A 57671-nucleotide genomic window follows, 5' to 3' on the forward strand; every position below is an offset into this window, starting at 1 on the left:
CGTTCGTGGCGACACCTTGTCGTCGCTGTCCAAGGCTGTGGTCTGCGTGAACCCCTGACAGCACACTCGTGATAAATCCATTTCGGCGCATTTGAACCGTTCCAAACGCTCAACTGACCAAAAAAGACCTGCAATATAGGAGCAGTTCCATGGGCATTCCCAAAGATGGGACGGTTTCGGTCCGCATCACATGCGTTGGTCACGCCAGCCGACGCTGGAGAGGTGCCCGCACGAAGGCGGCGGCGTCCGCACTGAATCAGCGCCTGTCGGAATTCAGGGCGAAAACGATCTTCGACCAGGTTGATCCCATCGTCAAAATGCAGCTGCCGGGATTGCCCGTCGCGCTTGGCCAAAAGGCAGTCGGGAGCACGGAACCGTTTCCGACGGCCGGCGAAGATAACGCCGCCATCGATCGCAGTGTCGTCCTCATGGTCGACCTAGTTTGGACAGGTACGGGCGGTTACAAGAGGGTGCACCGTCCGCCTCGGCTTGTTTATGCGCCGAGCACCTTCTGGGAGATGAAAATCGCAGCGCTCTTTGGCGCCTCGGGTATCGGCGTAAAATCGAGCTTGCTCCGCGTGAAGATCAAGAACTTGAGTACAGGGCGCGAACTGTCGCTTTTTGGGCCGATTATCGGCGGTGATCTGACCATCGGACCCGGCATGTTCAAGAAGGTGCCCAAGGTGTCGCCCGTCAGCTTCGACAAGTTCGATCCCAAACAATTGCGGGATGCGCAAGTGGGCAAGCCCGTCGTGTTCACGACACCGCTCATGGACTTCGAAGACTGGATCAACGGATCGGAAGGCCAGCTCGTGCGGGTCGTTCACGGTCATCTTAAAACCGGCGTGACCAAGTCGCAGACCAGCTTTCTCCAGTTCGTCAGCGTCGATACTCATCCCGGCTCATTGGTCTTCGATCTGAAGGCGCTCGGTTTCTCGTTGGGTATTCCCGAGGTATCCAATCAGGTGCAATCCGGAACACTCAAAGCCGAAAATCATCCGTCAGACCAGTATCTCGTCGACACACCTGATGACGTTATTCCTGTCCAAGTCGCACAGCACCGCAGCGAAGGCCTTCTGATCAGCTTCCCAACTGAAAAACATAAATGGACGGATTTGAGTTCGAGCGAGCAAGAGGAAGTGAAGCGATTTGTGTTGAACAGAACGGCAGCCATTCGCGCTTTGTCTGACTTCAAGGATGTGGTCGCCCCGACGCCGTGATGGGGCGGGTAGCTGGCAGACTGATTTCCCGACGGAGCTGTGGCTTCGTGCTTCGAGGGCCGTCCAGTCATGGCCGTTGCGCGTGAACAGCCGGACACGGTTGCCGTCACGCTGGACGATCAGGCGATAGCCGTCGTGCTTGATCTCGTGGATCCAGTCGGGACGGTCGGGGACTTTGGTGCTACGAGTCGGCAGACAAGGCTTAAAGGAGGATTTCAGCATTCCGGGAAAGATAGGCACTCTCGAACGCGAATCCAGCGGCTCTCGCGCGCTTGAAACGATCGTACCAGTCCGCCATTCCATCTGACGAAAAACGTTCATTCGACGTGGGAAGCGCCCATCTCGGCAAATGCACGGATTCGAACTGCTCCCACACATACATGCCGTTCAATGGATAGCGCCTCTCGGAGGACCAGCCAGCTGCGGCTTCCTCGGCCGTGAAAATTCCGTCCCTTTGCGCTTCCAGAACCTGACCAGTGAGCGCTTGTGCCCACTGATGACGGCAGCCTGGTGAGCACTCGCGATGGCCGCGCGGATGCTGTAGTCGCGATCACTGACCCAGATTTCCAGAAACGGTTGCCGAGCTTCGTTGGCGCGGCCGTAGGAGTGATAGAACCAAAGCCCGAAGTCGCCGTCGCTCTCATCGACCTTCAGCTTGGCCTGCCATTGTGGGTAGACCAGCAAGCCGGAGATCTCGTATCCACGGGTACCAGCGATGTTGTGAGTGGTGCTTTTGCCGAAGCCGGTCACCTTCGTTACGCTGGTGATGTAAACGTCGAAACAGTCCCGCTCTGCAAAGGAAGCTTGCGTCTTTTCATCCCAACAAGGCCGTTGTTCTTTGACCATTTTGCCGGATCGGTGCTGTTGACCCAAAGGTGCTATTCAACGTCTAGCGTGATGTCCGGCTTCTGTCCGTTCTTCGGATGCTAACCGGGGAACTCGCGGAACTCCTTGACGAGATTAAACGGAATTTTCCACCCGGCGCCTCCGTCGCGCATCAGCATCTTGATGTCCTCCGTCCTGTTTTCTTTTCCGGTTTTTGGATCGGTCTCCAGTGTGTGGCCGTTGCTGTCCCAAGGTTTGGTCGCGCTCTTCGAGTAGTAGCCGAGAAAATGCCCGGCTTCATGGGCAGACGTGTTAGGCCCGCGTTGCGAGCTGATAAAGGCAAGGTCCAACGATCGAACAAACGAGCCATTGGGGAAGGAGCCATTGGACAGAAGCTTGTCGACACAGAAAATGGTTAAGTGGGCGCCCCGGACTTTGTGTTTGGCGAAGAAGCCCTTCAGTTTTTCGACATCGATCATATCGGGAAAGGTCGCCAGGCTCGCATCCTTCATGCCAGTCGCGGTGGCGAGCTCCTGTTTGATGGCAGCCTGCGCGTCGTCGATGAAGAGCCAGTCGCTTGGCACTCGCTCGAAGCGGATGTTGGCCTGCGGCTTCCATATATTGTTCATCGTCAGCAATTCATCTTGCTCGCTGCAAGGCTTCTTGGCGTGAAACATCGGAGCGCCGCCACTGCCCGGAACCATGACATTGCGGAACGCCACCTTGATCTTGATTTCCGGCAGCACGACGACATGGAGCTTGGCTTCGATCTTCCGGTCGGCCGACCGGGCCACCACCTCCAGACCGGGAAAGCCAATCGGCTTAATTCGGCCATTGATTTCGAAAAACCGTGCATCGCCATTGAATGTGGCGGGAAGTGACGCCGCCCTGAGCTGCGGATCGATATCGGGTGCGGAGAATGCATCTCTGGCCTGCATGACGCGTCTAAGGGTATCGGCGCCATCGATCTCCTTTATTGCGAGGGCATGGGCGTTAGGATCGACTTCGAGCTTTCTTCCGGGATCGATCAGGGCCACGATGTTCGAGCCGCCGAACGGCACCACCACGCCTGGCGGGCTGCGGCGCTCATCGATGCCGGAGCGGCGGAAAACCTCCTGGAAAGCGGCCATGTCCGGTTCTCCTGTTCTAGTTCGGCGCGTCAACGCGAAGTTTTGCGCGCGGGCGGTTTGAATCAAAGCGCCGGCTCAGTTGAAGTGTATGGTGTCGGGTCCGTCTGGGTCGTCAGGCCCGACAGGAAGAGCTACAGCACGAAGTAGGTGCGAAAATCGGCTAACCAGCTCGCTTTCACTTACCTTTGCATACCCTCAAAGCCTGCGGGCGCTCGTGGCTTCGAAACCGGCAATAGGAATCCCACCTTGCCAGGTCCCGCCGATAACCGTTGAGTCCTATTGTGAAAATATCTTGTCCACAGCACCCAGATCGCGCTTCACGTGGTCAGCCTCGCGCCTCGGCACGGATTGGTCGCATCCGAACTGGGACGGGTTCAAATGCCGGAATGTTCAATGAAGTTGCCAGCGGTCCAGCTCAATTCTGGTCAGAGTCACACGTCAACGGTGCCTGGGCTAAGGCGGTTTGAACCTGCCGACCGGAAACTCCGATCACCGTCCTAGTCGCCGTCCTTCTCGCGAACGACTCGAAATCCATTCGCCTGATAGCGAACATTGAAATCATATCTAAACCGTGCGGCTGAGCGCAGATATTTCGGGTCATTATTAAACGAGCCGCCCCGAAGCACCCGCTCGGGACAACCCGGTTTGACCGAAGCGGATCCATCAGTGGGCGTCCCTCGATACCCCTCGGTCCAGCAATCCTCGACCCACTCTGCGGCATTGCCGGCCATGTCATAAATATCGAACGCATTTGGTTTGAATGATCCAACCTGCATGGTGGCATAGTGCGGTTCACTGGTGCAGCCCGCACAATTTGCGCGGTCCTTCTCCACTGACCGGCCCCAAGAGTAGGGTGAACTGGTGCCGCCTCGGGCGGCGTACTCCCATTCACTTTCCGTTGGCAGTCGGTAGGTCTTCCCGGTCTTTTGCGACAGCCATGCGGCATAGGTTTTTGCGTCGTTCCAATCGACATCAGTGACGGGACGGCGGCCGCGTCCCGCTCCGGCATCGGCCGGCCGATAGGTGCAGCCTCTGTCCATGACACAGGCGTCCCACTCATCGTATGTGACTTCGTACTTACCGATGTAGAACGGCTTGCGGATCGACACCTGATGCACAGGGCCTTCAAACGGGAAGACCTCAGTCGAACCCATGTTGAAATTGCCTGAAGGTATCAGCACCATCTCCGGGCATTGGGAACAGTCACGAATTGTAGACCTCGGTGGCGGCGAGACCGGCGGCGCGGGCGTGTTGGTCACAGTCGGTGTTTGCGGCTTTGCCGGGCTGGCTACCGCGCCAAGGCGTTGCAGGCCTGCCCGCGCCTCGGAGGCATACGGACCGTTCGGATAGGCATCGAGATAGGCCTGAAAATCGGCCGCGTTGTTGCTGCTCTTGATCGTATCCCAGAAACCTTGTTCCACCGTATCCGGCGGGTTGCCCAATCTCGCGACCGCGCGCGACGCCGTGTCTGTTGGTTCGTTGCGGCCTGTAACGACAAAGTCAGCGGCCTCGAGCGACGCTTCCCAGGGGAGTTGCTTGTTGCGGCTTCCCTTTGCGACCGCAGCCCGGGTTTGGCCAAATGCTTCCTTGAAGGTTCGACCGGGGGCCTTGGCGGCTTTCACGAACTCGTCAGCAAACAGACTGAGCGCTCCCTTTTGATCCTCCACGACCTGCCCGGGGAGTGCGGGGTAAGCTTGAGTGATGCCCTGGATAGGACTGACGTTGGCGAGCCCAATTGCCTTGACCGATGTCTTTTGCTGCCATGGATTTCTCCTCGCCGCATCAAGGATAACGGCTGAACCTCTGGGCCGGGCAACGATCAGCGGATCGAGAATGAGATCGCCATCCACCGCATTGGAGTGAATATCGAGGTCCGATGCAATGGTACCGTCGATCGGGATGAGGAAATTGCGGCCTTCATACTGGATGGCATGACCGGAGAAGTAGACGACGGCGGTGGCACCGCGTTCCAGTTTTTGGCTGAATTGTTGGATTGCCGCATCCATATCGGCATTTCGCGCATCCTGCGCATAAACCACGTCAAAACCACCAGCCTTCAAAAGCTCGGCGATCGCTTTCGCGTCGGAAACCGCCGTACGGACAGGCGACTGCGGATAAGATCCATTTCCGATAACGAGAGCGACCCTCTTGTCGGCCTGCGCAGCACTCGCGTTCTGGCCCCGGGCGGCCGAAAGAAAAAAGAGCTGTGGGATGAACGCGCCAGCCGCAAAGGCGCACAAAACGACGAGCACCTTTAAAGTGCGGCCCATGCCTGACAGTTTCATCGCTTCATCAGCCCTGGACCTGGATCAACGCAAAATGCCCCAGACTTGGATCAGCGCAAAAACTCCGGTTCATATGCGGTCTGCTCAGCCTGAAGCAAACGAACGGGCGCAGTGTGCAAATATGTTGGTGAAGCTAACACGCTGGCTGAATGGAAACAAGAAGTTGCGAGATTCGGCGATTGCTCCTAGTCTCAGATTACCGGTGCCGCTCGGCAAGCCATTTGGCGGAACTCCGTTCGTGAAATTCGTTCGCACGCTTTGCTTGATTGCTTGTTCCATGTGCCTGTCTCTGCTTCTTTCGCCAGAGGCGCACGCTGACGGGCGTGTCGCGCTAGTCATAGGCAATGCGGCATATGCCAATGCCACATTGCTCCGCAACAGCCGCAACGATGCTGACGACATCTCCGATCAATTGCGTCGCCTCGGGTTCGAGGTCATCGACGGTCGCGATCTCGATGGCCGTGGCATGCGCGCTGCATTGGCGCGTTTTGCGCAGAAGCTGCGGGGCACTGATGCTGCGTTGTTCTATTATTCGGGCCATGGGCTTCAGATTGAAGGTCAGAACTACCTTGTCCCTGTCGATGCCCAAGTCGATCCCGATTCAATCGTGACATTCGACCTCGTGAAGCTTGACGATGTTGTCGAAGCGCTCGGATATAGCTCGGGAACGCGACTTATGGTTCTGGATGCCTGCCGGACCAATCCGTTTGCGAAGGCTATAGCCCAACGCAGCGGCAATCGCGGCGGGGAAATCACCCGAGGACTTGCCCGGATCGACCGGACTCAGGGCATGTTGATCGCCTATGCGACCCAGGCCAACGCGGTGGCGGCTGATGGTACCGGCCGCAACAGTCCGTTTACAAACGCACTGGTTCGCGAGATGCAGGAACCGGGGATCGAAGTCGGCGCGCTATTCCGGCATGTCGCCGTCAGTGTCAACCGTGAGACGCGCGGGCAACAAACACCGGAGCTCTCGGTCTCCCTGCTGGGGGATTTCTATTTGAATCCCCAAGAGAGCGATCTGGACGCATGGAAGAAGATGGGACCGCTGTCTTCCGCGAGCGTTGCGACATTGAAGGCATTCATCACGAAGTTTCCGTCGAGCAGCCTTGTCGACGCGGCCCGTGCCCGGATCGACACCATCGAGAATGCCAACGAGCGCGACCGACTGGTCAACGAATACAACGAGAAGGAGCGGCAGCTTCGGGTTGATCTGGAGCAGGCCGAAGCCGGCTTCCGAAAAGCCAGCGAGGAATTGGCCCAATTGCGTAAGCGCGACGAGGTCAGGCAAGCCGACGAGGAAAAGCGATTGAGTTCGAGCGCTCCCGCGCAACCGTCGAGGCCTTCGCCTCCCGAACCTGGCGCCGAGGAAAAAGATCGGCGTGATCAGCTCGCGAATGAAGTAGCGGCACTCGAGGCAAACAGGATCAGATTGGCCGAGCAACGCGCCACACTGGAGCGCGCGATGGCGGAGAAACTGTCGAAGGCGCAATCCGATCGTGAGCGCGCCGAGCAACGCCTTGCGATCGAGACTGCCCGGCTGCCGTCGGTCGCGGCTGACTCGCGGGCAGCCCCTGCGCCGACTCGGCAGAAATCGACGCCCCGTTGCCAGGAGATTAATGCACGTGCGCAACTGGGTGACATATCGGAATCCGATCGCATTGCCCTTCGCCAATGTCGCTAGTTCATTTTAATCAAGGTTGAACAGACATGATTGATCGCGCTCCAATCGTCACCTGCTTCGCGATCGGCTTCCTGATGACGTCCATCCAAGCGTGCTATGCGCAGGCGACCTCGCCAACGCCTTCGCCGCCACAAGCCTCTTCGGCGCCGCCGCCACCGCCCACGCCGATCCCTTTCGACGACGCGCTGTTGCGGGCCGCCAACGATCTCTTTTCCAAGGCTACGGTGCCCGCGGGGTCGGACAAGGTTGAACTCATCATCGATCCGTTAATCGACGCTGCGACCGGCGCGCAATCAGCTGCAACCCGCTTGATGCAGGAGCGCATCAAGGACCTCGTGGCCAAGTCATATCCCCGCTTCGCCGTGTTGCCATTTTCCAGCGAGGCCCTGAGCCGCGCTCCTGTTGTCCTGATCGGGACCTTTACAGCGATAAACAATGCCGGTGCACCTGACGGTGTTCGAGACGCCTATAGGATCTGTCTTGCATTGGCAGACCTTCGCAGCAAGAGCATCGTATCGAAGGCCGTTGCGAGGGCAAAACTCGACGGCGTTAAAGCCGAACCCACGCCGGCCTTCGCCGAGGCTCCGATCTGGACCAATGATCCGGCGATTGCCGTCTACATCAAGACCTGCCAGGGGACGAAGCTGGGCGACCCGATCGATCCCCTATATGTCGAGAGGATCGCCACGTCGGCATTTGTGAGCGACGCAATCCTCGAATACGACGACAAACGCTATCGAGAGGCGCTGGCGTTCTATCGGACGGCCCGGCAAATGTCGGGCGGCGACCAACTTCGTGTTCATTCTGGTATTTATCTGTCCAGCTGGAAGCTTAATCGCCGGACCGATGCCACCGAGGCATTTGGCAGTCTCGTCAAGTATGGCCTGACGGCCAATAAGTTGTCCGTACGGCTTCTGTTCAAGCCGGGCACGACGCAGTTCCTCGATGACCAGAATATCACCGGTCCATACCCGATGTGGCTAAGTCAGATCGCGTCGCAGGCGATGCAGAACGATTCCTGCATCGATGTCGTTGGGCACACATCAAATACCGGACCGGCGCAAATCAATGAACGCCTATCGGTGCTAAGGGCGCAGTTCATCAAGGATCTCCTGCAGAGTGCTTCTCCCAGCCTGGCTGACCGGCTGAAGGCGGTCGGCGCCGGATCTCGAGAATCGATCGTCGGGACGGGCCGCGATGACGCGAGCGATGCGATCGACCGCCGCGTCGATTTCAACGTACACCGATGCTGAATGCGCATTGAAGTCTCGAAGCTGCCGCGCACTCTCAACTTTTGTCTTGTTTGGCCACGTTCATTTCCTTCAATCCAGAGCGCACCGCGCTCCAAATTATCGGCCTTAGGGGGTCTCTCATGGTATCGAAAGCCTTGGTCGCAATGACGACGTCCCTCCTGATTTTAGCGGGAGCGTTCGGCTCAGCGCATGCACAGCCAAAGCCCGCCGGCGGTCCTACAACCTCGCCTGCTGGTGCTGCGGTCTATTTCGTGGACATCAAGGACGGGCAGACCGTCCCGACGAAATTCACCGTTCATTTCGGTTTGAAGGGAATGGGCGTAGCGCCAGCCGGATCCGACAAGGGAAACTCCGGTCACCATCATCTCTTGATTGATGCCGAGCTGCCGCCGATGGACAGTCCCATTCCGAGCGACTTCAATCATCTGCATTTCGGTGCAGGTCAGACCGAAGCCGAAGTTACGCTCACGCCGGGAGACCACACACTACAGCTGCTGTTGGGCGACAAGAATCATGTGCCGACGTCACCGCCGCTGTTCTCTGATCGTATCCATGTTCACGTCGTCGATCAGGCTGCAGCCCCGTCGGCCCAGGCCACGCCGCATTCGGGACGTCACCCGTCGCCCTCCGGAGCGAAGGTCTATTTTGTCTATCCCGTGGACGGGGCGTACGTCACGCCAACGTCTGTTGTCCGTTTCGGCCTGGTCGGCATGGGCGTTGCTCCCGCCGGCTTCGAAAAGGCGAATACGGGGCACCACCATTTGCTGATCGATACCAGCCTGCCGCCATTTGATCAGCCGATCCCCAATGATTTCAACCATCTTCATTTTGGCGCGGGTCAAACCGAAGCCAAAATCAATCTGCCGCTGGGTCGTCACAAGCTGCAGCTGATCCTGGCCGACGAAAATCACATACCACACGATCCCCCGGTTTTTTCGCAGCTTATCAATGTTGTGGTGACCGCCAACGGTCGTAAGCCGCCGACGCGGAAACATCACCGAATATCGCACTATCATTAGGCACGAGACGGAGACACGCGAACGCGCGCAGCCCACCGCAGTGGTCTCGCGCCCCGCTTTGAGTTGAGATCGATCGCCTCAGGCGACCAACAGGCCCAGCTTGCCGACCATCGCAAGCGAGCGTTCAACGCTCTCTCGAGTTGAAAGCAGCAGCGGCTCTACTGGCTTTCCGTCCTTGTCCTTTTGTTCGATCCGGATGCTGGAGCCAAATGCTTCGGTCATCTCGGCCGTGATCTGGTCGATCGTGTGAAGGCCGTCGAGCAATTGCAGGAAATGCCGGGTTCGATCGTCCTCCAACTGCACTGTTTGGTGGAGCAGGTTGGTGACGTGCGGACTTGTGTGCGACTGTTTGCGGGCCAGTAAGCTCGCTTGCGGCCGGTCGGTAATTTCCTTCAGCAGGAATGGCGGCGATACCAGGAAGGAGACCTCGCCGCTGCAGCACAGGATGTACATCGCCTCCGTCAGGACCCGTTCGTCATCGTCGGCGTGACGGCCATCCAGCAGCGCGCGCGCACCGTGCAGCAACTCGCCGAATGACAATGCGCGCGGCCACGCGCGGCCGAGGCACAGATGCGCTGCCTTCAGGAGGGGATTGGTCACTGTAATCCTGCTGCCGTTCTGGATCTCGAATTCCATTGCAGAATCGTCTGTCACACAGGCTTCGGGATCGACGGCGCTGGTCGTGCTCAAGAGGTGGTACCGCCTGACGAAATCTGTGTCGATCTGCCGGTCGAGGGAAACATTGTCGTGGCAAAACAAGGTGCGCCGGAAGCCGTTGCCGTCGATGAAATCCTGATACTGGTCGCGTGCCATGAACTCGCTTTCCGGGAAATGCTGCAGCGTGGCACGGACCTCCTCGGAGTAGCCGGCGAGATAGCGGCGCGAAAAATCGGAATCGCCCAGATACTGCAGGCCACGCTGGGCGGCATCCTCTGCGACTTCGTGCAACAGGAAGGCGGTCGCGCCATCGTCGAGATCGTCGTGAAACAACAATTCGTCGGGAGACTTGAGAACGCGGTTGTACTGATCCCGCATGATCGCGCCGTGAACCGTGTTGGCCTTCGAGCCTTCGCTCAGGAACTTCAGGATCGCGCGAGCCTGTCCGACCTTCTCCTTCATGCCGGTGAGGCGGCGGGTGTGATACCGCATCATGTCGCGGGCCATGTCGCGGAGGTGCGAGAACGGATGCGCATTGTAACTGACGTAGCAGATCCCGCGCGGTGACAGGTTCTGCTTGAAGATCGTCATCATCTTCTCACGCACGGGCGGTGGCACCCATGAGTACACGCCGTGCGCGATGATGTAATCGAACTGTCCGAAGCTTGGATCGACATTCATGATGTCGCAATGGAGGAGCTTGATGTTGCTCAGGCCAAGTGTCGCGATATTTTTCTGGCCGCGCTCGATCGTCACGCCGCTCAGGTCGACACCGACGAACTCGCTGTCCGGATATTGAAAGCCCATTGGCAGAAGATTGCCGCCGACGCCGCAGCCGAGTTCCAGTACTCGGCAGCACTCGACCGGCGCAGGTTGCATGCCGTAGACGGCGGCAATCGTTGCAAGATGGTTGGGGTGGGTGAGCCCGTAGACGTGGCCGGGATAGTAGACCTCGTCGTACCGTGTTGGGCCGGTCGTCGAAGGGCGATGCTCAGTGTGAACATTCATCGTGCTCAGTTCCACGAATATGCGAACTTGTCGTTCGCGATTGAGACGCGCGTCTGCTTGATCTCTTCCTTGGCAAGTGATTTTCTCAGGAACTCGCGCGACAGCTCCGGCAGCAATGTGTTGGTGATGATGTTGTCGATCATGCGCCCGCCGGAATCCGGATCGTTGCAGCTTGACACGATGTGCTCAACGACGGTGTCGTCGTAGCTGAAGGCCGCGTTGTGATTATCGCGTAGCCGACGGCCGATGCGGTCGAGCTGCAGCCGGACGATGCCGCCGAGCATCTCGTCCGAGAGCGGGAAGTAGGGGATCGAGACGATACGCCCGAGCAAAGCCGCCGGAAATACCTTGAGCAGTTCCGGCCTGAGCATTTTCGCGAGCTCTTCCGGTTCATTGCGGTACTTTGGATCGCGGGACAGCCCCATGATCAGATCGGTACCGACATTGGTCGTCAGGATGATCAAGGTGTTCTTGAAGTCGATCCGTCGTCCGTTGCCGTCCTCCATGACTCCCTTGTCGAACACCTGGAAGAAGATCTCATGGACGTCGGGATGGGCCTTCTCCACCTCGTCGAGCAGGATGACGCTGTATGGCTTGCGCCGGACCGCCTCGGTGAGGCGGCCGCCTTCTCCGTAGCCGACGTAACCGGGAGGTGCTCCCTTCAGGGTCGAGACGGTATGCGCCTCCTGGAACTCCGACATGTTGATCGTGATCATGTTCTGCTCGCCGCCGTAGAGCGTCTCGGCAAGCGCTAACGCGGTCTCGGTCTTTCCGACGCCGGATGGTCCGGCCAGCATGAAAACGCCGATCGGCTTCGACGGGTTGTCCAGCTTGGCGCGGCTGGTCTCGATACGTCTGGCGATCATCGTCAGCCCGTGGGACTGGCCGACGACGCGGCGGTTGAGGATCTCCGGTAGCTTGAGCACGGTTTCGATCTCGTCCCGCATCATCCGACCAACCGGGATGCCGGTCCAGTCGGACACGACGGACGCTACCGACTGCTGGTCCACATGGGCATAGACCATCCGTTTTTCCGGATTGATCCCCTCCAGCGTCTCGAACTTGCCGCGCAGCTCCGCTCGTTTTGCATCTGAATCTTGATCTTCCTTGGGCTCGGACAGGATGTCACGAATGCTGCGGATGTCCTTGACGAGCTCCTGCTCCTTGGCCCAGTCGGCCTCCAGCGCGGTTAGCTTTTCTTTCAACGCGGCGATATCGCTGTCGATCGTAGCGACGCGCTCGCCGTCCTCGATGCCCAGATCGCGGTCGCTGACCAGCGCGGATTTCTCAGCTTCGCGAGCCGTGATCGCGACACGCGTGTCCTCGATCAGGGCCGGCGTGGCGCTCTGGCTGATCGCCACGCGGGCCGAGGCGGTATCGAGCAGGCTGACGGCCTTGTCCGGCAGCTGTCGGGAGGGAATGTAGCGGTGCGAGAGGTTGACGGCTGCAATGATTGCGGCGTCGGAAATGCGGACACCGTGGTGCTTTTCCATTGGGCCAAGAAGGCCGCGCAGCATCACGCAACAGGTCTCGACATCCGGTTCGTCGATCTGGATCGGCTGGAAGCGTCGCGCGAGCGCCGGGTCCTTCTCGATGTACTGGCGATATTCTGCCCAGGTTGTAGCTGCGATCGTGCGCAGCGTGCCACGGGCGAGTGGAGGTTTCAGGAGGTTTGCCGCATCGCCGGTGCCGGCTGCACCGCCGGCGCCAATCAAGGTATGGGCTTCGTCGATGAAAAGGATGACCGGGGTGGGCGAGCTCTGCACCTCGTCGATCACCGAGCGCAGCCGCTGCTCGAACTCGCCCTTCATCGAGGCGCCGGCCTGCATCAAGCCGATGTCGAGGGCGCAGAGCCGGACATTGCGCAGCGGCGGCGGCACGTCCCCGGCGGCGATGCGTTGCGCGAATCCTTCCACTACCGCCGTCTTGCCGACGCCGGCTTCGCCGGTAAGAATCGGATTATTTTGCCGCCTTCGCATCAGAACGTCTATCAACTGGCGAATCTCTTCGTCCCGCCCCAGGATCGGGTCCATCTCGCCCGATTTGGCCTTCGCTGTGAGATCCTGCGAGAAACGGTCGAGCGGTGTCGTGCCTTTCGGGCTGGTCTGATCCGCGCCGTCCGTGCCAGCGCCTACAAGACCCGAGCCGTCCATGGGCCGCATGGTCTCCTCGTCGGAGCCGGCCCAGATGGCGCGACGCTCGGCGGCCAATGCTTCGACGTTGACCTTGGCGAATTCCTGGGAGAGGTTGTTCAGCGCGCGACGGATGTCGTTCGACTTCAGCCCAGCCACGAGCAGGTGGCCGGTGCGGATCTGGGTTTCGCCGAAAAAGAGCGTGGCGTAGTGCCAGCCACGATCGAGGAGATCGATGACCGGATTGGCGATACCCGGCATGTCTGTTTCGTTCTTCCGAAAGCCATTGATCGCGCCGGCAAGTTCCGACAGCAACCGCCCCCGGTCGAGCTTGTAATGGTCCACCGAGAGGCTTACGTCTGTGCGCTCCTGCTGCAGGATATGAAACAGCCAGTGCGCAAGCTCGACGTTGCGGTTCCCGGCGCTCTTGGCATGGCGAAGAGCCTGTATGAAGGCGTCGTAACCGGCGCGGTTCAGTTTGCCCGTTACGGCTTCAATACTGATGTCGGTCACGGCGGCCCCTCCTGCTCAATTGCTCCGCCGATGTTTGACACCCAACGGAAATTGGCGCGAATCCCATGACATTGGGACGATCGGCGCGGTCGATAGGTTCAAATTGCCGAGGCATCGGCTGCGGCGTTCCGGCGGGCTCGCAGGCGCTCCCCGAGCTGAAAGCGGGCATCGCGGCGATATTCTTCAGTGGAGGTCCAGTTCGGGGAGACCCAGGTGGTCCATCCAAGCCGTCCGCTCTGCCCTAGTCTGACGGGGACGACCTCTCCTGCTGGAATGGCGAGCTCGACCTCCCACTCCAGTTCGTCGCCAACGTAGAAGAAAACGGCGTCGGCCAGCGGCTCCGACAAGTTGCGCGCTTCGGTCGGCAGGAACTGCTCGTACTGGACAAAATTCTTGACGAAGACCCGAACCCTGATCTTGTCTTCGACGCTGAACACGCGTGAGCCGAGAAGCGCGTCCCGACCGAGGCTGGCATGCGCCTCGCCGAGCCGGCTGCAGTGACTTGGATCGAACGCAAGCCAAGTGCCGACAAACTCGTCGATCTCGACCTTGACGTCGAACAGTCCCTGCAAGAACCGCGTCAGCCGTGACGCACATTTCGTCCTCGGGGCGACCAGTCCGACGAAGCTGAGCTTCGCCATGTCGGGTACGGTGTCCCGATTGGCGAAAACGTCTGAGCCGAGGCCGGCGAAGGAGCCGACATAGGCGATGAAGCGATCATCCGCGGGACGGTCGTGCTGCGCGATCGGCCGGGCGTCGGCCCAGGCACGAAAGAAGAGCTGCAGGAACCGGCCGTTGAGCAGGTCAAGAAAGCGCGGGAAGGCGTCGTCCCGCATCAGCCACCAGCTCAGACTTTCATCGGTCGTGGCAAGTGGCAGCGCACCTTGCGGACCCAGGAGGCCGAGAAACTTGACGAGGATTCTGAGCCGGCCATTCTGGTCGTCGACTACGGCAAGATTAGAGGCAGGGAACTCGAGGTAGGGCACTTGGCCGAGATCGACGTACTCCTCGCGGCGGGCGGCGCTGTCACCGATCCGAGGTCGATCCGGATTGGCTCGCTCGAGCTGACGCAGGGTATTGAAGAAATCGAACCGCCAGGGTTCGGTCTTCATCTGGTCGATCAGCGTCACAGTGGTCTCCGCGTGCCCATGCGCGGTGGCCACCGCATGATCTCGCCACGCTCCGGCGTCGAGACGATCGTTTGGGTGAAGGTGTTGAAGCCTGAATAGTCGGCGAAGAAGCGCTCCAGCACAGCTCCGAGCAGGAACACGCCGCTCCCCTCGAACGCCTTCTCGTCAAGTGTGACAGTGATCTCCAGGCCGCGCGCGGCACCGCTCCCGGTGCGCTCCCGCACCCGTCGCACGACGGGCCGGCTTTCGATGCTGCGCACGCCCCGGATCTTGCGTTCGGTGGCGTCGTCGTACTGGTCGGCAAACAGGGACAGCATCTCGCGTAGCGCTCCTGCGTTCTTGCCGCCGTTGCGCTCGACGAGGCCGAGATAGTTCAGGCTCAGCATGTTGATCAGCCGCCAACTGACGATCCCGCTGTTGGCGATTTCGCTGCGACTGCGCAACTGGGCGACCACCGGCTCGCGCGGCCGGGTTGGACCAGCAACGCACACCAGGTCGAGGGACGTGTCGTCCAGCAGGTGGAAGTCGGCGCCGCTCGCGCCGACCGGCAGGTGCTCAGTGAGGTGCCGATTGGAACACAGCGCTCGGACGCTGAGCTCGGCGGCCGAGTTCTGCCCGTTCAATTCGCCGGGCTCGAGCAGCGATAGAAACATGTCCGTCCCGGTGTAATCGGAAGATGAGCCGTACGTCTTCTCTTCCACCGTGCGGCGCCGGGGCAGGCGGCGGACGGTGAAGTAAAGCCCCTGTGCGCTGGTTTGGTCGACGCTTGCCGAATACAGCGGGCGTACCAGCCGCTTGTCCTTCTCCGCCGGGAAATGCGCGTAGACTTCGAGGACCTGGTGCGGCTCGTATTCGAGATAGCGACTGCGATCCGGCACCACGTGATATTCGTGGGTGTTCGACTTGACGGGGATTCGATCACTCGTCTTCTCGAACAGATTGATCGCCGGTGCGGTGTAGAGCCTGAAGCTATCGGAACGCACCGCGGCGGCGAGCCGAGAATTGTGTTCATCGAAGGCGAAGACGATATCGATCGACTTGCTGCGCAGGCGCGGCATCACGCTGCGGAGTCCGGTCAAGTGAACGCCAAGGAACTTGCGCGGAAACATGAAATATTCCCGGAGCAGCTCTGAGCCGCGAAAGACGCGGTTGTCGTGCGGAAACAGCGACTCGGTTTCGTCGAAACCGATCTGCTGCACGCAGTCGTGCGGTGCGCGCGTCACCACCGGATCGCCGAAATCGTCGAGATGTCGGAAGTAGACGCCCTTGCAATTCGATATCAGTTGTTCGTAGAGCGCTATGCCATCTGATTCCGCACCGACGAGATAGATCGGGAGCTCGCTCATGCGGCAGCCCGCAAACCAGGTTTCCGGCTTTGTCCGAGCCTCTGCATCCGACAGTTCCTCGTCAACCTGGGCCGCGGTGCGGTGGGTCAACGACAGCCTGAGTCCGGCGATGACGTCGCCTCCGACCGGGATTCCGAGTGCCTGCAGCGCGCCCGCCGTCGAGAAGTATTCGGCGCCTGTGATGTCGAACGGCCAGAGCGTGATATCGCGGCAAAGTCGAAATCGGCAGGCGAGGCTTCGCTCTCTCTCGCGGTAGGTGGCGTCGAAATAGGCGCCGCGCGCGATCTTTTTGCCGTCGCGCAGCGCCGGGTCGGCATAGGGCGGTCCTGCTGCGACCAGCATGGCCGACGGGGTAGGGGCAAGGTAGTTCGGAACCAGCTGTTCCAGCAGATTCGAGGTGAATTCCGGAAATTCGTGCTTTAGCTTCAACTGGACACGGGCGGCAAGAAACGCCGCGCCTTCCAGTAGCCCGGTGATCATCGGATCCGAGCGGTCTCTGATCAGGCCGCCCAGGCGTTCAGCGATGCCGGGATACTCCTCGGCGAAATCTCCTGCCTGCTCGTACAGCAGGGACAATTCGCGATTGTAGAAGTCCAGGAATTCGCGATTCATGCTAAAGTCGGTTGATCTGGATATCGCCGCTGTCGAGCTCGACGTCGGCGACGAATTCCACGGGAACGTTGAGCGGTTCAGCTTTCAGATCGGCGTGAACGATGAAGCGCAGCTTGAGCTGCTCGGGTCCGATCGAGGCGTCGCGGCGGACCCGGATTGTCTTGCGATCGAGCCTTGGTTCATAATTGAGCAGTGTGGTGCGCAGCGAGTTGCTGAGCTCGTCGTCCGTGACCTCGTCGATCGAACGATTGGCGATGTCGGGAAAGCCATAGTTCAGAATCGACGTTCGTACGCAATCCCGGCCGCTCATGTCTAGCGTCGATTCGAGAGCGATCGTATTGAGGAGCGTTTCGACGTCATGGGAGACCTCGCGCCGGAGGAGTGCCTCCGAGATCGGATGGCGTCCTGTGCTGCGCCGGCCTGCGATAATCCGTTCACCGGACTGATCGCGCAGATCGAGCTTCTTGCGCGCATCACGCGCTTCATGCGCCGCGCGAAAGGCGAGCATCAGCGGCGGAGAGAGCCGATCCTTTTTTGGCGTAAGCGTCAATCTGGTCCCCATGACGTTCGGCGCCTATGCCGCTTCGAAGGCGGCAATCGGCGTCGCACTTGACGTATCGTGGCCAGGCACCCGGCCGTAACCGGGGCCATTCGAAGGATGCAATTTGGGATATCGCCGCATGGCGCCGGTGACCGCTATTGGCAACCGGCGCCAGGCGAGGGGCCGAAGATCATGCCCATTCCTTGTTGGCAGGAACGTCCCAGCCGAAGGTCGGCGAGGCGCCGGCGGCACCCTTGTCCGTCTGGGTCTTGTAGGTCATCTTGACCTTGGCGAAGTTCAGACTCACGTTTTCGGTTAGGCGCTCTTCGCCGTGCGATCCGCCGGTCGACACGCTGGAGACCAGGACGTGCTTCATCTCGATCTTCAGATACTCCAGCGGGTTCTCGCCAGCCTTGCGCACAGTCAGGATCGCCGTTTCGATGTGCTTTCCGTTCGCGCAGACCTTAAACAATTCCGGGGTGGCCTTGTCCACGAAGTGCGTGAAGTGGAGATCCTGGATGTTGACCTTGCCGGCGCCGCCTCCGGATCCGCTGTGGAATGTACCGGCCTGGCTTTCGCCGAACGACCAGCTCAATACATCAATCTCGTCCTTGTGCTTGTCATCCAGCGACTCGCCCTTGATGGGATCGAGTTTCAAGAAAATATCGACAGCCATAGCTTAGTCCTCTCAAAAATCTGCAATTGACAGTTGCGATGATGTGGCGTCAGGAGCTCGGGCCTGGTAGGCGCGACACAAGACTGAGGCCGACGTCCATCGCTTCGAGTTGGAAGTGTGGACGGAGAAAGAAGCGTGCGTTGTAATATCCCGGGTTCTCCTCGTTTGCTATGACCTCGACCTTCGCTGCGGCCAGCGGCTTGCGCGCTTTCTGAGCTTCTGACGATAGGGCTGGGTTGGCATCAACGTACTCGTTGATCCAGGTTTGCAGCCAGACCGTCAGCTCATCCTTTTCCTTCATGGATCCGATCTTGTCGCGAACCATGCACTTCAGATAGTGCGCAAAGCGGGACACTGCGAACATGTAGGGCAGACGTGACGACAGGTTGTCAGACGCGGTTGCATCCACGCCTTTCTCGCCGAAATACTTCTTCGGCTTGTAGAGCGACTGCGCACCGATGAAAGCCGCCTTGTCGGTGTTCTTGCGATGGATCAGCGGGATCAAACCCGCCTTGGCGAGTTCATGCTCGCGACGATCGCTGATCGCGATCTCGGTTGGACATTTCAGGTCCACGCCGCCGTCGTCGGTCGGGAAAGTGTGCGTGGGCAGGTTGATGACCTCGCCGCCGGACTGAACACCGCGGATGCGGGTGCACCAGCCGAACTCCTTGAAGGCGCGATTGATGTTGACAGCCATCGCGTAGGAGGCGTTGATCCAACCGTACTTGTCGCCGGTATGCCCGTCGGTTTCTTCCTCGAAGGCGAATTCTTCCACCGGCTCCGACTTGGCGCCGTAGGGAAGGCGACCCAGCACTCGCGGCATGCAAAGGCCGAGATAGCGCGAGTCATCCTGATCGCGGAGACCTTTCCAGGCCGCGTATTCCGGCGTGTCGAACACCTTGCCGATGTCGCGGGGATTGGACAACTCGGTCCATGAATCCATGCCCATCAGCGTGGGCTCGGCTCCGGCGAAGAAGGGAGCGTGCGCGGCGCCGGCGACCTTGCTGAGATCACGCATCAACTGCACGTCGGTCGGCAGATGACTGAAATAGTAGTCGCCGATCAAGCAGCCGAACGGCTCGCCGCCTAACTGGCCGAATTCGTACTCGTAGACCTGCTTGAACAGCGGGCTCTGGTCCCAGCGGGCGTCTGGATATAGCCGCAGGTTGCGATAGAGCTCGGTCTTGGAGACATTCATCACGCGAATCTTGAGATTGGCGTCCGTCTCGGAATTGAAGACGAGGTAATGCAGGCCGCGCCAGGCGCTTTCGATCGCTTGGAACTCGGGCGCATGAAGAATCTCGTTCATCTGCGCGGTGAGCTTCTGGTCGATCCGCGCGATCATCTCCTCGATGGTGTCGAGGACATCCGACTTGATGACGCTCGTGTCCTTCAACGCCTCCTGAACGAGCGTGGATACCGCATTCTCGACTTCGGTCGCAGCGCGTTCCGTGCGGGGCTTGAAGCTCTGCTTGAGTAGGTTCGCAAACTCGTCGGCCTCGGCGGTCCCGACCTGAGTGACGTTCGCCTTTTGACCAGCTTCTTTTGCCATGGTCCCCAGTCCTTCTCTTTATTTCTATTTCTCGGCGTCGGGTTCGGTCGGTTGGCTCGCTGTCCGTTCTTTCAGCGCGGCCATCAGCTGCGGATCGCTAAGGAGCTTCTTCAGCTGATCCTCGGCAGCCACCTTGCCGTCCATGTAGCGGAGCAGGTTGGCGAGCTGTTCGCGGGCCTCCAGCAGCTTGGCCGTGGCTGGAACCTGTCGGGCGACCGCTACGGGTGAGAAGTCGGCCATCTTGTTGAAGCGCAGGCTGACGGAAATCTTCTCGTCGGCCGCTTCGCTTAGGCGGTTGGCCACGCGGGCTGTCACCCCGGGCTGGATGGCCGCCATGCGGTTGTCGAAATTGTCCATGTCGAATTCGAGGAACTTGCGCTCCTCGACCTTGGGTTTCTCCACGCCAGCGTTGTTGCCGGAAAGGTCGGAAAGGACGCCCATCACGAACGGCAACTCGATCAGCCGCTCAGCGTCGTAGGGATCTTCGTAAGTGATGTGAACGCGCGGTGCGCGGTTACGACGGATGAATTTTTGACCGCTGTCGGTAGCCATGGTTCCCCTCTTTGCGAAATCATTGAGAAGCCGGTTTGCCGCGACGCAGGTTACAAGAGCAGCTCAACTTGCGGTCGGCAAAATCTGTATGTCCTGTTAGTGACGTCGAGCGAAATGCGGGTTCAATACGATTTGTCGATTGTCTTGAGCGCGCCCTCGGGCAGGACGTCATTCAAAAGGCTGAGAAAGTCTCGCTGTGCCAGTTCGCGCGCGCGGTCGACCAAAAAGGGAATAGGGCTCGACGGTTCTGCGGTCCGGAAAAATGCGGCCACTTTGGCCAGCATGCCCAAGGCCTGTGCTCTATTTTCTGCAGAGAAAACAGTATCTTGAACTTCGCTCTCGATCCCGGACGAGGATGGGGTGGCAAGCTCCGCCATCCGTTCGATGGGCAGGTCGAAGAACTTGTCTCGCCCGATATTGATCGCGGCGCTCTCTACGTGGGCGGGCACCAGCATTCGCATCACTTCGATAAAAGATTTACCAACCATCTCCTGCGCCTGACGCACCAGCAGCAGGGCGGGATTCGACGGTTCCATTCGGGCGAAATAGTCCGCGGCGGCGGCAAGTGCCGCGGTGGCCTGCCCCGACGACGTCAGCGCACCGGTTGCCTCAATCGGGTGTTGCGTGTCGGATAGTTCAGCGTCGTCTGACGGCGCAGCCACAACGGCGCTCGGGTCACGCTCCGCGACGAGACCCGCAAGCCAGGCGGCCATGCCATTGACGACGCCGGAGACCCTGTCGAGGCTGATGGGTTGCCCCGAGTTCAACTTTTCGTGCCAGATCGTCTTGATGCCTGCAATTTCGGCAGCGACTGCCGAACAACGTGCACTCACCGCCCTCAGGGTCTCGAGATCTGTGTCGTCAATGATCCGCTCGATCATTGCAAGATCGGGACCGTCAGTGTCGGCGCCACCAGCGGGAATTTCTCCCTTGGCAACCTGATAGGCACGGTAGTTGAGGGTCCCCTGTCTGCGATTTTCGATCAGCGGCAGGAATTGGAGGGGATTGATCACGGTCGGAAACACGTCGATCGCTTCGATCGTGACTGCGCGAAGAGCGTAGTCGCCGTCTTCGGCCCTCGGATGTACAGCTTCCCACTGCTCCCTAAGCAACGTGGTCGTCGCCTTCAGGCAATTGAGAAAGCCGTCAAGATCCCGGTTGAGGATGGAGAACTTGGCCAGCAGCATGTTCAAACGCAGATCGCGGGTGCGCGCCAGAAGAGGTCGTGCGGCCGCAAACTGGCCCGCGACGTCGATGGCCTTCGGATCGAAGCGCCCGCGATCTCCATTGGCGTTGACCACCTCGAAGTACGACATCGGAAGCAGCGATTCCGCACCTGCGAAGAAGTTGAGGTACTGAACGTCCCCACTTGCCTCGAGATCGGGCCCGCAGGGATCGTCCGCGGCTACGGGCTGGGTCAAGGAGGCGACGTCGAGCATGATCGTCCATCTGCTGGGCCCCCGCCGAACCCCGTGACGTACCCAGGAGCGCGGGAGGGACTATGATCCGATTGTCTTATGGGTCAGATGCCTGGCGGTCCCGGTTCATTCCCGGTGATCATGACAGTTTCGCGTGAACCAGCAAGCTCTTGGAGGCGACTACTTGAAGGCCTGGGTGGTTCTGTACGGCTGCTGTGGCGCGTCAGGATGCCAACCCCGGACGGACTTACCGGCCTGCCAGCAGCGGCCAGATGTCCGTGGTTCTTGCATGACCGTCTGATCTGCTCTTTGGAGCCGATCATGCGGCCGACGAGGGAGTTTAACGCCCACATGGGCCAGCTTACCCAAGATACCCGCCTCTGCGAGCTCAAGACGCCACTCGGCAAGGACGTTCTGGTTTTCGTCGGATACGAGGCTTCGGAAGGTCTCAGCGAACTCTTCGAGTATCGTATCGAATGTCTCAGTGAGGACGCCGATCTCGACTTCGACCGCGCAATCGGTCAGCAGTGCACGCTGAAGATAAAGCTTCATGAGAAGGAGCGCGAGTTCAGCGGCATTCTCACCGAAGCGCAATGGCTTGGGGTGAAGAACGACTATTTCAGCTACAGAATCGTGCTTCGGCCCTGGTTATGGCTGCTATCGCGAACCACCGATTGCCGGATATTCCAGGACAAGAAGGCGCCCGACATCATCAAGGAGGTCTTCAACGATCGCGGCTTCACCGACTACGAATCGAAGCTGACCGAGGAAGGTTCCTGTCCGAAGCTCGAATATTGCGTTCAGTACCGCGAAACCGATCTGAATTTCGTTTGCCGATTGATGGAGCAGCACGGCATCTACTACTTCTTCAAGCACGAGGGCGGCAAGCACACGCTGGTACTGGCGGACTCAAAATCGTCGCACAGTCCGATCAATGGACTCGCCTCGATCCCATACATACCGCTGACGGGTGCCGACCGGCGAGGCGAGCAACACATCTACGAATGGGTCTCGGAGCGCAGGTTTCGGACCGGCAAGGTCGAGCTCAACGATTACAATTACCAGAAGCCCAACGCGCAGATGATCAGCGACGCCAAGGGCAACGAGCATTACTCCCGATCAGAAATGGAATTTTACGACTATCCGGGGAAGTTCAAGGAAAAATCCGACGGCGAGCGCTACGCGAAGATCCAGCTTCAGTCCGAGCAAGCCATGGACCGGCGGCGCCGCGGCAACGGTGATGCAGTCAACCTGTTCCCCGGTGGATTGACTAAACTCGAGAAGCATCACAAGGACTCGCAGAACGTCGAATATCTGGTGGTACGAGCCACCCATTCGTTCTCGATCGAATCTTACCGCACGGGTGGTCCCAGCGACGCCGGTCAGCACGTCTATTTCGGGAGCTACGAGTTCTTGCCGAGCGACCGTCCGTTCCGGGCGCCGATGTTGACGCCGAAGCCAAGGATTAATGGTGTCCAGACCGCCAAGGTGGTAACCAAGGACGACAATTCGAGCGAGGAGATCGACGTCGAAAACCTCGGCGAAATCTATGTACGGTTTTTCTGGGACCGGAAGAAAAAGCGGTCTTGCCGGTTGCGCGTTGCTCAGGTCTGGTCCGGCAAGAAATGGGGCGGTCAGATCATTCCGCGCGTCGGACAGGAAGTGGTCGTCGAATTTCTGGAAGGCGATCCGGACCGGCCCCTGATCATCGGCACCGTCTATAACGACGAGTACAAGCTGCCCTATGACCTGCCGTCTAAGAAGACGATCGCGGGATTGAAGTCCGATTCGACCAAGGGCGGCGGCGGCTACAATGAGTGGAATTTCGAGGACAAGAAGGGCTCCGAGAAGATCACGGTGCATGCCGAGAAAGACCATGACGTGACGGTCCGCGACACCGAGACGCGGACCATCGGCGAAGCCGCGCTCGGCGGCGACACCCGCAAGACGACCCTCGTCAATGGCAACGACAAGCTCGATATCGAGTTGGGCGGTCAGCATATCAGTATGGCGATGGATCAGTCGGTCACCGCAGGCCTAACCATCACGCTCATGGCCAACGTCAACATCACGCTGCAGGTCGGCCCCAGCCAGATTATCCTGACGCCTGGGGGCATCGTCATCAACGCGCCGACCATCGCGATGACGGCGCAGGGAGCCATGGCGCTAACAGCCGGGGGCCCGCTGGGTGCCCACGGCCTGCCAACCCTTGTCGGTTGAGTGCTATGAGCCAAGTTAGGTTCGGTGCGGTGCGGGATCTCTTTCAGGCCTACCCAATGGCGCGCCATGACGTCGGCAGGGCCGAGCCCGACATGCCTTCACTCGATTTCCTGCAGGACGCCACCGATGCGTGCAATTGGAACGGGGCCGTCTCCTTCTGCGCTTATCTGCTGCCCCGGCGCGTCGCCGTTGCCTGGGGATGCCGCTCGTTACGGCGGATGTTCGACCATTTCGATGCCAACGACGCCAGGTCGCTGAACTACGTCGAGGCCTGGGTCAGGCAGCCCGACGAGCAGTCCCGGAACAAGGCGTTGGCCGTCGGCAACGCCAACGATCCGGAACAGCCGGCGACATGGCTTGCGCTGGCGGCCGGATGGTCTGGCGGAAGCGTGGTCCCGGCGGAATTTGCGCCGGTCGAGGCCAAGCCCGATCAAGCTGCACGCGCGGTACGCGCGGCCCTGCTGATCGCCCTTTGCCGGCTCCCCCGCGAGTCCCGGGACCGGATAATGACGGCATGCCTAGAGGATGGTATTCAGTTGGCACGCGGCGAACCGCGCCCGCCGCGCTAACGAGACGAAGAGATGGTGCTTCGCTTCAATATCGAGAACGAATCGAACCTTCCGGACGGTGGCCCTGTATCATTTACGGTCACCGGCAGGCGCTCGGTCGATATTGGCCGTGACCGTCATCTTGACTGGACGTTGCCTGATCCGGCTCGGACGATCTCCGGAAAGCATTGCGAGGTGCATTTTCGCGATGGCGGCTATTGGCTGCATGACGTCTCGACGAACGGCACCTTTCTCAATGGCGCCGACCAGCGAATGCGGGCACCGCACCGGCTGCGTGACGGAGACCGGCTCACCATTGGCCACTACATCATCGGGGTTTCACTGGAGGATGAGGCGGGCGGGCATCCGCAGGACCGCGAGGCACAGCAGCACGTTCCTCTCGTCCAGCAACATGCCGATTATCAGGAATTGTGGGCGGCCGATCGCGACGTACCGCCGCCCATCGATCCGCAGCAATTGAAGAAGCCGCGCGAGGCGGCGCGACCCGTCAATCCGGAGTTTCTGGATTGGGCGGCGAGCGTCCCGTCGCCGGGCGTGGATCCCTTTCGACGACCACCGCCGACGTCGCCGTACCTGTCTTCCGCGCAGGACGACATGAGCTGGGCCGACGGCCCGGTCGCCGCACCGAAAGCCCCCATCGAACCGCCGCCCGCGATGCCGACCCCGCGCCGGCCCTCGGTGTGGGCCGATGCTGAAGCGGCGCCCGTCCAGCCGCCGCCACCGCCATATGTCGAGCCGTCGCGACCGGCGCAGGCGATGGACGAAACGCCGGCGCCCGCCATGACGGCCGGCGGTGCCGACTTCGCGCGGCTGGTGGCACGCGCCGCCGGATTGCCCGACAATTTCTTTGCGAACACGACCGATGCCGAGCTCGCCGGACAGCTTGGTAGCATCTTGCGCATGACCGTGGACAATCTGATGGCGCTGCTGCAAGCGCGAACTCAGGCCAAGCAGCTGACGCGCAGCACCAGCCAGACCACCGTTCAGGCGATTGAGAACAACCCGCTGAAATTCTCGCCCACCTCGGAAGATGCAATGCGGATTTTGTTCGGGCCCAAGACGAGGAGCTATCTCGACGCGCAACGCGCCTTTGCGCAGGGTTTCAGCGACCTCAAATCACATCAGTTGAAGACGTACATGGCGATGCAGCACGCCGTTCACGAGCTCATCACCGGCATCGATCCGACCCTCATTGCGCGCGAGCTCGAGCTTCAGCGCGGGGCCAAATCCTGGCTCGGTTCGAACAAGAGCAAATTGTGGGATGAGTTCATGACGCGCTGGAAGGCGCATCTCGGCCGCGACAACAGCGCGCCGATCGATACCTTTATGCTGTATTTCTCCGACTATTACGACCGCTCCGACAAAAGCGGTGCAAAGTGAACTAGCGGCGGCCGTCCGGTCGCCGACATTGCTAATGTGGATGTAGGAATGTCTTGGTACAGCAAGGTTTTCTGGTCGGAAGGTCTGTTTCTGCGGCCGCACCATTTGCAGCAGAATGATCGCTATGTCGAGCACTTGCTGGAAAAGCGCGTTCGTTACACGACGCCATACCCTTGGGGATTTGCCCAGCTCGAGATCAACACGGACCTCACTGAACAGAGTAAATTTGCGGTGCGCAACGCCTCCGGCGTCATGCCAGATGGCACGCCATTCGACATCCCAGCGGACAGCCCGATCCCGGACGCGATAGAGGTGCCGGATTCGGCTGCCGGCCAGATCGTTTGGCTGATGATGCCCGTCGCCGCACCGAACACGCGCGAAGTGGACGAAGATCGGACCGACAGCGCCAGCCGCTATGTTCGCACTTCGGAGACTTTCATCGACTCGACCTCCACGCTGCGCATCGAGGAAGAGATCGACATCGCCTATCCGCGGTTGTCATTCGAATTGCGCAAGACCAGCAAGCCAGGATACATGGGCCTCGGCATCGCGCGCATTCTGGAGGTGCGTGACAAGAACGTGCTGTTCGATGACAAGTTCGTGCCGCCGATGCTGGTCTGCGCCGCACATCCGATCATCGAGGGCTGGCTCAATCGCATCATCGGCTGGGTCGAGACCAAGCTCGATGAGCTCGCACGCTACGCGGTCGATCCATCGTCCGGAGGCGGATTGCAGAGCGTGGACTATCTGGTGCTGCAGGTCCTCAACCGCACCATTCCCGTGCTGACCCATTTTCAGCGCTCCGGAAGTATTCATCCCGAACGGCTGTACGAGGAGTTGCTGAGGTTCGCCGGTGAGCTTGCGACGTTTGCCACGCCGGAACGCCGCGCACGCAACTATCGGGCATACGATCATGATGACCTCGAAAACATTTTCACCCCCTTGGTAAGCGACATCCAGGACTTCCTGAGCGCGCGGCTTGGCCGGCGGGCGATCCGCCTTGAGATCATCGAGCGTGCACAGAATGCATTCGTGTCGCCGATCCGCGATCGGGCGCTATTCCGGAATGCGACCTTGGTGCTCGAAGTTGCGGCACGGCGGCCGCTCGTGGAAATCCAGAACGATTTCCCGCATCTGTTCAAGGTCGGCCCGAACACCAAGATGAACGAGATCGTGCACGCCAACTTGCCGGGGTTGACGTTGGTGCACTTGCCGACCCCGCCGCCGCACATCCGGGCCATCACCGATCACGTCTATTTCTATCTCGATCGCAAGTCGCCGCTGTGGCCCGAGTTCAGCACGGCGGCCTCGATCGGGATGCACTTCTCCGGCGACTGGCCGGAGCTTGAACTGTACCTTTGGGCGATCCTGGAAGATAGGCCATGAGCGACAGGGACAAGCCGGTCAATCCATTCGGTCGGGGGGAGCGGACGATCATCCGTCCCAATCCCGGCGGGAAATTGCCGCCGGCGCCTGCCGCCCAGCCGCCGGCGGGAGAAGGGCCTGCGGCACGCCCTGCCTATTCGCCGTCGCCCGTGCCGTCTCCCGGCGCCGCACCGTCGTCATCGTTTTCCCCGGTTCCGCAAGGCCCGAGCTACGCCGCCGCACCAACCAGCCACCCGTCGGAGGAATGGATATCGACCCCGACGCAACCCTCCGCGCAGCAAGCGATGCTGCCGCCCGGACCGCCTCTGCGCGTCGACGATCTGGTCGCGCCGAACGCCAATCCGGTGATGCGCGCCGCAGGGCCCTTGCTGCAACTGCTGGGCCGCTTGCGGGTGGCGCTTATGCGCGCTTCATTCGCAAGTCTGATGGAACAAGTGGCCGATGCCATAAAATTCTTCGAGAAGGACATCCGTTCGGCGGGCATCTCCGAGCACCAGGCCAATACGGCAAAATATATCCTGTGCGCCACCGCCGACGATATCGTGCAGCATATCCCGACCGAGGAGCGCCACGTCTGGACGCAATACTCGATGTTGAGCCGGTTCTTCGGCGAGCGGGTGGGCGGTGTCCGCTTCTTCGAGATCCTTGACCATTTGAAGGTTGATCCGCTGGTCAATTATCCGGTGCTCGAATTGCAGCATGCCTGCCTCGCGCTCGGCTTCCAGGGCATTCACCGCACATCGACGGGTGGGCTCGCCAACCTACAGGTGATCCAGCGCAACCTGTATGAAACGCTGCGCCGGGTCCGTCCCAAGACGATGAGCGACCTGTCGCCGAACTGGCGGGGGCAGGCGCTGGCGGCTCGCCGGCAGCGCCTCCGTGTTCCGGTTTGGCTGGTAGCGGCCGTGGCCGCCGCGCTGCTGACGGGCTCTTATTTCGTCTTGCGCACACTGCTGGCCGGCCGGTCAGAGAATGCCGCCGAGGTGGCGCTGGCCCTGCATCCAACTGATCCGATCGAGCTCAAACGCAAGGTGATCGCGCCGCCGCCGCCATCACCACCGCCTCCGCCACCACAGCCGGACCGCATCACCCAGTTGCAGCGCATCCGCAACGCGCTCGCCAAGGAGAATACCGCCTGCGCCATGACCGCGGACCAGACCGCGAGCTTCATCGTGATCAGGGTCTGTGACCTCGCACTGTTCTCGTCGGGCCAGGCCACCATCCTCGACGGCTTCAAGCCGATTGCGGTCCGGGTCGCTGCAACCCTCGACAAGGAGCCGGGGCGAATCCGGGTTGTCGGCCATACCGACAGTTCGCCGATCCGCACCGTGCGCTTCCCGTCGAACTTCGAATTGTCGGTCGAGCGCTCCAAGGCGGTCGCCGCGGCGCTGAAGCCCGGCCTGACGGATGGTTCGCGTGTCGACGTCGAGGGCAAGGGCGCGGACGCGCCGATCGCTCCCAACACGACACCTGAAGGACGCGCCAAGAACCGGCGTGTCGAAATCTTTATTGAACGCAGCGAATAGCTGCCACCACAGCTCACGCTGTTTGCGACAGGTACCGGTCAATGCTCGCCAAGGATATTATCCGCATCATTCTTTACGGAGTTGGGCTCAGCTCGCTCGGCTGCGTGATCTATTTCGCCGGTCCCTTCATCGCATTTGGCGACTGGCACCCACTCGAGAACCACATTATCCGCCAGATCGCAATTCTGCTGCTCACCACGGCGGCGGCTGGCATCGGCGGCTTCAGCTACTTCAAGCGACGCAAGAACGCCGAGAAGATCGCCGACGGGATCAGCGCGTCCGATCAGCCTGTCAGCGACGAACCGGTGCTCAAAGAGCGCATGAAGGATGCGCTCGTGACGCTGAAGACCGCAAGCGGAAACAAGTCGGGCTACCTCTACGATCTGCCCTGGTACGTCATCATCGGGCCACCCGGCGCCGGCAAGACCACAGCGCTGGTGAATTCCGGGCTCAAATTTCCGCTTGCACGCGGGGCAACGCCGGCGGCGATCGCGGGGGTCGGCGGTACACGCTACTGCGATTGGTGGTTTACCGAAGAGGCCGTGCTGATCGACACCGCCGGCCGCTACACGACCCAGGACTCCAACAGCAAGGCTGACAAGGAAAGCTGGCTGGCTTTTCTCGACATCCTGAAAAAAAGCAGGTCGCGCCAGCCGATCAACGGCGTTCTCGTCGCCATCAGTGTCGAGGATGTGCTGATGCTGCCGAAGCAGGAACTCGCGCTTCACGCCGACGCCGTCAGGATGCGCCTGCTCGAACTGCATCAGAGGCTCAAGGTCAGCTTCCCGGTCTATGCCCTCTTCACCAAAACCGATCTGGTCGCCGGCTTCACCGAATATTTCGCCTATCTCGGCGAGGCCGGTCGCCGTCAGGTCTGGGGCGCCACGTTCCAGACCGCCGACAAGACCCAGAATCTGGTGGGACAGATTCCGGTCGAGTTTGACCGTCTGCTGGAGCGCCTGAGCGAGGAGACGCTTGATCGTCTGCAGGACGAACCGACGCCGCAACACCGCGTCCAATTGTTTGGTTTCCCCGCGCAGATGGCGCGCCTCAAGCCCCAGATCCACGACTTCCTCAACCAGATATTCGAGCCGACGCGCTATCACGTTAATGCGAACCTGCGCGGGTTCTACTTCACCTCGGGTACCCAGCAGGGGACGCCGATCGACCAGTTGATCGGGTCGCTTGCGCGCACGTTCGGCGCCGAGGAGGTCGGTTCCGGATCCTATTCAGGAACGGGCAAGAGCTACTTCCTTGCCGATCTCATTTCCAAAGTCATCATCGGTGAGGCTGACTGGGTCTCGACTGATCGTGCTGCGGTCCGCCGCGCGCTGATCATCAAGACCGCGGCGCTGTCCTTGATCGGCCTTGTCTCGATCGGGCTGATCGCGGCGTGGTTGACGAGCTACAAGCGCAATTCCGACCTGATCGAGCAGAGCCTGCAGGCGGACAGCGAATATGCAGCCGCCGGGGCGCCGCTCATCAAGCAGACGCTGATCGACGACCACGATCTCGACAAGGTGTTGCCGCTGCTCTATCGGCTGCGCAACGCGCCCGCAGGCTACGGATTGCGCAACGAGGCGGTGCCCCTGTCGGCCCGCTACGGCCTCAGCCAGCATCGACGCCTGCTGTCGCCCTCCAAGGCCGCCTATCACGCCGCGCTCGAACGCATGTTCCGGCCGCGCCTGCTGTATCGCCTGGAGGAGCAGCTCAATGCACGCATCAACGAGCCCGCGTTCGTTTACGAGGCGCTCAAGGTCTACCTGATGCTCGGCGGCCTGCAGTCGCCGGACCGCGAGCTGATCCGCTCCTGGATGCAGCGCGACTGGCAGGACAACCTCTATCCCGGTGCAACCAACGCGGAGGGACGGCGCTTGCTCGATGAGAATCTCACCGCGATGTTCGACCTCGAGACGGAGCAGCCGCCGCTTGTCCAGCTCGACGGCCGGCTGATCAAGCAGGCGCAGAACTCGCTCGCGCGCCTCAGCGTGTCGCAGCGCGCGTACGAGTTCCTGAAATCCGAGGCGCGGTCATCAACCGCAGGCGACTGGATCGCCGCCCGGCGCGGTGGTCCTGATATGGCCATCGTGTTCGAAACGACGACGGGGCAGCGTCTGGACGCTGTGCGGGTGCCCCAGTTCTTTACGTATAGCGGCTTCGAGCAAAACTTCGTCGCGAAACTGCCGGGATTGTCGGAGCGTATGAAGAAGGAGCGCTGGGTGCTGGGCGATGCCGGCCAGCAATCGGCCATCGACCAGCAGTACGACAAACTCGCCGGCGACCTCTTGAATATTTATTCCAACGAATTTGTCACGACGTGGCGAACCGCACTGGGCAGCTTGCGTCTGAAAAAACTGCTCGCCGACAAGCCGAAATACGAGGTGCTGAGGGCTCTTTCCGCGCCAACCTCACCGATGCGGCAAATCCTGGAATCGGTGCGCGACGAGACGGTGCTGACCAAGGAACGGCCGAAGCCGGCGAACGCAGCGGCGCCTGCCGCGGCCGCGCCGGCACCGGCTCTTTTCACCAACGCCCAGGATGGACCGCCCGGGGCGACAATCGAAGCGCAGTTCAAGCCCTATCATGCGGTGCTGGAAGGCGACAGCACGCACCGTCCGATCGACTCGACCATCGCCAACCTGAACGATATTGCGCAGAACCTGACGCTGATGATCGAGAATCCACAATTGACCGCGCAGGCGACCGCTTCGCTTCAGACCCAGGTCGCAGCCCTGCGCAATAATGCCTCCCGCATGCCGCCGCCGTTCTCCGACATGTTGCGCGCGGCGGCTGCCGAGTTTGAAGGCAACATCGCGGCCTCGACGGCCGGACAGATTCTGCAGACCTTGCGCGATCAGGTCACGCCGGTCTGCCAGCAGACGGTGAGCAATCGCTACCCGTTCGTCCGCGGTAGCAATCAAGAGGTCCCGCTCGCCGACTTTGCCAAGGTGTTCAGTCCGAACGGCGTCATGGACAAGTTTTTTACCCAGTACCTCGCGCCTTACGCCGACACCTCGAAATCGGACTGGGCTTGGCGAAAGGAAAGTCCCGTCGGACGATCGTTCTCCTCCGACACGCTGAAGCAGTTCCAGAACGCGGCCTATATCCGTGATGCTTTCTTCCAGACCGGCGGCAGCGTGCCTGCAGTATCGTTCGCGATCCGGCCGCCGGGCGCATCCGGACCCGGCGTGACGGTGAAGACGGAGATCGGCGGTACTACAATAGCGAGCCCGATCACGCCGGGCGCGCCGACCGCCTCGCCGATGTTCGGCGGCGCGCAACCTCCGCCACCGCAACCGCAAAGCAACCCACCGACCACCGTGCTCTGGCCGGGCCCATCGCCGCGAACCGCGATTTCGGTGAGCAACGATACCGGAGCGCCATCCATTCTCGAGCGCATCGGCCCCTGGTCGTTGTTCCGGATGCTGGAGGCGGGCTCTTTGGCTGTGAAGGCGGAAAGCGCCAGTGCGACTTTCATCGTCGCCGGGCGGGAGCTCAACTATCAGATTTCGACCGGATCGTTGCGCAATCCCCTCAACCTGTCCGTGCTCCGCGAGTTTCGTTGCCCGACCGGAATATGACCATGCGTTGCGGACTATTCGGCAAGATCGGCGCCAAACGCGATTTCATCGCGATCGCAACGCCGCGCAGCTTCCTGGAAGCCTGGGAGCCGTGGGTGCAGGCTGGGCTGTCTGCAAGTCGCCATCAGCTTGGCTCGGGCTGGCAGCAGGCCTTCCTCACTGCGCCGGTGTGGCGCTTCTGGCTCGGCGCGGCGATCTGCGGCACCACGGTGACAGGGGCGATCATGCCTTCGCTCGATGGGGTGGGACGATACTATCCGTTGACGCTGCATGCGGTGAGCGACGAGATCGCCTTGTTGCCGCCGCCAGGCATCGACCCGCAGGATGAATGGTTCGCCAAGGCGGAGGCCTTTCTGCTCTCGACCCTGGACCGCGCCGCAACGTTCGAGCAGATCTCGGATTCGCTGGATCGTCTTTCGCTGCCGCGACTACAGCCATCGCTCTCCAATGGATCGGACGTGACCGCATTGGGCGCAACGGGGGTGGCAGCGCTTTCAGACGTCGGCGCGTTCGCCCAGTCGTTCACCACGCTTGCTGCCGCAAATCCGCAGATTCATGCCGCTGCCAGTTTCTGGTGGACCGCCGGTGGGGAAGGCTTTCCGTCAATGGCGCTGGCTTGTCGCGGATTGCCGGATCCGTTTCACTATTCCACACTGCTGACCGGCGATCTCGGCCGTACAGAATCCGGGACCGGGTGACGCGCGATGGTACAAGTCGCATCCTTGTTCGATGTTGGCAGCGTCACCCATGCAGGACGGGTGCGGACGCGTAACGAAGATTCCTGCCTGGTCCGGACCGATGTCGGCATGTGGGCGGTCGCAGACGGCATGGGGGGCCACGAGGCCGGCGATCTCGCGAGCCGCATCGTGGTGCAGTCGCTCGATGCAATAGGCATGACGGATTCCGCCGCCGACTTTCTGGCGGAGTGCGAGGAGCGGCTGTTCCGGGCGAACCAGGAGATACTGACGCTCAGCCGGGAACGGCAGGGCGCAACCGTCGGCACCACGGCGGCGGTTCTGCTCGTGCGCGACGGCTATTATGCCTGTATATGGGCAGGCGACAGCCGGGTGTACCTGATCAACCGCAGCGGCATCAACCAGGTGTCTCATGATCACAGCGAGCTGGAGGAACTGATTGCCGGCGGTGCGGTGTCGCGCGAGGACGTCAAGGACTGGCCGAGCAATGCGATCACCCGGGCAGTCGGCGTCGCCGACGATCCGGAGTTCGAGGTCGTGACAGGTCCGGCCGAGCCGGAAGATGTCTTTGTGATCTGCAGCGACGGCCTGACCAGGCATGTGCAGGACGACGAGATCCTGCAGTATGCAGCCATGCAGCGCGCGCAGGCGGCTTGCGATGATATGCTTACTTTGGCTCTGGACCGAGGAGGGCTCGACAACGTGACGATCGTAGTGGTGCGGCTGCTGACGCCTCGATCCTCGGAGCCGACGAGAACGCCCCTGGATCGGGAGCCGCAAGCATGAACTCCAACGATCCGTTCCGGTCGAACTATCGCGGTGTGCCGCCCGGCACCCGGCTCAACGGCATCTACGAGATCGAAGCGGTGATCGGTGCGGGCGGGATGGGCGAGGTCTACAAGTGCCGTGAGATCCAGACCGGATCGCCGGTTGCCGTGAAGATGCTGTTGCCCGACATGGTCGAAAACGAGGCGGCGCTTGCGCTGTTCCGGCGCGAGGCGGCGGCACTCCACAATCTTCCGCACGATGCGATCGTTCGCTATTTCCTGTTCACGGTAGAGCCTGTGCTGCAGCGGCCATATCTCGCGATGGAGTTCGTGAACGGCCGCTCGCTGTCGAACATGCTCGACGAAGGCCCGTTGACCTTCGAGGCGCTGGTGAAGCTGATGCAGCGTGTCGCGTCCGGGCTGGATGCCGCCCACGAGCATGGCATCATCCATCGCGACGTCTCTCCGGACAACATCATCGTCCCGCTCGATGATGTGAGGCGCGCCAAGATCATCGATTTCGGTATCGCGCGATCGACCCAGATGGGTGAAAAGACTATTATCGGCTCAGGCTTTGCCGGCAAGGACAATTACGCGTCGCCGGAACAGGTCGGGCTGTACGGCAATGAGGTGACCGCCAAATCCGACGTCTACAGCTTTGGCCTCGTGCTGTTTCATGCGCTGACGGGACAGAAGCTCGACATGGGCGGGAGCCAGTTTCAGCTGGTTGAGAAGCGCCGGCGCGTACCCGATCTCGGTGCGGTAGACATGCGCATCAGGCCTTTGCTGGAGCAGATGCTGCAGCCCGATCCGGCGTTGCGTCCAACCATGGCGGAAGTCGCCAGCTGGACGCCGACCGGTTTGGCTCGCACATCCACCGCACCGTTGTCCGGCTTCGATCCGCTGGCGCGGCCCGAAAGTGCCGCGCAGGTGCGACAGGACATGGCGCCATCGACCGCTCCAAGGCGGCGCGCCGCCTGGCTCGGTGTGAGCGTGGCAGCGGTGTTGCTTGTGCTCGGCGGGGGCGGGTATGCTTTATTCGAGCTGGTCCGGTCGGCGCCCGGCGTGCCCACTTTGCCGCCGCCTCCGAAGCTTGCGGGAACGATGTCGCCGACGAAGGCTGAACCCCCGCCAAAGCCCGAACGTCAGGAGACGGCGAAGCTGTCGCCACCGCCCACGGGGACACCCACTCAGCCCAGCGATGGGCCGGCTCGAGCCGACCGCATCCGCAAATACGTGGCCCAATATTCCGGCGGCGACTGCTTCTTCATCTTGCCGGTTGCGGTTAGTCAGACCGCCGCGGTGATCGAAGGTTTTGGTGCTTCGACGGCTCCGTTCGATACGTTCGACAAAGCTTTCAGGCGGGACCAGGGATTTGAGGCGTCAGTTGGTGTCAGGCAGGTGACCGAGGCACAGTGCCCCGCCGTCAAGTTCCTGAGCCAGCTCGGGAGCGATCAGACGCGGGTGCCGCGCATCACCTTGTCGGCGACGGAGCTAAAGGGAGGCGAAACCCTCAATGGCACCATCGAGAACTTCGCGAACCGCGTAGTGGAGCTGCTCATGGTTTCGGACCGCGGCGAGGTGCAGAGCTTGTCCTACCTTTTGAAGCCGGGGATCGACTCGCTTTCGTTCACACTCCCGGCACCGCGCGCGAACGGTCCGCAACTGCTGCTGGCTGTGGCCACGCCAAAGGTTCTTGACTCGTTGCGCCAGCCGCGACCGACAGCCGCTGATACATTCTTCCTGCAGGCGTTGAGCGATTCCCAGCGCAACCATGTGGCGATCACCGCGGCGGCACGCTACGTGTTGCTCACGAACTGATCAGCGCGCCCAGAGCATGATCCGGGAAAAGTTTGAAGCAGTTTTCCGCTGGGATCATGCTCAATCGACAAGCTAAAGCGCGATGGCAGTTCGTCCCAATATGATCGCGGATTAGAATTTTCCGATCACCAGGATCTTCAGGTCGGTATCCGGTTTGAAGTCGCCTGCCGTATATTCAGGCGTGCCCCCCGCAGACGATGCCTTGAGCCGACCTTGACAGAAGCTGACCAGGCGGTCGCTGCCGCCGGCTTCGATGGTCAGCTTGAACGATCGGATCGGACCTGCCCAGTTGGCGCCGGTCTTCAGCACGTATGATATGCGCCGCTCCTGCAGCTTCGCGCTATTGGCCTGGCCGTCGCCTGCGCGCTTATCAAGCTCGGCGAGGAATGCATCCGTGACGCAATATTCCTTCCGATAACGCGCGACCTCCGGGCTAAGCGCGCTGCTGCGGCGCAGGCTCGCGCGCAGGATAGTGTCTGCGCTGGAGCCGACGCTCGGCCGGTACTGATGTTCAACGACGACGGTGCGCGCGGGCGGGAACACCTGCTGACGCACGGCGGAGGTCCTGGTGACCCAGCCGGGTGCATATTGCTGCCGACCGTTGTCGCTCATGCCGGCAGGCATCAAGAGCCCATCGTCCACCAGCCGCGTCCGGATTGTTGCGGGCAGGTCGGCTACCCGGATCTCCCGGCTGCCGATGGGCAGCAGCGGCAGCTTGAACTGGCGGAGCTGCGCGCTGACATCCTTGTCGCCGATCATGGCGCGCTGATCGATGGTCAGCGGCGCCGGGCTGCCGTCGACCTTGGTCTCGAAGTCGACGAAGTTCACCGGGTCGTTCGACGGCAGAGCAATATTGTCGGCTTCCGACAGGTCGATGTCGGGCAGCGGAAAGGCCACAGTCAGCGTAACCGGCTTATTGGTGATGTTGGCGAACTGATACCGAACGCTGACCTTGTCGAGAGCGATACGCAGATCCTCGCTCTCCATGGCCACATCGTTGGTGCGAACGAACTGCAGCCCGCCAATCGACAATTCGGCAGCCGAGTCGTTGGCCCGTGCCGGCCAAGCGGTTGCAACCATCAACGCGGCCATCAGGGCCAGCGGCCGGAACGAAGGCCGGGGCGGTGGTTCATTCACCATGCTAGTCTCCATATGGCGTGGCAACGTCTGCCGGTTCCGCCCGGCAATGGATTAGTCGAGGGCCTGGTAAAGCTCGCCCCATTCGGACTTCCAGACGCCGTCCGGATCCCACACCACGATCGCGAGCTTGACGTCATTGGCAAGCCGGATCGCGCCGCGAAAGGCATCCTGGGCAGGCAACGGGGCGCTGACCTGGTCATTTGACAGCCGCCCGCCGCTTGCAGCGGCCGGCATCACGACCGATCCAGTGGCGCTGTCATTGTCGCCTTTCAGGACCAGCGTGATGGCGTCGGGCTGGACTTCGTTGACCTGTTCAAATCTATTCCTTGTCATGGATTTGCACCGCAAGCTGAAGAATTCGGACTATCACCGTCCAGTGATAGAATTGAACGGGATCGAGATTGGTCACCACTAATTGACGCGCCGCATTCACGGCATCTCGGATTAGTCGGTCCGGCGCGACGATCGGTTCGGGGTACACTGAGGCGAATATGTTTCGTCGATTTTGCTGGACTTGGGTCTTCATCGCCGGTGCCGGCATTTTCGCCGCCGTGGCGCACGCCGAGGATACGGTCGTGCGCAGCTTCGCCGGCGGTTCGGCGCCCTCGATGGTAGGCATCGTTCCCGCCAGCGAGGACGTGGAACTGGGGGGCCCCCAAGCGCTCAGCGCCGACGGGCAGGGCAACCTGTTCGTGCTCGACCAGATCAACGGCCGCATTCTCGAGTTCGATCCCAAACAACCGAACTCCGCCCCGGACGTCCTGAAGATGCCGAAGGATGTCCAGCCGACCGACCTTGTCGTTCACAACGACGACATCATGGTTTGGGACGGCGGCGTGCGCACGTTGAAGGCAGCGGCTCACCAGTCCACGCGTGGGCTCGGCGACGAGATCCAGCTCGAGGAGGTCTCAAGCCGCGGAGTGGACGATCAGGTCGCCGCCTCCGCCTTCGCCCAGATGGGATCGCAGCCGCCAGGCAGCGCAACCGACCTACTCGACCAGAACACGCGCGCGGCCGTCATCGGGCAGGGGCGGCAGCCCGATCGGCAATACATCGCGTCCCGCAGCAAGGGCTCGGTGATCGCCGACATCCTCCCGGACAAGGGCAATTCCAGCGTACGGATCGAGATCCAGACCATGGTCACGAACGAGAGCATTGGCGCGCTCGGTCTGCGCGTGCGCGACCAGCTCGGCACGGTCGAATTTCTCGAGATTGACAACAGCGACCGCTTCTATGTGCTGGCCGAGGACATCCCGCCGTCGGGGAAGAACGCCTCGACCTTCGTCGCACGCTATGCCGCGAACGGTCGTCTCGAAGGAATCTACGAACTGCCACTCGAGAACACCCCGCTGACAAGGCGGTTCGTCACCGTCTCGGGTGATGGCGATGTCTATTTCCTGCGAACCAAGCCAGACGGTGTCGAAGTGGTTGGCGTTGGCTTCAAACCGCTGGGCAACGTGTCGGTCATCGACGTGCGGCCGTCGCGGACCTCAGCGAAGCCGGCCCTGGGCCCCGAGGGCCGGCCCGGCCACGACGTCAAGTTCAGCGCGCCTGCCGCGGTCCGGCCGTCCAATCGTCAGCAGGCGATCGAGACCGCGTTCGCATTCGAAGGCGTGCAGTGGAAGCTGACGCAGGCGAACTATGGCAACGATCCGGATAACCAGTGCAGCGGCTTCAACCGCATTCGCCGGCCGTGGTATCTACAGGGCAAGGTGAACCAGGAGGTGCGCGGCGTACCCTATTGCTGGGGCTGCCACGGTTCGCTTGCAAACTTCCGGCAGCGGATCGAGAGCGGGACGCTGGCAGGCAACGTCTGCACCCGGAACGCGCCGCGGCCGGACGCGGCGGGCGTTGACTGTTCGGCGTTCGTCAGCGCCGCCTGGGGACTCTCGGTCCACTACACGACCGCCGCCATCCCGGCGATCGCGACGCCCGTGTCGAATCCCTGGGACCTCAAGCCTGGCGATGCGCTCAACAAGCCGGGCTCCCATGTGATGTTATTCCTGCGGTTCACGCCCGATCGCAAGGCGGAGGTGATGGAATCCTCGACCGGTGGATGCAATGGACGCGTCTGCCGCAACGTCTATCCGTTGGCGAGCCTGCTGGCACGTGGCTACAATCCGGTCCGTTTCCGTGCCTTCGCGGATGACCACGCGACGGTCTCGGCGGACGCCTATCAAGAGGACGATGCGCCGATGGGACGCAAATCGACGGCTGCCAAAGCCGCGACCAACAAGCCGGCGACCAAGAAGCGCTGAACCCCCGGTGTCCTCGGCGCTACAGATGACTATGAACTACCGCCTCGATCCGACAGTCTGGTTCCGGGGCGGCCTGCATGACATCGAGGTGGATCAGGGATGCGAAGCTCCAGAGGATTTGACCACAGGTTCGGCCGCTTGTGCGTCGCCATCGCGCTCGCCGCGATGGTCGGCCTGCCGCTGCAGCATGCTCGGGCGGCGGAAGCGCTTTCGATCGGCAATCCGGATGGCGGTGCCGTGCGTGGGCTCGTGATCGGCATTGATGATTATCAACACGTCCGCAAGCTGAAGGGGGCGGTCGCCGACGCCGCCGATATCGTCTCCAGCCTAAAGACGATGGGGGTTGGCGACATCGTCGAGCTGACCAATGCTCAAGCGGACAGGGCGAGCGTGCTGCGCGAAATCAGCGCGATGGTGGAGCGGACAAGGAACAACGATCTCGTCTTTCTGTCGATCGCTGGTCACGGCACGCAGGAGCCGGAGCGCATCAAGGGCTCGGAGCCGGACGGCATGGAGAACGTGTTCCTGCTGCCAGGCTTCGAAACCACGCCGACTGGATCGGTCGAACGTATTCTGGGGAGCGAGTTCAACCACTTCATCCGGCAGTTCGAACTGCGCGGTGCGAAGGTGATTTTCGTCGCGGACACCTGCCACGGCGGCGGAATGGTGCGCGATATCGATCCACGGGCTGAGGAGATGAGCTTTCGCCAGGTGCCTCGCTACACGCTGCTGGTCGATGAATTAAAACCGGTGTCGGACAGCAACGATCCGAAGTCCGAGCTCGATCTCGATCACACCGCGTTCCTGGCCGCCGTTGATCGCAATACCAAGGCCCCGGAAGTGCGAATCCCCGGGATCGATGGCCTGCGCGGGGCTCTCAGCTACGCGGTGGCGCGGGCCGTAGAGGGCAGCGCGGACATCAATCACGATGGCAAGGTGACACTCAAGGAGCTCTTCGCCAACGTTCGCCAGGTCGTCTATCAGCTTTCAGACCAGCGCCAGAACATCGTGACAATATCGTCACCCGCCCAGACGCCGGAGACGGACGTCGCGTTCGAACTGACGCGCGGGGTGGTGCTCATTCAAGGGCCGGCTCCGAGAACCGCCACTGCTCAGGCAACGGTTCCCGCCGACGGGAAGGCGCCCCCCGCACCGGTTGCCACGACGAAGACTCCGACGGTGCCAACCCTTGCCGCCGCGCCCAATTCAGCTCCCAGCAATCCAGTTCCGACCGGCACCGCGCTCGCCGGCACCGCACCGGCGCCCATCCGTCTTTCAACGCCAATCCGCCTGGCGGCGCTCGACGGCAAGATGAGCTATTTCTCGGGCGTGAGCACCAAGGATGTCACCGTGCAGGCGGTTCAGCCGATGGACAATCCCGACTTGATCTGGGACCCCGTGTCTCATGACGTGATCGCCTGGGGCGATGTGGTCGCTTACGGGATGGAGGTGGCCAATTTGCCGACGGTCGTGGATCGCACCGCGGCCATCCGCGAGCTCAAGCGAATGGCGACTCGTTCACCCCAGACGATGCGTATTTGGCCGGACGATCGACAGCAGCGCGCCGGCCAGACCATCGAAGTTGAACTGTCCGACGTCGCGGCGAGGGCGCTGTTGCTGTTCAATGTGTCAGGCGATGGAACCATCCAGATGTTGTATCCCGTGGGTACGGATGCGCCGTTGGCCAAATCGCCGAGCTTGCGGCTGCCGCTCAGGGTGGGCGAGCCTTTTGGCGCCGAGCAGATTGTCGCGGTGACCTCGCAGCAGCGCATGTCCGACCTTGAGACCGTCCTGATCCAGCTGAATCGGCGTCGTGCATCGGGGCAACTGATCAAGAGTCTCGAGCGTTACCTGCCAGCGGACGCGCGGATCGCCTCGGTCGGCTTCTTCAGTGCTCCCTGACAGTCTGACCGGGGGAGCCATGTTGCGATCGGAGCCGATCCGCCGCGAGCGAATATACCTCGCGTTGCTGCTCCTGTTGACGGGCGGGCCCGCGCACTCAGCGCCATTGCCCCCGGAATCCCCGCATGCAAGCCCGGCGATCGCTTCATCGCTTTGGCGCATCCAGGTCACGCGCGGACAGACCAGTGCGGTGCAGAGCAATTCCGCGAACGTGTCCCTCGAGATCCTGCCGGGTCCGACGGTCGAGGTCGGCGGCAAGGTATCGTTCGGCGTAACTTCCAGGAAAAAGGGCTATCTCATTCTGGTCGATGTGGATGCGGAAGGACGCATGTCCCAGATCTTTCCGACTCCCGAGTTGGTGGAGCAGTCGGACGAACGCGACATCAATCTTGTCAAGCCCGGCGTCCAGTTCATCGTGCCGACGCCGACAGCGCGGCAACGGGGCTTCGAGTATGTCGTTGCCCCCCCGACCGGCTCGGCAATCATGGTTGCGATCCTCAGCGAGCGGCGTGTGCAATTGCTCGATTTGCCGGATCTCCCGCGCAAGCTGCAGAGCCAGGCCGACGCGTTGAGCTACCTGGCGGCCTGGACCAGCGAGTTGCGTGTGCCGGACAGCGCCAACGGAAGACTGCTGTCGAACAATTGGTCGCTGGACGTCAAGTTTTATTCCATCAAGTAAGCCCGGGCCTTCGACTGGCTCAGAACTTGAAACCAAGCGTGAGCGTGCCGGATGTTTCCATCTTGCCGTCAACCGAGCAGCTGCCGTTGAGCGCGATGTTGACACGCCCGAACTTCGCGAGGTCGACGTTGACTCCGACGCGGGAGAAATCGGTTGGCGAACTCGGGATCATGAAATTCACGTTGTCGAGCGCCCAGAAGGGCAGCTTGCCCTGCAAGTCGGTTTTCCAGAGCAGTTCGACAAAAATATGCCGCAACGCGTCCGGGTCGACGATGATGGTACCTTTGCTGTCCCTGACCACAAAGCCCATCTCGTCGATGTGAAAGTTGCAGATCCGCTTCGCGACGGCACAGTGCACCGAGGTGAGATCGGGCAGGATCTTCGAATCGCCGAACCGAGCCGAAGCCTTGGGATCAATCGCCGGCCCGGTTCGCGGGTCGGTCGTCGCAACCGGTCTTTCTTCCGGAAATGTCTGCCAGATTTGCCGAAAGCCGATGCCCTCGGTTGCCAGGAACGAGGCATTGCCGGCGAAATGACCGCGGCCGGATCGTTCTCCACGAAAAAAAACACTGTTGCCGGCGGGATATTTCAGATTCGTCAGCACGTCGAGAAGCCGGTTGTGATCCTTGGCGACGAAATTGATGCCGTCGAGCACGAGCCGTCCTGCCTCCAGGTGCGAACCGATGTGCTCGTCGAGATCGACACCAAGACCCTCCACCCGCCGGTAGATATTTCTGAACACTTCGGTGTCTCTCGCCGTAACGACCCGGGCCCGTCGCAGCGCGTCGAGACGCCGCTCATCATCTTTCTCCAGAATGTAGATCCGGCACAGCCCGGGCCGGTCGATCGCAATGTCGAGATGCACGTGAGGAGCTTTTCCGGTTTGCGTGAAGCCGACGCTCTTGACGCCTGCCTTCAGCCACGGGTCATAACCCGGCATGTCGATCTGGTCAGAACCGAGCCGCGGCGCCTTGCCGGCGGCAGCGAGCAATTGCCGCCAGTTGTCGCACATGAAGTCAAAGCCAAGCGGATTCCAGTACGGCACAAGGTTGTGGATTTTATAGAAGCCGTAGAGCTGAATGCCGGCTTCGTGCAGCTTCAGCGCGACCTTGTTCATGTCCGCCCGCATCGCGGCGCGGTCCTGCCCCATGTTGCCGGCCATCGGTGCGGTGTTCGGGTCGAAGGGGCTGCCCGTCATCTGCGAAGGTCTCCTCGCGTGGCCACGGCGGAAGCTAGCAGGTGGCCGGTTGGCCGGCTAGTCCGCGATGCCGCAGCCGTTCCCGCAAAGTCTACAGCTTGCTCAACCGGCCGTAGAAACCGCTCCTGGCGATCATGTAATGAATGTCTTTCGGAAAAGGAAAAGCGTCGCGAACGTTTGAAATCGCCGTTTTGAGGAATTCACCGTGATGCGACGCGGGCTTGTGGCCGAGGGGAACTTGGTCGGCGACCTGCGGAATCATGAAGCGGTCCACGTAAGCTGGATCCAGATCATTGACCCTGACCATCTGCCCGAAGGCTGGAAATGCGTCATAGTGACCTACGCTCACATTGAGGTTCTTGAGGGCAGGGCGCGGCGATGGAGCACGATCGCCATCGGGCGTTGCTAGTCCGCGTCCGAGCAAGTCCAGCTTCACCGATTGCGAAAGCGTCGACGGACCGTAGACGACCTCGAGTGCGCAGGTGCTCTGCGCGGACAACCATTGGTACCAGAAAATCGCATCATCGGGATGTGCCATCGCGCCATAGAGGCAGTCAAATCCCCAGCAAGCCGACAGGTTGGGCTGATATTTTCCGAGGCTTCCGACCAGATTGCGCATGCCGTTCCCCCCGCCAGAATGGCAAGCGATGATGAGCTTACCGATCCGGAGTTGGGGTACGCTCTCCGAGCCAAGCTTGGTCCCGAAGCCGGGACCGGTTCCGAGAGCAGGAGCCAGCCACTTGGCAAGAGCCCCCAGTATTTCGTCGAGGTAGCGTTCGCCCCATTTGGCGGAGGCCAGATCCTTGACGCTGTAGTTGCCGGCAAAGCTGTCGCCGACGGCATATTCGTAGCCCAGAAATGGCGCGATAAGCACAACGTCCCTGCCGGAATCCCGGACCTGTTCGCGCAAGCGCGCGGGATCATTGCGGAACAGGTATTCATGATCCCTGACATAGAATCCATGCAGCCAGAGCACGACGTCGAATTTGGTGGCGCTCGTGAGGTGCTTCGGCGGGAGATAGACCGCCGTCGGCCTCATGCCGGGCGCCTGCCGTTTGGTGAAGAGGGTCACACCTGGAAAGGTGCCGATATCCTTCTGCTCCAGTTCACACGTTGTCACTCACATCGCTCCGCTTCGGGCACCTCTTCTGCGGCGCGCTAGTTGCAGACCTCGGCATTGGCATCGTTGCCGGGGCCGCCGCCGCCGCGATATTCGAGATGGCAGCCGCGGTTGACCGCGCGACAGCCGCTGTTGTTGCAGAATAGCTGTCCGCCACTCGAGCGGCGGCTGGCGCCAGCCGCAGCAGCAATGCCCGCAGCGCCACCAAAGCCGCCGGCCGCTCCGGCAGCCTCTCCGCCGGCTTGACGACGCTGCCGTGCGGGACGCTCGTCGCCGTCGTCACGCTTTGCGGTCGCAGGCTTGGCGGTCGCTGGCTTGGCGGGCTTGGCGGCGCGCTGCTTCTCGCACTCGTTGTCGTCGTTGAGGAACGAGCCCTCGGCGCAAGTGATCTTGCTGCACTGGTCGCCGTCGGCTCGGTAGCCGTGGTCGCAGATCATCGGACAGATCCGCGACGACCGGAGCTTGATCGCATCGAGCGCATCGACGCTGGCGAGCTTGGTGTCGAATTTGGTCCCCGCTTGGCGATTGAAGAGCTTCAGCGATCGCTGGGAAGCCGCATTCCATTCGCCATCGACGGCACCCGTGAAGCACCCGACGCGGCTCAATTCGCTCTGTAACGACTTGGCCAGTTCGGCTTGAGGGACATCGGTCCTAGCGAGATCGACTTGGTGCGGCCCGTCGCTCAAGGCAGCGATCGCGTCGCTCTGGACGGACTTAGCCGCCGGAGGCGAACCAACTGCGGCGGAATTCTTGGTCGCGGACCTCGGGCTGAGTGCAGCGATGATCGATGCCTCGGAGGCGGCCCGCTTCCGCTCGGCATCAGTCGCTTGCTGCTGGGCCACCTGCTTTGTCGTTTCGGCGGCAATGCGGGCGTTCTCCGCGGCCTTCAAGTCTGCGGCCGCCCTTTCCTGGTCGGTGCTCTGGGCGCCTTCGGAAGCCAGCCGAACGCGCTGCTGTTCGGCCTGGCGCGCTTTCTCGGTTGCCTCAATCCGTGCGTCCTCCGCCTCGATCTGGTTGAGCTGAAGCTTTGCCAGACTGGCGTAATATCCTTCGGGATGCTGGCTCAGGAATACGCCCAAGGCGGCCTTGTTGTTGAGTTGCAACGCCAGTTCGTAGTCACGGCGGACCTCGGACTGGGGATTCTGCGCCGCGGGCTTCGGTTCCTCTTTCTTGGCGCTAGGCACGAGAGCAACGTCCTCGCCTCCCAACGAGCCGTAGACGTAGGGCTCCTGCCGGTTTCCTGTGGCTTGCAGGACATCGTCGCGGACAAAGCCGAAGACCCTGCGCAGATCGAGGCCGGGCTTTGCGATGTATTTGACCAGAGCCGCCGCGTACGGGCTGTTCTTGCTATTGCCGTCGAGCGCCGTCAATCCGGCCTTTGCGGCGAAGGCGATCAGCGTATTGGACACGGTGGGCTCGACCCTCGCAAGCCCGCGACTGATCGATCGTGAGGCGACAGTTCGCTTCATGGTGTCGGCAAAAGGATTGTTGCGGCAAGCATCGACGATCACGACCCGTAGCTGCTTCGCAGGCTCGATCGCCAGCAGCACACGGTCCAGCGAGAAAGCCTCGTCATAAATGTCCGTATCGCGTTCAAGCCTTGCATCGGTCGGGATCAGATAGTTTGTGCCATCGATCTCGATCCCATGGCCTGCGTAGTAGACGAGAGCAATGTCGGCGTCGCGTGCTTGATCAGCAAAATCCCTCAGGGCTCGCTTCATGTCCGTCGCGGTGAGATTGAGCCTCGAGTCGACTACGTCAAACCCTGCGCCTTTCAACGTCGCTGCGATGGCGGCGGCGTCGTTGGCCGGGTTGGGAAGCAGGGGTGCGTTTTGATAGGTGGAATTGCCGACCACCAAGGCCACACGCTTCGTCGCGGAAGCCGGCTCAGCAGTCAGGACCAGCAAGGCGCCGAGGACAAGGGCGAATAATCTGATTTGCGTACAGAAGCTCATGGCGCAACGTCCAGTATCAGCCGAGTGGGGAGCGTCAACGGAGGTGGCCGCGCAGAATGCTTAAAAATGAGCTCTCGGCGGCCGCTTGTCTCCGTTTAGGAGTAGTCTCGAGCCCGATCCATTCCTAAATTTGTCGCGCATTTCAGTGAATGCGTTCAAAGGCCTGAGACGATTGTCGTGCCGGGCACGTTGGGCACGGTTGGCGCGTATAGGGGGCGTGCTGTAATTTAACGTGCTGATATTTAACGACTTTTTGGTCTTGTGCGATGGCTTCGTTGAAGCGTACAAGGGGCTAGGCTTGCCTAGAATCGGCGTTCCGCTGGCGGCACATCAAGCGGAAGTGAAATCCGGTGTTAGACCTGCGGATCGATAGCTTTAGCGAAAGCTCTTGGCCAGCTTTGGCCCCTGAAATATTTGGCAGCCTTGCGCATGTCCGTTCCGCTGAGAGTTTATATCACGCCGTTTGCCGATAGAGGCGTTCTCGAGCCTGCGCAATGGGATTGCGACACCGCCAAGAAGGCGGTTGATGTCGTCAATACGATCTGGTCGAAGGCCAAGATCGCATTCGTGATCAGTGATTCCGTGATGGAAAGGCCGCTGGACATGGCAAAGAGCCGGCGCAGCAGCGACGAGGTCCTGCTGGGTGTTCTGGCGTCCCGGCATGACCCCGACAATGCGGTCCACATCTACCTCGTCAATTCTATTCCAAATCTGAACGCCGGCGGGGGCTCGTTTCCGAACGGCGCTCCCGAGCCGACGAGCTTCGTCCAGTGGTATGGCAATGACCACGCCAATGGACGCGCCTGGGCACACGAGCTTGGGCATCTGATGGAGCTCGATCATGTCGAGATCGATTATTCCAACGAGAAGCAGGCGGCGCAGCGCGTCAAGAACCTCATGGTGCCTGGGTTGAGTGCAGGCAGCGATTTGACCAGCCAGCAGATCGGCACGGAAGGGGTCAAAGCTTGTCAAGAGATTTGGCGGCTAACCCGCGTCCGAAGCTCCACCATGCGATTGATCCGCGCAGCGTCATCGCTGTCTAAATTAGATAAGCGGGCAGCCGCATTCGGAAAACGGGCTTGGTTTCTGTTCAAACACATGATCGAGAGCGCGCCAAAGGCCACCCGGATCACCGACGTTGCGGTGAGCACCTATCTCTGCCGACCTCCGAAATTGTGACCGGAACCGGGCGGCTCGCCGCGCAACGCGCTCCGGTGTCTAGTCTGAGCCACCCCTGCCCAGCGTAACCCGCTTTCGAAATTTCACCCGAGGCTTCAGATAGTTCTCCGGCTGCAGCGCACCTCGCACCCGCAGCCGCCATCTACTATGCATGGGGTTGTTTTCGACCTTTGTCGTTCGGCCGCGGATTGCGCATTCGCCGGAGCGCCGAATCGCATCGCGATCGCAGCCGCGAGCCTGGAGATCCGCGCCGGGTCCATTGAACGCCGTCGCGCTTCGCCGCGACCAAGAGGCGCATCCTGCGGTCGAAACCTCTGTTGGAGGAGCCCATGGCACCGTCCTACAAACCTGTCCCGCTCGTCGGCGCGGCATTCAGCTCAAATTCCAGGACCGGCGGCAGCGTTCCGGCCGCGTTCGACACCTTCCTCTACCAGGCGACTGGCGGCTTCAAACACGTCAAGCTCACGATTAAGCTCAAGATCAGCCTCAAACAGGCGAGGGGATTTCTGCCGGTCCAGCTGGACGCCGACAACAAGCCGTTCCTCACGACGCCGTGGACCGACGCCCAGTGGTCTGCGTTCGTCAACAGCGCGTCGACGCAGGTCAACCTATGGAATAACAGGTTCTGGCTCGTTCCGCCGCCCGCCTTTTCGGGGCTCGACGAGGTCTACCAAAAGGATCCGTTCTTCAACAAGTTTCCGAACAAGATCTTTCGGCCGAACCTGCTGTGTGCACTAGAGGTCGACTTCTCGCCCGCAAGCGGTGCCCACAGGACCATCGAGGTCACCAACCTCAACGCCGCCTTTATCACCGCAACCGGCAGGGTGCCCGATCCCGGGGTATTTCGCTCCCACGCGTTTCTTTACGACTCGTTCGACGCGACCCCATGGGCGTTCCCTCTCGGCCACGCCCCCGGCATGCCGGCAAGCCACCCCGTGATTGCTCACGAGATCGGCCATGCCATCGGGCTCGACCACATCGGTGTGCTGACGAAGGCGCCGATCTGCCAGCTCGCCGCGAATCTCAACACGGCAAATGTCGACCGGTATCTGCCCGCGGGAAGCCCGCTCGCGGGCGGCACGAACGCGCTGGTCTGCTATGGCTCAACCAACGCGGCACTCGCGGGCAACATCATGGGCGCCGGCCAGGCATTCTCGGGCGAGAACGCGAGGCCCTGGCTGTGGGCCCTTTACACGCTGCTGGACAAGCTGCTCGACAAGCCCGAGCCGATCACAGAAAAGGCCAAGTGGCGGGTGGTCATGACAGATCCAGGGCCCGGCCGCTGGATCGATAACGGCTTGGACATCATCACGTCGGATCCCGGCCCCGTGCGAGTCACCGCCAATGATGACTCGCTGATCAGGATCAGCGGCGACGTCTTGTTCGATACCGACAAATCGAACATCAAGCCGGAGGCCAACGCGGCGCTGGAGAAGGCCGCAGCGGACATCAAGGCGAGAATCGGCCCGCGCCTGAGATATGTCCTCATCAACGGGCACACCGACGCGACAGGCTCGGCAGACTACAATCAGCGCCTGTCGGAAGCGCGCGCCAAGGCGGCCGCCGATTGGTTCGTCACGCGCAAATATCTCGAGCGCGCCAAGATCCGGACGCAGGGTTTCGGCAAGACCCAGCCCCTTTCGCCGAACACGGATGAGCCGGGCCGAGCCAAGAACCGGCGGGTCGAGCTTCACATCGTGAACAGCTGACGCGCTGATGCGCGGACTGTTAATCGTAGATCGGAGTTCGAAATCGTGGAGAGAAGTCCCACTCTCTCCGCCACGTTCAATCGAGCGAATCAAAACCTTAAATGTGGGCCCGCGAACGCCGGGACGAGCCAGCGTGTGACTCGCAGGCCAACCCCTTTCCGGATAGCTCACCAGCATCTTGAGAACTGTCATCTGGAAGCGATTAACAGCGCCACATCGTGGGTGCACGGGACAGGGCATCGCGGCCGACCCGCCTGACGCCATCGAGCGAAGCCAAAGGGCGATCAGCGAACTTCGTCACTGGAACTTATCCCAAACGCCGGTAGGCCAGACACAATGCATCTTCTTTCTCGCCTGCCGGGACGAGGAAGGGAGATGTTACGTGTTCCGTGAGGCTGTCGCTGGCCCCCAGCAACCGCGAAATTTCCTCGGCCGAAACCGGGCGACTGAACAGGAAGCCTTGAAATTCATGACAGTCGAAATCCTTTAGAATAGCGTCTTGTTCCGCGGTCTCCACCCCTTTGGCAACTACGGTCAAACCCAGCGCCCGTCCGAGCGTGATGATGGCTGCGGAGATAGCGCGATCTTGAGCGCTTTCACCGATTCCGCCAACGAAGCCAAGGTCGATCTTTATCGTGTCAATCGGGAAACTTCTCACCAACGAGAGAGACGAATAGCCCGTCCCGAAGTCGTCAATAGCGAGGCGAACACCGCGACGACTGATGGCCTGCATGACCGCAGTCGCCTGCATGAAGTTCTGCATCACCATGCTTTCGGTCACCTCAAGCTGCAGCAGCTCGGGAGCTAAGCCTGTTTCACGTAGGACTGCGTCGAGAAATCCCAGCAGCTCATTGTCGGTGAACTGCTTCGGCGAGAGATTGACGGCCATAGAGAGAAGGCCGCACCTATCTCAGCGCGGCCCGCCGAATTCTCGCCGATCTCGCCCAGCAGGCGATCTCCGACCAAGGTTCGCTGCGCCGCCGCGTCCGAGTCAGCGCTGCGGTGTCCCACGGGCTTCTTTGCATTGTCCCCTTGCTTGGCGATTTCGTGCGTCGCTATCCGAACATCGTGGTCGACATCGATCTCAGCGACGCGATCGTCGACGTCGCGGCGGGGCAGGCGGATGTGGCGGTGCGCGGCGGTCCGCTGAGCGACAGCGCGCTCACTGCGCGTCGCCTCAGCGAGAACGGCCGGACCATCGTCGCCTCGCCGGACTACTTGGCGCGCTGGGGCGTACCCGAGATCCCGGAAGACCTCCACAACCACAACTGCCTGAACTTCAGTTTTCGCCGCGCAGAGCCGGTCTGGCCGTTCCGCCGGGACGGAGTCGACTTCGCCCTGAAGGTGCGAGGCGCCATCGAGGCGAACAGTGGCGAGACGCTGGGCCAGCTGGCGCTCGACGGCGTGGGCATCGCGCGGGTGGGCAATTTCAGCCTCGGAGACGCGATCGCGCAACGGCGCCTGGTCCCGCTTCTCGAACCGTTCAATCCCGGGGACAAGGAGATCTTCCAGGCCGTGTTCGTTCGGGGGAGCGAACATGCCTGCTCGCGTCCGGGTATTCGTGGCCTACCTCGTGGAGTGCATGGGCGGCAGTCGCGGACCCAGACGATCAACGCCGCACCGCCGCCGCCGAACTAGACAGACGCGCGCGGCAATCCTTCTCGAACCTGTGCGAGCCTCGGACCGGTTCAACTAGTATCGAGACGCGCTCGCTGGGCCGCAGCCCGGATGGGCGGACTGACGGCTCGACCCTGTCAGCTAGGGGGCCCTGAATGATTGAGGAGGTTACCGCCTCGACCAGTTGGGCCGGCGCGAATGGTTTGGACTGCATCACGCTGCGCGGCACTCCGTTCGCCGCCCACCTGTGAGCGCTATCTCCAGTCACGTAGAGGATTGCGCAGCAGGGATCGTGCTGCCGCGCCAGGGCGAGCTCCTGGCGCGAGATTGATGTCGGTCACCAAAGCGCGCGTCAGGAGTGTCGCGCCGAGCAGCCTGATCCCCTCCTCGCCCGATGCGGCGCTCAGGACGCCAAAGCCGCCTCGCTCAAGGTTTTCTCCAGCATCTTCCGAGGCGCCAGTATTAAGCGCGTCCTCTGGACGATTCTCACGGTCAACGGGCGCGATTACCGAAAGTGGGAACTCGCGCGCTCCGCTAAGTTGCCAGTGGTCGGGGACCGCGCGGTGGGGTGGTTGGTGGCGATACCGCGCCGCAGCAATGGCGGTGGCGAGCCATTGGCGCGCCTGTTCTAACTGCGTAGGGTGCGCATTGAAAAAGTGAGAGGTCGATCATGCCCTTGCCGCGGCCCGTGCCTTTTGTAAGCCAAGCCAATGATCCCACAGGTTGCTGGTGGGCATGTGCACGCATGCTGCGCTTATACTACGGGGGCGGCTATGCCAGTCCGCTGCAGTTGCCGGAACTCGAGAACGAAGACGGCACTCATCAACGACTGGGAGGGGACGCGTATAACAAATTTATGAGAAACGAGGGTTTAAGCTTTCTTCACAAGGACGTTCCGACTTCCACAGCGAAAGATATCGACCTAGCGCTGACCGCGCTCGGGCCAATCATGGTTAGCTGGGACGGAGGTCTACACGTATCGCTGGTCGTTGCCGTCCTCGGGGTGGACTTGTACCACCATGATCCCGCCGTTGGACCCAATCAAACGATGCCGGTGAACAGGTTCAATATTTATCGCACGGGTGGAGGCGCCTTCAAGGGTGGAATGCTGGTGCGCGACCCGCAGCTCAACCAGTGGGCTCGATACCAGAAAGAACTCGTTCTCGCATCAGACGGAGTGACAAAAAAAGATGGATGGCCGACGGGCTGGTGGCGTGTGTGGGACGGCAGCACATGGTACTATTACCTCGGCAACGACAGTATCGCGATGTCGAGTAAGACGGCGCCGTCCTCGCCCGGCCCCCCCGCCAAGCCGCACAACACTGGCAGGTGGGTTTTCACTGATCCGAGTACGCTCGCGATCACTTGGAGGCAGGCCGCCGGCACTACGAAGCCGTGCGTGGAAACGTTCTGGAACGCGTCGCGCGAGTGCGAGCGGATGAACGCGAATTCGAACCTGTACTCACCGCTTGTGGCGACACGGTTCGGGAAGTGAGGCGGTGCCGGAAGTCTGTCCCCGGTGTCAGCGATGCGCGTAAATGCAATCACAGCCGCCGCCGCGGCCATCCTTCACTCCCTCGAAAGCATGCCTTGATCTTGAAAATGCGGCCGGTACCGCGGATCATATCCGGTCGTGCGGCACCGCTGGGACCATCACCGCTGGTGACAGGGCCCGACAGCAAAAAGCCGCGCTGGTCGAGGGCGCGGCTTTTCCTCGGTCAAGCGCTTTCCACCATTCGCCGCGAAAGGGTTCGTATCGAGCAAGGGCGGCTAACGGGCGTCCCGCTTCCCCTGGCCTAAGGCCCTGCTCGTGGGCTCGTTTCGGAGTCCTTCGCCATTCCGCTCTGCTGCCTTGGTGGAATCGGACAGTCCTAATCGGTCTCGAAATCGTCCGAGATTGACGGCCGAATCGGGAGGCGCTGTGGTACACAGCGGTGGTCACAAAATTCGGCCGGGCCTCTTCGGAATCCTTGTTTTTCGGCGCTTTTAGCGTATCTGCGGCATAGCGGATGAGAGTCCCACTCTCTCCGCCAGCCAACCAAGGCCATTGCGTACTTCTACGCGGAGACAAGGCCAAAAGGCCGGCCGTTTTCCAGCCTTTTTGTCGCCAGAGAACACTTTTCCGATCAAACAGGGCGTTCAATTGGCTCGGAGAACCGAATTTTCTCCGAATCTTAGTACCCTGCGAATCGGTCTAGTACGGCATTTTTTCGGCAGACCAAGCGCTTGGAAGGAAAGCGGTTTGGATCTCTCTCGCTCAAGCAACAGCAACTGAAGACTTCTCGGCTCGCTGCGGTATCGCCGTTTCGCGGACGCCGGTAGCCGGAGACTCCGCGCCTTCTGAAAGTTTCTGTTTGCGGCAACGGATGACGGAAGCTGGCTTAGATTGGCGATTGCTGCTGAGGGGACGACGGTTGCACTGATAGGCTTCCTGACAAAACCTGATCAGTTGTTACCTCATGTAAAAGCTGACGGTCACATGCTAAACGTTCGCCGAAAATCCAAGAACGCAAGCCTTGCGTAGTAGCTCGTTATGGAGTTAATCCCCTTTAGCGTGCTAACATCTCTTTCATATACTCTTGATTGCGTTGCATCAAAGGTTTGGTTTTATGACAACGTTACAGCAGACAATTGCAAAGGCGTTCCTCGCGGACCTCGCCTCTAACAGATCCTTGGACGATGCAAAGATCGAGGCGCTGCGCAAGCTACTTACTGAAAACTCCAAGACTAAGGCTGACGATCTCGTAAAAATCTTCTCGTCCGACCACGGTGTCGTGACGTGATCAAGCAGGTACTTTAATACGCCAGGAAGCGCTGTTCAGTTGGATTAGAGCAGCCTCTCGTATGTCACGGTTTGGCTATATAAAGGAATCTTAACAACTTCAGCGCGTAATACGTTTGATTTGACGTGACGATACTAAAATCAATTTCGCGGGCCAGCCAATGAGGGCAATTTCTGCGGCCGATCTCATTACAGATTTGGACGCCACCGTCGCGAAGAGCTCATCCGAACGCTGTGCGCGCATGCTCTGGCGCGCTACCGAGCTGCTCGTTGACGGTAATAACCGATTGCAAGAGCCGCATGTCGGCCTGCTTGACGACGTCCTAATTCGTTTGGCCTGTCGAATTGCGCCGGGGACGCTGGCCGAGCTCAGCACGACGCTTGCTGAGCTGCCTATTGCTCCGATGAAAACCCTGAGGCGTCTCGCCTCGTGCGGCGATCCGGCAATCGCAGTCCCGATCCTTGTCAAATCTCCCGCCCTATCGCCGGTTGATCTCGTGGCGATCGCGACGTCCGGCAGCGAGGCTCACCTTCTCGCCATCGCGCGTCGGCGCAGGATCGAAAGCCCAGTGACTGAGGCAATATTGCAACGCGGCAGCCGCAAGACTTGTCTGGCCCTCATCGGCAATCCGGGCGCTGAATTCTCAGGCGCGGCCTATGACCACTTGATCCGTAGGGCTTTAAAGGACGACGAGATCACGAAAGCGCTGACGCTGAGGCCAGACACCCCGGACATGGTGGTTCGGGAGCTGCTGTCAACATCTCCAGGACCGGCGATTCAGGCCTCGAACGGGAGCGTGTCCTCTCAAGTATTAGCGACAGCGAAGCGACCTTCCGACACTGAGTACGCCGCCGCGATGCCGGGGATCATATCGCTCAATCGGAGCGGAAAGCTGAGCGACTCGACTGTCAATCGGTTCGCGATCCGGCGTGAGATAGCCAACCTGTTCACAGCGTTGTCGGTGCTGTCGGGTGCACCGATTGAGGCCATCGATCAGGTTATGGCAGAGTCCGGTTACGAAGGCCCGGTTATGGCGTGCCGGGCATCGCGCTTGAATTGGCAGACCACGCTGGCGGTCCTCAACACTCGCGGCGCGGGGCTTTCACCAGGCGAACGCGTGCGAGCGCAGGAGCTGTTTGAAACGCTTCATCTCTCGACTAGCCAATGGTCCGTTCGTTGGGGAGAAATCTCCGCGCGCGCCCACCGCCACACTGCAACATCGGCAGGAACACAATGAAATTCGACGGTCGCAAGGCGTCTCGGGTGCGCATGGACAACAGACAGCCCGTGAACCTGATGGGCTCCGACGGCACCTGGCGGCGAAGCTGCGTCTTGCTCGATATCTCGAACACCGGCGCCAAGATCGAAGTCGAAGGGACGCTCGATGTTCTCTCGGCCAAGGAGTTCTTCATGCTGCTGTCGTCGACGGGCCTGGCCTATCGACGCTGCGAGCTGGTCTGGATCGACGGAACCACGGCTGGCGTCCACTTTATCCAAGCAAATGGCAAGAAGGCCCCAACGACAGCGAGCGACAGGGGCGCGCACAAACCAAGTTGAGCCAAACAGTCTCATCGAAATGAGCCAATGAACTTGCACCACCGACGAGGCCCATTCAGCCCGGCACCCGACGAACGAAGGCACCAGTCATGCTCGTGCACGTATTGGCCGACACCTCCGAGAAGCTCTTCGGGCTCTGCTCGCTTTTTGGAGAACAGTTCACCGTTGCCGGCGAGCGGCTCGATGTAGAAGCAAAGCTTCCGCACGATGGTGCTGCGGTCGTCGTCCGTGTCGACCTGCGAGCGCTCGACAACATCGCCGCACTGAAAAAGAGAGCTGCGCGGTTGGCCAAAGCAAAGAAGCGGATCTTCCTCGTCGAGCAAATCTCCCACGTTTGCATCTCGCAAGCTTATGCGCTCGGCGCAACGTCGGTGTTGCCTGGGAAGATCGATGCGGCCAAGCTCCTGGCCGCTTTGGCCGATCCCGTCGGCCACGGAACTGGGCCGACGAGCGGCATCTCGCAGCCTGACAATGCGGTCGACGCCGCAGCAACCGCCATTGCATCGATGTTCACCTCGATCACCCTCGGGGAGCGGGTCGACATCGCCGGTCCCAAGGAGGCGGGCCGCAAGATCACCAACCGGATTTCCGAGCATGGGTTGACCGAATGGCTGGCCACGGTGCGGCGCCATCACGAGGGAACGTTCCAGCACTGCCTGCTCGTGACCGGCGTCGCCGTCGATTTCGGCGTCAGTCTGGGGTTCCGCAAAAGTGACCTTGAACGGCTCTCCACTGCTGCCATGTTCCACGACATAGGAAAGGCCAGGGTGCCCTTGGCTATCCTGGACAAGCCAGGGCGCCTCGACGAGGACGAGCGAGCGTTGGTCGCAACCCACCCGGCGGCGGGTTACGATGTGCTGCAAGGGCACTTGGACATCTCACCCGAAGTCCTCGATGCGGTCCGGCACCATCACGAATATCTCGATGGCAGCGGCTATCCTGATGGCCTCTGCGCCGAGAACATCACCGATATTGTGCGCGTTCTAACAATTGCGGATATCTTTGCGGCGTTGATCGAGCACCGGCCGTACAAGCCGACAATGCCCCGCGCGGCGGCTTACGAGATTCTCTGCGGCATGAGAGGAAAGCTGGACAGGGTGCTAGTCGCCTCCTTTAAGCCTGTCGCGCTTACCAGATGAATTCTGGTGGACCCTATGAAGGAATTACAACTCTCCACCGACGGTGTGATAGAACGCGGTCTCCCTTCCATGCGCTTCCGCTTCTGGCCCATTGCTGACTTCCGCCCTGAATTTTGATAAGTCCGCTAAGCACATCAACGACTTCGGCCGAATTCTTCCATAATAACTGGTATGCGAACACGTCGGCAGCAGTCCCAGCATGAAAGTCGCTACACCAATGGGTCATTGCCTTTCGGCTGCTGCAAGAACTTCGGCATGTGGTTACGCGGTTCACGATCACGCGGGGCGGGGCGTTCGGACGGGTCGCGGCCGAGCTTGGACTGCAGCTCGACGAGGTCGGTGAAGACGTCGGCCTGGCGGCGCAGCTCGTCGGCGATCATCGGCGGCTGGCTTGCGATTGTGGAAATCACGGTGACCCGCACGCCGCGGCGCTGAACGGCTTCGACCAGGGAGCGGAAGTCGCCGTCACCCGAGAACAGCACCATCTGATCGATGTGCTCGGCGAGCTCCATCGCGTTCACGGCGAGCTCGATGTCCATGTTGCCCTTGACCTTGCGGCGGCCGGAGGCGTCGATGAACTCCTTGGTCGCCTTGGTGACCACGGTGTAGCCGTTGTAGTCGAGCCAGTCGATCAGCGGCCGGATCGAGGAGTACTCCTGATCCTCGATGATCGCGGTGTAGTAGAACGCCCTAAGCAGCGTCCCGCGGCTCTGAAACTCCTTCAGCAGGCGCTTGTAATCGATGTCGAAGCCCAGAGTTTTCGCCGTCGCGTAGAGATTGGCTCCATCGATGAAGAGCACGATCTTGTTGATGGTGGAGGTCATTTTTGCTTTCGCGGAGGTACTTCATCAGGAAATGAGAGAAGGAATGCTTCGCTGAAGACTGAAGATGAAAGGCGGACAGTTGTTGTAGCATAGTTGCCATGGCTGATGCGCGCTAGGCGGTTGAAAAGGGGATTCTCGATCCTGCCTTTGTACTTCAGGTTGCAGGCGGTCATATTTGCGCTTTTGCCCGCACCGTGTTTTGCCACGTCGTCGGGCAATACTAGGGGCGCGCGGCCGCATGTAGCATCCTCTCGGATGAATGCGGAATCTCGTAATTGACCGAAGTGAGCGTGACCGGCTTGCGGCGCAATGGCTCGAAGACATTAGCGTGAATCGTTCTTACCGGTTTGGCAGTGTGATAGATGGCGTCGCCAAGCTGGAGTCATCACTTCTTCGGGACGAGGTTCGACAGCATCATCACCAACTGAGCCTGGCGGTTTGTCCCCGTCTTCATAAAAACAGACTTCAGTTGATTGCGCAGGGTCTGCTTGGAAAGTCCTCGCTCTGCCGCAAAATCTTCTAAATTCTTGCCGCTCGCAAGAGCCACTGCGAGCCGGGATTCTGCGGCCGTCAGTTCGAAAGCCTCCCGCAGAGTCATCATGCCCGCTGACTGCATCAGGTCGGTGTCGGAGATAACTAGTATTGCGTGGAATAGGGAAAGGGGAGAGTCAGTTAGACCAGTAAGCCGCATCGGGTACATGACCAGTCGGCCACCTGAAAGTTTTTGCAGAACTATGGGCGCGATAGTGGAGGCTTCGAGGCTCCAGAACAGAGCTCTAATCGCGTTCTGCAGGAGTTCATTTGATTTCGGATCTTGGCAGCGAATGCGTCCTGCCGAAATCTGCAGATCCGCTCCCATTAGTCGCTCCGCCGCCGGATTGACGCGAACCACGTGGCCCGACCGGTCAAGCAGAAGTGCCGCGCGCTCGGAGAAATCGAAGGCACTTAGTGCTGATTCCCCTTTTGCCAGGCCGAGCGCTGCGCAAGTCTGAACGACCGAATCCAAACTGTTGGACAACTCGGAAAGAGCTCGCAACTCTCTCGCGGAATAAGAACCTTGTTCTGGCGTCCTTTGTAGGCTCAAATTCCAAACTAGATCTCCCCGGCCGATCC

Annotated in this window: 43 protein-coding genes and 1 pseudogene (1 of these 44 only partly in view); 23 read left to right on the plus strand and 21 right to left on the minus strand. The window is 60.8% G+C overall.

Annotation, left to right across the window (positions count from 1 at the left end):
* The first annotated feature begins 149 nt into the window (after positions 1 to 149).
* A complete protein-coding gene (locus tag AC0L3P_RS23755; RefSeq protein WP_211397511.1) occupies positions 150 to 1220 on the plus strand; it encodes a hypothetical protein in 1071 nt (356 codons plus the stop codon).
* A 66-nt stretch (positions 1221 to 1286) separates the two neighbouring features.
* Here AC0L3P_RS23755 and AC0L3P_RS23760 read toward each other — a convergent pair.
* From AC0L3P_RS23760 to AC0L3P_RS23775, 4 genes and pseudogenes are all read right to left on the minus strand, one after another.
* A pseudogene (locus tag AC0L3P_RS23760) lies at positions 1287 to 1598 on the minus strand (hypothetical protein); the annotation flags it as partial.
* Positions 1599 to 1607: 9 nt separating this feature from the next.
* On the minus strand, positions 1608 to 2066 hold the full coding sequence (locus AC0L3P_RS23765; protein WP_275170257.1) for a hypothetical protein: 459 nt from the start codon (positions 2064 to 2066) through the stop codon (positions 1608 to 1610).
* 80 nt (positions 2067 to 2146) lie between these two features.
* On the minus strand, positions 2147 to 3175 hold the full coding sequence (locus tag AC0L3P_RS23770) for a hypothetical protein (protein ID WP_275170258.1): 1029 nt from the start codon (positions 3173 to 3175) through the stop codon (positions 2147 to 2149).
* 497 nt (positions 3176 to 3672) lie between these two features.
* Complete coding sequence (locus AC0L3P_RS23775) at positions 3673 to 5460, minus strand: SUMF1/EgtB/PvdO family nonheme iron enzyme (RefSeq protein WP_473305523.1); 1788 nt, start codon at positions 5458 to 5460, stop codon at positions 3673 to 3675.
* Between AC0L3P_RS23775 and AC0L3P_RS23780 the strand changes: the two genes are divergently transcribed.
* The 3 genes from AC0L3P_RS23780 (at position 5444) to AC0L3P_RS23790 (ending at position 9416) form a co-directional block, all read left to right on the plus strand.
* On the plus strand, positions 5444 to 7144 hold the full coding sequence (locus AC0L3P_RS23780; protein ID WP_473305525.1) for a caspase family protein: 1701 nt from the start codon (positions 5444 to 5446) through the stop codon (positions 7142 to 7144). The genes AC0L3P_RS23775 and AC0L3P_RS23780 overlap by 17 nt on opposite strands.
* Positions 7145 to 7170: 26 nt before the next feature.
* On the plus strand, positions 7171 to 8397 hold the full coding sequence (locus AC0L3P_RS23785; RefSeq protein ID WP_275170261.1) for an OmpA family protein: 1227 nt from the start codon (positions 7171 to 7173) through the stop codon (positions 8395 to 8397).
* 119 nt (positions 8398 to 8516) lie between these two features.
* Positions 8517 to 9416, plus strand: coding sequence for a DUF4399 domain-containing protein (locus AC0L3P_RS23790; protein WP_275170262.1), 900 nt, complete (start codon positions 8517 to 8519; stop codon positions 9414 to 9416).
* A gap of 78 nt (positions 9417 to 9494) precedes the next feature.
* Here the strand turns inward: AC0L3P_RS23790 and AC0L3P_RS23795 are convergent, their stop codons facing one another.
* The 9 genes from AC0L3P_RS23795 to AC0L3P_RS23835 form a co-directional block, all read right to left on the minus strand.
* Entirely contained in the window at positions 9495 to 11081 is a 1587-nt protein-coding gene (locus AC0L3P_RS23795) for a class I SAM-dependent methyltransferase (RefSeq protein ID WP_275170263.1), read from the minus strand.
* Between the two features lie 5 nt (positions 11082 to 11086).
* Entirely contained in the window at positions 11087 to 13726 is a 2640-nt protein-coding gene (gene tssH, locus AC0L3P_RS23800) for a type VI secretion system ATPase TssH (protein WP_275170264.1), read from the minus strand.
* A 98-nt stretch (positions 13727 to 13824) separates the two neighbouring features.
* A complete protein-coding gene (gene tssG / locus AC0L3P_RS23805) occupies positions 13825 to 14889 on the minus strand; it encodes a type VI secretion system baseplate subunit TssG (protein ID WP_275170265.1) in 1065 nt (354 codons plus the stop codon).
* A complete protein-coding gene (gene tssF / locus AC0L3P_RS23810) occupies positions 14853 to 16814 on the minus strand; it encodes a type VI secretion system baseplate subunit TssF (protein WP_275170266.1) in 1962 nt (653 codons plus the stop codon). Before tssF ends, tssG begins: the two co-directional genes overlap by 37 nt.
* Position 16815: 1 nt before the next feature.
* The gene (gene tssE, locus AC0L3P_RS23815; protein ID WP_275170665.1) at positions 16816 to 17322 is read right to left on the minus strand and encodes a type VI secretion system baseplate subunit TssE; all 507 of its coding nucleotides are present in this window, start codon (positions 17320 to 17322) and stop codon (positions 16816 to 16818) included.
* A 223-nt stretch (positions 17323 to 17545) separates the two neighbouring features.
* Positions 17546 to 18031: an Hcp family type VI secretion system effector gene (locus AC0L3P_RS23820; protein ID WP_275170267.1), complete on the minus strand. Its 486-nt coding sequence runs from the start codon at positions 18029 to 18031 to the stop codon at positions 17546 to 17548.
* Positions 18032 to 18080: 49 nt separating this feature from the next.
* The gene (gene tssC, locus AC0L3P_RS23825) at positions 18081 to 19583 is read right to left on the minus strand and encodes a type VI secretion system contractile sheath large subunit (protein WP_027568116.1); all 1503 of its coding nucleotides are present in this window, start codon (positions 19581 to 19583) and stop codon (positions 18081 to 18083) included.
* Between the two features lie 24 nt (positions 19584 to 19607).
* Positions 19608 to 20135, minus strand: a complete 528-nt coding sequence (tssB, locus tag AC0L3P_RS23830) for a type VI secretion system contractile sheath small subunit (protein ID WP_211397493.1) — start codon at positions 20133 to 20135, stop codon at positions 19608 to 19610.
* 122 nt (positions 20136 to 20257) lie between these two features.
* Entirely contained in the window at positions 20258 to 21574 is a 1317-nt protein-coding gene (locus tag AC0L3P_RS23835; RefSeq protein WP_275170268.1) for a type VI secretion system protein TssA, read from the minus strand.
* A gap of 330 nt (positions 21575 to 21904) precedes the next feature.
* Between AC0L3P_RS23835 and AC0L3P_RS23840 the strand changes: the two genes are divergently transcribed.
* The 9 genes from AC0L3P_RS23840 to AC0L3P_RS23880 are packed head-to-tail and all read left to right on the plus strand — an operon-like array spanning position 21905 to position 35498.
* Entirely contained in the window at positions 21905 to 23773 is a 1869-nt protein-coding gene (locus AC0L3P_RS23840; RefSeq protein WP_342761043.1) for a type VI secretion system Vgr family protein, read from the plus strand.
* Between the two features lie 56 nt (positions 23774 to 23829).
* Positions 23830 to 24342, plus strand: coding sequence for a DUF6931 family protein (locus tag AC0L3P_RS23845; RefSeq protein ID WP_275170270.1), 513 nt, complete (start codon positions 23830 to 23832; stop codon positions 24340 to 24342).
* Positions 24343 to 24354: 12 nt separating this feature from the next.
* Complete coding sequence (gene tagH / locus AC0L3P_RS23850; RefSeq protein ID WP_275170271.1) at positions 24355 to 25722, plus strand: type VI secretion system-associated FHA domain protein TagH; 1368 nt, start codon at positions 24355 to 24357, stop codon at positions 25720 to 25722.
* A 48-nt stretch (positions 25723 to 25770) separates the two neighbouring features.
* Complete coding sequence (gene tssK / locus AC0L3P_RS23855; protein ID WP_275170272.1) at positions 25771 to 27108, plus strand: type VI secretion system baseplate subunit TssK; 1338 nt, start codon at positions 25771 to 25773, stop codon at positions 27106 to 27108.
* The gene (gene tssL / locus AC0L3P_RS23860) at positions 27105 to 28634 is read left to right on the plus strand and encodes a type VI secretion system protein TssL, long form (protein WP_275170273.1); all 1530 of its coding nucleotides are present in this window, start codon (positions 27105 to 27107) and stop codon (positions 28632 to 28634) included. The genes tssK and tssL overlap by 4 nt, the downstream gene beginning before the upstream one ends.
* Before the next feature lie 41 nt (positions 28635 to 28675).
* Entirely contained in the window at positions 28676 to 32215 is a 3540-nt protein-coding gene (gene tssM, locus AC0L3P_RS23865) for a type VI secretion system membrane subunit TssM (protein ID WP_275170274.1), read from the plus strand.
* On the plus strand, positions 32212 to 32913 hold the full coding sequence (tagF, locus tag AC0L3P_RS23870; RefSeq protein WP_342761039.1) for a type VI secretion system-associated protein TagF: 702 nt from the start codon (positions 32212 to 32214) through the stop codon (positions 32911 to 32913). The genes tssM and tagF overlap by 4 nt, the downstream gene beginning before the upstream one ends.
* A 6-nt stretch (positions 32914 to 32919) precedes the next feature.
* Positions 32920 to 33696, plus strand: coding sequence for a PP2C family protein-serine/threonine phosphatase (locus AC0L3P_RS23875; protein WP_275170276.1), 777 nt, complete (start codon positions 32920 to 32922; stop codon positions 33694 to 33696).
* Positions 33693 to 35498 carry a serine/threonine-protein kinase gene (locus AC0L3P_RS23880; RefSeq protein ID WP_275170277.1) on the plus strand — a complete coding sequence of 602 codons (1806 nt, stop codon included), beginning with the start codon at positions 33693 to 33695 and terminating at the stop codon, positions 35496 to 35498. The genes AC0L3P_RS23875 and AC0L3P_RS23880 overlap by 4 nt, the downstream gene beginning before the upstream one ends.
* A 111-nt stretch (positions 35499 to 35609) precedes the next feature.
* Here the strand turns inward: AC0L3P_RS23880 and AC0L3P_RS23885 are convergent, their stop codons facing one another.
* A complete protein-coding gene (locus tag AC0L3P_RS23885) occupies positions 35610 to 36638 on the minus strand; it encodes a DUF4424 domain-containing protein (RefSeq protein WP_275170278.1) in 1029 nt (342 codons plus the stop codon).
* A 51-nt stretch (positions 36639 to 36689) separates the two neighbouring features.
* Positions 36690 to 36971 (minus strand): hypothetical protein, encoded by a 282-nt coding sequence (locus tag AC0L3P_RS23890; RefSeq protein WP_275170279.1) that lies wholly within the window; start codon positions 36969 to 36971, stop codon positions 36690 to 36692.
* A 158-nt stretch (positions 36972 to 37129) separates the two neighbouring features.
* Here AC0L3P_RS23890 and AC0L3P_RS23895 point away from each other — a divergent pair, with 158 nt between their 5' ends.
* The 3 genes from AC0L3P_RS23895 to AC0L3P_RS23905 all read left to right on the plus strand — a co-directional run bounded on the left by AC0L3P_RS23895 (position 37130) and on the right by AC0L3P_RS23905 (position 41477).
* Positions 37130 to 38896, plus strand: coding sequence for an NHL repeat-containing protein (locus AC0L3P_RS23895; RefSeq protein WP_275170280.1), 1767 nt, complete (start codon positions 37130 to 37132; stop codon positions 38894 to 38896).
* 138 nt (positions 38897 to 39034) lie between these two features.
* On the plus strand, positions 39035 to 40798 hold the full coding sequence (locus AC0L3P_RS23900) for a caspase family protein (protein WP_473305540.1): 1764 nt from the start codon (positions 39035 to 39037) through the stop codon (positions 40796 to 40798).
* A 211-nt stretch (positions 40799 to 41009) separates the two neighbouring features.
* Positions 41010 to 41477: a DUF4384 domain-containing protein gene (locus AC0L3P_RS23905; protein WP_275170282.1), complete on the plus strand. Its 468-nt coding sequence runs from the start codon at positions 41010 to 41012 to the stop codon at positions 41475 to 41477.
* Between the two features lie 19 nt (positions 41478 to 41496).
* Here AC0L3P_RS23905 and AC0L3P_RS23910 read toward each other — a convergent pair whose 3' ends face one another.
* The 3 genes from AC0L3P_RS23910 to AC0L3P_RS23920 all read right to left on the minus strand — a co-directional run bounded on the left by AC0L3P_RS23910 (position 41497) and on the right by AC0L3P_RS23920 (position 45750).
* Entirely contained in the window at positions 41497 to 42468 is a 972-nt protein-coding gene (locus tag AC0L3P_RS23910) for a hypothetical protein (RefSeq protein WP_473305542.1), read from the minus strand.
* A gap of 298 nt (positions 42469 to 42766) precedes the next feature.
* Positions 42767 to 43795 (minus strand): hypothetical protein, encoded by a 1029-nt coding sequence (locus AC0L3P_RS23915; RefSeq protein WP_275170284.1) that lies wholly within the window; start codon positions 43793 to 43795, stop codon positions 42767 to 42769.
* A gap of 38 nt (positions 43796 to 43833) precedes the next feature.
* A complete protein-coding gene (locus tag AC0L3P_RS23920) occupies positions 43834 to 45750 on the minus strand; it encodes a caspase family protein (RefSeq protein WP_275170285.1) in 1917 nt (638 codons plus the stop codon).
* A gap of 429 nt (positions 45751 to 46179) precedes the next feature.
* On the opposite strand from AC0L3P_RS23920, the gene AC0L3P_RS23925 reads away from it, so the two are divergent.
* Together AC0L3P_RS23925 and AC0L3P_RS23930 are read left to right on the plus strand one after the other, a co-directional pair.
* A complete protein-coding gene (locus AC0L3P_RS23925) occupies positions 46180 to 46929 on the plus strand; it encodes a hypothetical protein (RefSeq protein WP_473305545.1) in 750 nt (249 codons plus the stop codon).
* A 329-nt stretch (positions 46930 to 47258) separates the two neighbouring features.
* Positions 47259 to 48638 (plus strand): OmpA family protein, encoded by a 1380-nt coding sequence (locus AC0L3P_RS23930; protein WP_275170287.1) that lies wholly within the window; start codon positions 47259 to 47261, stop codon positions 48636 to 48638.
* A gap of 307 nt (positions 48639 to 48945) precedes the next feature.
* Here AC0L3P_RS23930 and AC0L3P_RS23935 read toward each other — a convergent pair whose 3' ends face one another.
* Complete coding sequence (locus AC0L3P_RS23935; RefSeq protein ID WP_275170288.1) at positions 48946 to 49527, minus strand: EAL domain-containing protein; 582 nt, start codon at positions 49525 to 49527, stop codon at positions 48946 to 48948.
* A 113-nt stretch (positions 49528 to 49640) separates the two neighbouring features.
* Between AC0L3P_RS23935 and AC0L3P_RS23940 the strand changes: the two genes are divergently transcribed.
* The 5 genes from AC0L3P_RS23940 to AC0L3P_RS23960 all read left to right on the plus strand — a co-directional run bounded on the left by AC0L3P_RS23940 (position 49641) and on the right by AC0L3P_RS23960 (position 55734).
* Positions 49641 to 50276 (plus strand): LysR substrate-binding domain-containing protein, encoded by a 636-nt coding sequence (locus tag AC0L3P_RS23940; protein WP_473305550.1) that lies wholly within the window; start codon positions 49641 to 49643, stop codon positions 50274 to 50276.
* Positions 50277 to 50925: 649 nt separating this feature from the next.
* The gene (locus AC0L3P_RS23945) at positions 50926 to 51750 is read left to right on the plus strand and encodes a papain-like cysteine protease family protein (protein ID WP_275170289.1); all 825 of its coding nucleotides are present in this window, start codon (positions 50926 to 50928) and stop codon (positions 51748 to 51750) included.
* A 1448-nt stretch (positions 51751 to 53198) separates the two neighbouring features.
* Positions 53199 to 54275: a DUF2336 domain-containing protein gene (locus tag AC0L3P_RS23950; protein ID WP_275170290.1), complete on the plus strand. Its 1077-nt coding sequence runs from the start codon at positions 53199 to 53201 to the stop codon at positions 54273 to 54275.
* Positions 54272 to 54595, plus strand: coding sequence for a PilZ domain-containing protein (locus tag AC0L3P_RS23955; protein WP_247457014.1), 324 nt, complete (start codon positions 54272 to 54274; stop codon positions 54593 to 54595). The genes AC0L3P_RS23950 and AC0L3P_RS23955 overlap by 4 nt, the downstream gene beginning before the upstream one ends.
* Positions 54596 to 54684: 89 nt before the next feature.
* The gene (locus tag AC0L3P_RS23960; RefSeq protein WP_247457016.1) at positions 54685 to 55734 is read left to right on the plus strand and encodes an HD-GYP domain-containing protein; all 1050 of its coding nucleotides are present in this window, start codon (positions 54685 to 54687) and stop codon (positions 55732 to 55734) included.
* 209 nt (positions 55735 to 55943) lie between these two features.
* On the opposite strand, the gene AC0L3P_RS23965 is transcribed toward AC0L3P_RS23960, so the two are convergent.
* Together AC0L3P_RS23965 and AC0L3P_RS23970 are read right to left on the minus strand one after the other, a co-directional pair.
* The gene (locus AC0L3P_RS23965; RefSeq protein WP_275170291.1) at positions 55944 to 56558 is read right to left on the minus strand and encodes a LabA-like NYN domain-containing protein; all 615 of its coding nucleotides are present in this window, start codon (positions 56556 to 56558) and stop codon (positions 55944 to 55946) included.
* 385 nt (positions 56559 to 56943) lie between these two features.
* Positions 56944 to 57671, minus strand: the 3' portion of a protein-coding gene (locus AC0L3P_RS23970) for a helix-turn-helix transcriptional regulator (protein ID WP_473305558.1). Its footprint extends 424 nt past the window's final position; only the last 728 of its 1152 coding nucleotides appear in the window; its start codon lies off the right edge, out of view; the stop codon is at positions 56944 to 56946.

This window comes from Bradyrhizobium sp. WSM4874 (assembly GCF_055811835.1).

Coding starts and splice junctions, on each gene's coding strand:
- AC0L3P_RS23755 (WP_211397511.1), top strand. CDS start 150: ATGGGCATTCCCAAAGATGGGACGGTTTCGGTCCGCATCACATGCGTT.
- AC0L3P_RS23765 (WP_275170257.1), bottom strand. CDS start 2,066: ATGGTCAAAGAACAACGGCCTTGTTGGGATGAAAAGACGCAAGCTTCC.
- AC0L3P_RS23770 (WP_275170258.1), bottom strand. CDS start 3,175: ATGGCCGCTTTCCAGGAGGTTTTCCGCCGCTCCGGCATCGATGAGCGC.
- AC0L3P_RS23780 (WP_473305525.1), top strand. CDS start 5,444: ATGCCTGACAGTTTCATCGCTTCATCAGCCCTGGACCTGGATCAACGC.
- AC0L3P_RS23775 (WP_473305523.1), bottom strand. CDS start 5,460: ATGAAACTGTCAGGCATGGGCCGCACTTTAAAGGTGCTCGTCGTTTTG.
- AC0L3P_RS23785 (WP_275170261.1), top strand. CDS start 7,171: ATGATTGATCGCGCTCCAATCGTCACCTGCTTCGCGATCGGCTTCCTG.
- AC0L3P_RS23790 (WP_275170262.1), top strand. CDS start 8,517: ATGGTATCGAAAGCCTTGGTCGCAATGACGACGTCCCTCCTGATTTTA.
- AC0L3P_RS23795 (WP_275170263.1), bottom strand. CDS start 11,081: ATGAATGTTCACACTGAGCATCGCCCTTCGACGACCGGCCCAACACGG.
- tssF (WP_275170266.1), bottom strand. CDS start 16,814: ATGAATCGCGAATTCCTGGACTTCTACAATCGCGAATTGTCCCTGCTG.
- tssE (WP_275170665.1), bottom strand. CDS start 17,322: ATGCTCGCCTTTCGCGCGGCGCATGAAGCGCGTGATGCGCGCAAGAAG.
- AC0L3P_RS23820 (WP_275170267.1), bottom strand. CDS start 18,031: ATGGCTGTCGATATTTTCTTGAAACTCGATCCCATCAAGGGCGAGTCG.
- tssC (WP_027568116.1), bottom strand. CDS start 19,583: ATGGCAAAAGAAGCTGGTCAAAAGGCGAACGTCACTCAGGTCGGGACC.
- tssB (WP_211397493.1), bottom strand. CDS start 20,135: ATGGCTACCGACAGCGGTCAAAAATTCATCCGTCGTAACCGCGCACCG.
- AC0L3P_RS23835 (WP_275170268.1), bottom strand. CDS start 21,574: ATGCTCGACGTCGCCTCCTTGACCCAGCCCGTAGCCGCGGACGATCCC.
- AC0L3P_RS23840 (WP_342761043.1), top strand. CDS start 21,905: ATGGGCCAGCTTACCCAAGATACCCGCCTCTGCGAGCTCAAGACGCCA.
- AC0L3P_RS23845 (WP_275170270.1), top strand. CDS start 23,830: ATGGCGCGCCATGACGTCGGCAGGGCCGAGCCCGACATGCCTTCACTC.
- tagH (WP_275170271.1), top strand. CDS start 24,355: ATGGTGCTTCGCTTCAATATCGAGAACGAATCGAACCTTCCGGACGGT.
- tssK (WP_275170272.1), top strand. CDS start 25,771: ATGTCTTGGTACAGCAAGGTTTTCTGGTCGGAAGGTCTGTTTCTGCGG.
- tssL (WP_275170273.1), top strand. CDS start 27,105: ATGAGCGACAGGGACAAGCCGGTCAATCCATTCGGTCGGGGGGAGCGG.
- tssM (WP_275170274.1), top strand. CDS start 28,676: ATGCTCGCCAAGGATATTATCCGCATCATTCTTTACGGAGTTGGGCTC.
- tagF (WP_342761039.1), top strand. CDS start 32,212: ATGACCATGCGTTGCGGACTATTCGGCAAGATCGGCGCCAAACGCGAT.
- AC0L3P_RS23875 (WP_275170276.1), top strand. CDS start 32,920: ATGGTACAAGTCGCATCCTTGTTCGATGTTGGCAGCGTCACCCATGCA.
- AC0L3P_RS23880 (WP_275170277.1), top strand. CDS start 33,693: ATGAACTCCAACGATCCGTTCCGGTCGAACTATCGCGGTGTGCCGCCC.
- AC0L3P_RS23885 (WP_275170278.1), bottom strand. CDS start 36,638: ATGGTGAATGAACCACCGCCCCGGCCTTCGTTCCGGCCGCTGGCCCTG.
- AC0L3P_RS23890 (WP_275170279.1), bottom strand. CDS start 36,971: ATGACAAGGAATAGATTTGAACAGGTCAACGAAGTCCAGCCCGACGCC.
- AC0L3P_RS23895 (WP_275170280.1), top strand. CDS start 37,130: ATGTTTCGTCGATTTTGCTGGACTTGGGTCTTCATCGCCGGTGCCGGC.
- AC0L3P_RS23920 (WP_275170285.1), bottom strand. CDS start 45,750: ATGAGCTTCTGTACGCAAATCAGATTATTCGCCCTTGTCCTCGGCGCC.
- AC0L3P_RS23925 (WP_473305545.1), top strand. CDS start 46,180: ATGTCCGTTCCGCTGAGAGTTTATATCACGCCGTTTGCCGATAGAGGC.
- AC0L3P_RS23930 (WP_275170287.1), top strand. CDS start 47,259: ATGGCACCGTCCTACAAACCTGTCCCGCTCGTCGGCGCGGCATTCAGC.
- AC0L3P_RS23935 (WP_275170288.1), bottom strand. CDS start 49,527: ATGGCCGTCAATCTCTCGCCGAAGCAGTTCACCGACAATGAGCTGCTG.
- AC0L3P_RS23945 (WP_275170289.1), top strand. CDS start 50,926: ATGCCCTTGCCGCGGCCCGTGCCTTTTGTAAGCCAAGCCAATGATCCC.
- AC0L3P_RS23950 (WP_275170290.1), top strand. CDS start 53,199: ATGAGGGCAATTTCTGCGGCCGATCTCATTACAGATTTGGACGCCACC.
- AC0L3P_RS23955 (WP_247457014.1), top strand. CDS start 54,272: ATGAAATTCGACGGTCGCAAGGCGTCTCGGGTGCGCATGGACAACAGA.
- AC0L3P_RS23960 (WP_247457016.1), top strand. CDS start 54,685: ATGCTCGTGCACGTATTGGCCGACACCTCCGAGAAGCTCTTCGGGCTC.
- AC0L3P_RS23965 (WP_275170291.1), bottom strand. CDS start 56,558: ATGACCTCCACCATCAACAAGATCGTGCTCTTCATCGATGGAGCCAAT.